Raw genomic sequence first — 56735 nt, 5'->3', positions numbered from 1 at the left:
GTTGCAGTCCTTCCCGCTGCGCGAGGCGAAGCTGGCCGAGTGGCGCGAGGAGGAGCGGCGCCGCTCGGAGCTGCGGCGCACGAGCATGTCGGCCGGGGGGTACGGGGCGGCGCTGCCCCTGGCGGCGGCCGCGCCGGGCGGTCCGGTGCCGGTGGCGGCTCCGCCGGGCCGTGCGCGTCCCGCCGCGGCCATGGGGCTCGGTGTCGGCGGTTCGATGCGGCAGGAGGTCTACCGGGACGACCGGCCGCTCGGGGACTGGGCCGAGGAGCCCGCCGGGCGGGTGTTCGTGCACCTGGTGACACCTCCGGAGTGGCGCCGCATCACCGGCGAGGCTCCCCCGCCGTCGCCCGTGAACCGTGCGGAGTACACCCGGGCCGGTCTGCCCTGGTACGACTACTACGACCAGGAGGCGGAGGATCTCGCGCCCACGGACGCGCTGGAGGGCGTGAAACCGGTCGGCGACTGGCTCGGCGACGACCACGAACCCTGGCAGGATCCGTCGCCGCAGCAGGTCAAGCCGCTGAAGGACGCGCCGGGCAAGCCGGTGGAGGACGGCGACTGGTAGAGCCGCGGTCATTGCACCCTGTGCAACGCCCGTTGCCGTTCTTGCGGACAGCGGCCGGCGCGGGTCATGGTGGCTTGTCACGAACGAGGCGAGCGACCACCTGAGGTGTGGACATGGGCAGCGGGACGGGAGCGGTGGGCGGCGGCTGGAGCAGGCGCCGCCTCGTCGGGGTGCTCGCCGGAGCGGCCGCGGTGACGGCCCTTCCGGCACCCGCACCGCCCAAGGACACGGCCGCCCGCACCCCCACGACCCCCGACCGGGCGACGCCCCCCGCCGAGCGGCCCTCCGCCGAGCCCTCCTCACCGCATCCGGCCAAGAAGCTCTCCGGCCCTCAGCCGCTCTACCTCGGCACCTACACCACGGTCGAAGGCGGCGGCACGGGCGTCGGCCTCGCCACGTACGACCCCGCCTCCGGCCGCATCACCGGCACCGGAACCCTGAGGGGCATCGTCAACCCGTCGTATCTCGCGCTCCACCCGGACCGCCGCACGCTGTACACGGTGAACGAGCACGACGACGGGGCCGTGACCGCCGTACGCCTGGCCGACCGCAGGATCCTGGGCTCGCGCAGCACCGGCGGGGCGGGGCCCTGCCATCTCTCCGTGCATCCGGGCGGCCGCTGGCTGCTGAGTGCCAACTACACCTCGGGCAGTGTGGCCGTGCACCCGATCGACGAGTCGGGCGCACTGGGCGAGCGCACGGACGTGGTCACACACGCGGCTCCGGCCCCCGGACCGGGCCAACAGGGCCCGCACGCGCACCAGTTCACCACCAGCCCCGACGGCGGCCATGTGCTCGCCGTCGACCTGGGCACGGACACCGTGTACAGCTACCGCCTGGACGAGCGCCGGGGCACCCTCGCCGAGGTCGCGCAGGCGCACACCCGGCCGGGCGCCGGACCGCGCCATCTCACCTTCCACCCCGGCGGGCGGTACGCGTATCTGGCCAACGAGGTCGACAACACGGTCGCGGTGTGCGCGTACGAGGCCGCCACCGGGCGTCTGACGATCGGCGACCCGCAGTCCACGGGCTCCGGCCCCGGCACCAACTACCCGGCGCAGATCCTGGTGACCGCCAACGGCTCCTACGCCTATCTCGCCAACCGCGGCGACAACAGCCTCGCGCGCTATGCGGTCGAGGCGGAGGGTGCCCGGCTGCGGCTGCTCGGCACGGTGCCGGTGTCGGGTGACTTCCCGCGCCAGATCGCCTTCTCGCCGGACGGGCGCCTGCTGTTCGCGGCGAACCAGAAGTCGGGCACGGTCAGCGTCTTCCACGTGGACGGCAAGAGCGGTGACCTGCGGCTCGCGGGCGAGCCGTTCGCCTCACCCGTCGCCGTCTGTGCGCTGCCGCTGTAGGGCACGCGGGCAGGAGGAGGCACTGGCCTGCGCGAGCAGGACGTGCATGCGTTCGGTGAGCTGTCCGACGTCGTCGGCGGGCGTGTGGAAGGGCAGTCGTACGTCGCCGTGGGCGCGGTTGCGTTCGATGCGCAGCGTCAGTCCGTGCCGGTCGACGGCGACGGGCTGGACGCGGACGGCGCCGTGAAGACTTGCCTGGTCGACGAGCCGGGTGAGCCGCTCGACGGCGTCGGGGTGGCAGTCGGCGAGGTGGGTGAGCAGGTGCGCCTCGGCGAGGGCGAGCGGGTCGGGTTCGGCGGCGGCGAACTCGTCGAGGTCGACGGCCACGGCGCCGGACGACTGCCGCAGCACGATCCGGGTGGGCCGGAGCGCGAGGTGGCCGTCCTCGGGGAGGAAGTACCCGGCGAGCCAGAGCCGGGCGCGGATGCGGTGGCGTACCGGGACGGGTGCGACGTCGGCGAACTCCAGCACCGCATGGGGTTCGCCGCGGGGCGCGCAGATCGCGGCCGCGAGCAGGGCGCTGTCCTCGGGCACGCGCAGCAGCACCCGGCCGTCCTCGTCCACGCTGTGCGCGCCGACGAACTCCTCGCGACCGCCGTCCGCGGTCACCGCGCAGGACCAGGCGGCGGCGAGTACCGACCGGGCCCGTTCGGCCGCGGCAGGCGCGGCCGTCCAGTTGGGGCTGTCACCCATCCCAAACCTCCTTAGGTAAGCCTTGCCTAACCTATCGAAGATCGGGGTGTACGCCAACCATGGGGCGAACGGAGCAAGCGCTCCTCAGGGGGCGATGACACCCAGCAGCGCCCGGGCGCACAGATCGCGCACCTGCTCCCGGGTCAGATCCGAACCCCGCAGCCACTCCAGGCAGACGGCCGTGGTGAAGGCCAGCCAGCCGCGGACCGCCAGCTTGAGGTCGGGGCGCTGCTGCGCGACCGGGCCAAGTTCGGGGTCGGCGGCGAGCGTCGCCAGGATCTGCCGCTCCTGCGCGGCCAGTGCCCGCTGATAGACCCGGCGGATGGCCTGGTCCCCCGCCGCGTCCGCACGGTGGAAGGCGCGGAAGCCGTGCGCGTGGGCGTGGACGTACTCCAGGAACGTGTCGAGACCGGCATCGAGCTGCTCGCGCGCCGGGACCCCGGGCACGGCCGCCGTCATCCGCAGCATCCGCTCGCTCTGCCGCTCGACGACCGCGGCGAAGAAGTCCCGCTTGGTCGGGAAGTAGTGGTACAGCAGTCCGCGCGAGACACCGGCGATCTCGGCGACCTGCTCGATCCACACCTCGTCGTACGGACTCTCCGAGAACAGCCGCGCCCCCACCGCGAGCAGCTGCTCCCGGCGCTCCTCGGTGCTGAGCCGGCGGCGCGTGCGCTCACCCTGGTTCGCGGCCATGCCCGCACTTTACTTGACGCCGGTTCAACAGCGGGACCAGACTGGAGCCGCTATTGAATCCACGTACAACAGAGGCGCGAAACAGTTGTACGCCAGCTCAACCTGCCGCTGATTCAAGGGAGATCGCGTCATGGCGGAGACGACGTCGGGGGCCGGGCCGGCGACACAGGCCACGCTTCCCAAGGGGTTCCGGGGCGCCGAACAGGGCTGGCCCGAGCTGCACCGCATCCCGCATCCCCCGCACCGGCTCCCCCTGCTCGGCGATGTGCTCGGCGCCGACCGGCGCGCCCCCGTCCAGGACTCCATGCGCTACGCACGGCAGCTCGGGCCGATCTTCCGGCGCAAGGCGTTCGGCAAGGAATTCGTGTTCGTGTGGGGCGCCGAGTCGGCCGCGGACATGGCGGACGAGTCGCGCTTCGCCAAGCACGTGGGCCTCGGGGTCGCCAATCTGCGCCCGGTCGTCGGGGACGCGCTGTTCACGGCGTACAACCACGAACCGAACTGGCAGCTGGCGCACGATGTCCTCGCCCCCGGTTTCAGCCGGGAGGCCATGGAGGGCTACCACCCGATGATGCTGGCGGTGGCCGAGCGGCTGACCGACCACTGGGACCGCGAGCTGGCGGCGGGCCGGGCGGTGGACGTGCCCGGCGACATGACCAAACTGACGCTGGAGACGATCGCCCGCACCGGGTTCGGGCACGACTTCGGTTCCTTCGAGCGGCCCCGGCTGCATCCCTTCGTGACCGCGATGGTGGGCACGCTGACCTACGCCCAGCGCCTGAACACGGTCCCCTCGCCGCTGGCACCCTTCCTGCTGCGAAGCGCCTCGCGCCGCAACGAGGCCGACATCGCGTATCTCAACCGCACGGTCGACGACCTCGTCCGGGCCCGTCGTGCGTCGGGCAAGGGCGGGGACGGGGATCTGCTGGACCGGATGCTGGAGACGGCCCACCCCGGGACCGGGGAGCGGCTGTCCGCCGAGAACGTGCGCCGCCAGGTCATCACCTTCCTGGTGGCCGGCCACGAGACGACCTCGGGCGCGCTCTCCTTCGCCCTGCACTACCTCTCCCGGCACCCCGAGATCGCGGCCCGCGCCAGGGCCGAGGTGGACGCCGTCTGGGGCGATACGGCGGTGCCCGGCTACGACCAGGTGGCCAAGCTGCGCTATGTGCGACGGGTGCTGGACGAGGCGCTGCGGCTGTGGCCGACGGCGCCGGCCTTCGCCCGGGAGGCCCGCGAGGACACGCTGCTGGCCGGGGACCATCCCATGCGGCGGGGCGCCTGGGCGCTCGTCCTCACCGCGATGCTGCACCGCGACCCGGAGGTGTGGGGCGCCGACGCCGAGCGGTTCGACCCGGACCGCTTCGACCCGAAGGCCGTACGGTCCCGGGCCCCGCACACCTTCAAGCCGTTCGGGACGGGCGCGCGGGCGTGCATCGGGCGGCAGTTCGCGCTGCACGAGGCCACCCTGGTGCTCGGGCTGCTGCTGCGCCGCTACGACCTGCGGCCCGACCCCGACTACCGGCTGCGGGTGACCGAACGGCTCACCCTGATGCCGGAGGGGCTGCGGCTGCACCTGGAGCGGCGCGGCGTCAGCGCCGGGGTCTCCCCCGCGGACGCCCTGGGTGAGGCGCCGTCAGAGCTGCGCTGTCCAGTGCACGGGGCGGGTGACTGAGTCGGGCAGCCGGGTGCCCGCGCTGCCGCGGGCGGCGTTGAGCTGGGGCTGGGTGAGGAAGAAGGCACCGGTCAGGTCGGCGTCGGTGAGATCGGCGTCGCGCAGGTCGGCGCCGATCATGTCCGCGCTGCGCAGGTCGGCTCCGGTCAGGTCGGCGGCTATCAGGTAGGCGCCCCGGAGGTTCGCACCGCGCAGGTCGGCGCCCTTGAGGCGGGCGCCCATAAGGTCGGCGCCACGGCGGTCCTTCTTGCGGCCGCGGGCGCCGGTACCGGCCCGTACCAGCTCGCTGGTCTTCAGCAGGAGCAGGTTGACGTCCTGCCGGTGCGCGCCCACGTCCAACGCGGCCAGCTGCTCCGGGGTTTGGCGGGTGAGCTCCTCGGTCTTCTCCAGGGCGCGGCGCAGATCGGCGTGGACGGGGCGGGCCGGGGGCAGGGTGAGGGCTTCGGTGAGGTACCAGAGCAGTTCCTGCAGCTGCCGTACGACCGGGAACACGTCGAACATGCGCCGGGCGTCCGCCCGCGGGCCCGTACGCCAGTCCTGTCCGCCGAAGGTGACCTGGGAGACCTTCTGGCCGGCGCCGAAGCAGTCGTAGACCGTGCAGCCGCTGAAGCCCTGCTGCCGCAGCCGGGCGTGGATGCCGCAGCGGTGGTCCTCTCGCAGGTTCCGGCAGGGCGTGCCGGCCGGCTTGTCGATCGCGAAGTCGGTGGAGGCGGCGAAGGGCAGGGCGACACAGCAGAGCCCGAAGCAACGCTCGCAGTCGCCGCGCAGCTCGGTCCGGTCGGCTGTCTGATCTGGCATGACGCCAAGCCTAACGGGGTGCGGCCGGGCGCTGTCGGCAGCCGTACGTACAGTCGTCGTATGGCGCTTTCACGCGAAGAACGGGAAGGTTTCCTTGCTGAGCCGCAGGTGGCCGCGCTGGGCGTCGCCGCCGGTGACGACCGGGGGCCGCTGGTGGTGCCGATCTGGTACGCCTACGAGCGCGGCAGTCTGCCGTGGATCCTCACCGGCGCGGACTCCCGCAAGATGACCCTGATCAAAGCGGCGGGCCGCTTCAGTCTGATGGTCCAGCGCACGGAGCCGACGACCCGGTACGTCTCGGTCGAAGGACCGGTCGCCGAAGTCACCGAGGGCAGCGGCGAACTCCACCGTGAGATGGCCGGGCGGTACCTGTCGGGGGCGGCACTCGACGAGTTCGTGGCCTTCGCGGAGGCCGAGCTCGCCGATCACGTCGTGGTGCGTATGCGGCCGGAGCACTGGTTCGCGGCGGATCTGGGGACCGTCGGATGACGGGTCGCGGCCATCCGGGGGCGCGCAGCTTCGGTGAGCGGCGGTCATGACCCCACCCGCTTGGTCCGGTTCGGTCCGTGGTGACGTGCGGCTTCGGTGTTCTCGGCCTTGTCGGTGTTCCCGATGTTCTCGGCCAGCTTCGCGATCTTCGCCTGCTTCGCCGTGATCGCGCGGGATATGAGCCGCAGGTGAGCCGACGACTCGGGCACGGTCGACTCCAGCTCCTCCAGCCTCCGTCGCTCCAGGGCGAGTTCGGCTCTGAGGCGCGCTGCCCGGTCCGGAGGGGCCGGCGGGTTCTGTCCGTTGAAGATCACGTTGTACTTGGGCCGTTCGGTCCAGACGGCCTCGCGTTCGGCCGCCTCAGCGTCGTCCGGGTACTCGATCCGTATTCCGACGATCTCCGAAGCCCATGGCTGCTCCCGCAGGTGCGTGCGCACGCGGGTGAGCGGGGAGATGGAGATGCCGACGTACAGCAGGCCTTCCAGGCCGTACAGCCGGTACAGCGCTGTGCGGCCCGCGGTGTGCAGACTGCCCTCCTCGTCGAACAGGCCACGCAGGAACTGCGAATCGACGTCGGCCATGACGCCGCCCCCTTCGGCTCGACGCGCACCGCTTGTCCATGTCCCACGCTCCCACGCGGGTGTGACAGGGACTCCGCTGCGGATCCCGACGAAAACGACCTGTGGGGAACCGGACCTCACCGATGAGTTTCCGGCGCTGTGGGGGTCTCCTCATTCAACGGAAAACAAGCTCGGCTATCACAGATACGAGCCCCTTTCAGGCGGGAGCCAGACGGATCGAGGAGAGAGAGCATGTGCAGTCACCGGCCACCGTGCCCCACCGCAGACAGTCCGGACCACCACAGCGCCGTGATCGTGTCGGCCCATCCCGAACAGGGCTGGAGCCTGCTGTGCAACGGGACGATCGTGTTCGACGACACCGGTGAACTGCTGCCCGACGGGCGGGTCGTGGACCCGCACCGCACCCTCCGCCCGCTGGCCGTGGCCGCCTGACCCTCAGTCGAAGGCGCCGAGGTCCAGGCGGGCGAGCCGCTGCGGGTCGGCCAGGATGTGCAGGGCCCCGATCCGGCCGCCGGAGACAGTGACGCCCATGACCGACAGCGGACGTCCCTCGGGCGCGTTGACGACACCGATCTCCCCGCTTACCAGCACCACCCGCGCGAAGCCGCGAACTGCCGGAACAACAGCGCTTGTTCGGCCACCGGCTTCGCGCCGCGCACCGTCTTGGACGCGGCGGCGCTCCCGACCGGCGCACCGGAGTCGGCCCGCGGCACCACGTCGGGATGCAGGACCGCGACCAGCGCCTCGAAGTCACCGGCTCGGGCGGCCGCCATGAAGGCGTCGACGCCCTGCCGCTGTCGCAACATGTCGAGACAGACCCGGCCGACCACGGTGGTCTGCCGGCCGCCCAGGTGCTCCCCCTGTGTGTCCGACCCTCGGTGGAACCGCGCTTGAACCTGCGGGTGATCTATCGGTTGAAGACCTCGAACGCGACCGCGGGCCGGCCCCCGAACCGCTCCCCGGTCGCTGTGGCGTTGGCCGTCAGGAATCCGCGGACGTAGGTCTCCGGGTCCTCGTCGGTCAACGCCTCGATATAGCTGCGGTGTTCGAGCAGCGAGTGCACGGCGCGTTCCAGTCCGGCCGAGGCGTCCGCCGCGTGCGTGGGCGAGGCGGAGCCTGCGACGGCGACCCAGCGGACGCCGCTCCAGGGCTCCAGGCCCTGCTCGACGAGCTCGGGGAAGATCCAGCGGTTGCCGGCGTCACCCGCCGCGTCGAGCACGGCGCGGCCGACGGCGACGTGGTCCGGGGTGTTCCAGGCGACACCGCCCCAGGTGTCGCGGTGGTTGAGGGTGATCACCAGCTCGGGCCGGTGCCGGCGGATCGCGGCGGCGATGTCGCGGCGCAGGGCGGTGCCGTACTCGATCACGCCGTCCTTGTGGTCGAGGAACTCCACCTGCGTCACCCCCACCACGGCCGCGCTCGCCCGCTGTTCCCGCTCACGCAGCGGACCGCACCGCGCGGGCTCCAGGGTGTCGATGCCCGCCTCACCGCGTGTGGCCAGTACGTAGACGACCTCGCGGCCCTCGTCGGTCCAGGCGGCGACGGCCGCCGAGCACCCGTACTCGAGGTCGTCCGGGTGCGCGACGACCGCGAGGGCGCGTTGCCAGTCGGCGGGCATGGGCTGCAACTCGGTGATCTTCGGATCGGCCATGGTCGCAGACTAGTGCGTGACGAACACATCACTCCCGGTGAAACTCACGCCTCGTCACGCGTCAGCGCCAGCAGCCGGTCCAGCACCCGGGGCCCTCCGGCCCGTACGCCGTCGTGCTCGAACTCGTCGGTCACCCAGGTCCGCAGGCCGCGGATGGTGCGCGCCGTCTCCAGAGCGTGGGCGGTGTCGACGTACATGTCGTCGTGGTAGATCGCCGCCGCGACCGGGACCTCGTTGGCGGCGAGCCGCGCGGGGTCGTAGAGGGCCGGCCAGTCGGTGCGGGCGGCGAGCAGGTCGGCGGTCTCGCGCAGGGGGCGGAGCGCCGGGTCGCAGTCGAACATCCAGGGGTGGACGGACTCGCCGGTGAACAGGAGCGGGCTGTCGCCCGCGAGGGCCTTCGCGGCGTCGAACTGCGGGAACTCGGCGCGGACGCGTTCGGCGGACCAGGCGGTGGGGCGCTCGTCCTGGCCGTAGATCGCCTCGTGGACGAGGGCGTAGAGGGGGTGGCTCGCATACGAAAGGAGGCCCTGGACCTCCTCCTGGAAGGCGTCGGAGAGGGCCGGGCCCTGTGGGGTGCGGACGAAGGCGTGTTCGAGGAGGTAGTGCAGTCGGTGGCTGCCCTCGCTGCCGCCGAGGACGATGCCGAGGGACTGGAAGGCCTCGGCGGTGAGGCGGTAGCCGTTCGGCAGGGTGACCTCGTGGCTGAGGAGGTGGTCGGCGATGCGGCGGGCGCGTTCGACGTCCTGCGGGTAGCGGGCGTAGTGGGCGGTGACCTTGCGTTCGATGCGGGGGTAGGCGGCGCGGTAGACGTCGTCGGCGTGCGCGTCGAGGGAGGGCAGGCCGCCGGTGATCACGGCGGCGGTCAGGCCTTCGGGGGCGCTGGAGAGGTAGTTCACGGTGCAGAAGCCGCCGAAGCTCTGGCCGAGGACCGTCCAGCGGGCGCCGCCGGTGATCTGGAGGCGGATGGCCTCGCAGTCGCGGACGATCGCGTCGGCCCGGAAGTGCGCCAGGTAGTCGGCCTGTTCGGCGGGGCCGCCGCGCAGCGGGAGGGTCTGGCGGTTGGCGGGTGTGGAGTGGCCGGTGCCGCGCTGGTCGAGGAGGAGGACGCGGTACTCCTTGAGGGCGCGGCCCAGCCAGGACTGCCTGCCCACGAAGCGGTTCGCGCCGAAGCCGGGGCCGCCCTGCAGGTACACGAGCCAGGGCAGGTTCTGCTCGGCCTTGTCGCCGGCGACGACCTCTCGGGCGTAGAGGTCGATCGTCTCCCCCGCCGGGTCGTCGTGGTCGAGGGGCACGGTGAAGTGGCGGTCGGTGAGGACGACGCCGGGCTGGCGGTAGGTGGCGGTCAACGGGTCTCCAGGGACGGACGGGTTTCGGGCCGCGTCCCACTTCACCACAGGTTCGTGCGGCGGCGGACCCCTGGGATCATGAAAACCTACTGACCGGGCGATCAGCGGGCGGACAGGCTGGAGCGTCGTACGACGAGCTCCGGCTGGAGTACGACACGCCGGTGCTCGTGCCGTTTCGTCCCGGTCTCCGCCTCGGTCTCCTCCAGCAGCAGCTCGGCGGCCAGGGCGCCCATGGTGACGGCGGGCTGGCGCACCGAGGTGAGCGGGACGGCCGCCGCGGCGGCGAACTCGATGTCGTCGTAGCCGACGATGGCGAGGTCGTCGGGGACCGATATGCCGGCCGCGTACATGGCCTGCAGGACGCCGAGGGCGAGGAGGTCGTTGGCGCAGAAGACGGCGGTGGGGCGGTCGGCGAGGCCCAGTAGGCGGGCGCCGGCGTCCCGGCCGGCCGCCACGTCGAGCCGCTCGGTGGGCAGTTCCCGCAGGCAGTCCGGTCCGAGGCCGGCCTCGGCGAGGGCGTTCAGGGCGCCCGTGCGGCGGTCGCGGACCTGGTTGAGGCCGGGCGGACCGCTGACATAGGCGATGGTGCGGTGTCCGGCGTCGACCAGGTGGCGCACGGCCAGGGCGCCGCCTGCCACGTCGTCGACGGAGACGGAGCACTCGGTGGTGCCCTCGGCGACCCGGTCGACGAGGACGAAGGGGATGTTGTGCCGCCGGAACGTCTCGATGTTCCGGCCGGTGGCGTCGGCGGGGGTGAGCAGCACGCCGCGTACCCGCTGCTCGGCGAAGAGGGAGAGGTACTCGGCCTCCTCGCCGGCGCTCTGGGCGCTGTTGCAGACCATGACGCCCAGGCCGGCGTCGCGCGCGGCACGCTCGGCGCCGCGCGCGACGTCGACGAAGAACGGGTTGCCCATGTCCAGGACGAGCAGCCCCATGATCCGGCTGCGGCCCGCGCGCAGCTGGCGCGCGGACTCGCTGCGGACGTAGCCGAGCCGGTCGATCGCGGAGAGCACCCGGGCCCGGGTCTCCGTGGCGACCGTGTCAGGACGGTTGATCACGTTCGACACCGTGCCGACGGAGACTCCGGCGGCGCGGGCGACGTCCTTGATACCCACCGACTGGCTCATCGGGCAGGGACCTCCAGGGGGACGTGATTCGGCCGGAAGGTCTTCACATTACCGTCATCGTTCGGCGCATCATGCCCGGTCACGCGGGCAGTGCGAAGTCGACGACATGGAGTGCCGAGGGCGTCGTGCCGCTCGACTTCTCCTGGTACATGAACGACAGGACGTTGTCCTCCTCGACCCGCAGCTCGTCGATCACGACCTCGCCGAAGGCGTTCAGGTCGCTGCCGTCGTACAGCAGGGCCCAGTCCGTGTATCCGGAGGCCTTCGAGGCGGCGGCGATCCGGCCGAAGGGGAAGATCGCGTAGGCGTTGTCGTACTGGTCCAGGATCAGCTTGGTGCGCTGGCTGGAGTTGAGCGCGACCGGGATCTCGGTCTTCTGCCAGGTGCCGGTGGAGTTCTTGCGGAGGTGGAAGGCGCGGCCGGCCGCGGTGCGGTCGGCGACGTAGTCGGTGGTGCACTGGCCGAAGCGGCCGGGGACGTAGCTGATGATCGCGTGCGGGAGGCCGGAGGAGTCGATGAACTGGCTCTCCTGGTTCATCAGCGAGTGGTCGGGGTTGAGCGAGTCGACGACCAGTCCGCCGTCGGTGACGGCCACCGTGTCGGAGCTGCCGGTGGTGCCTACGACGGTGCCGGCGTCGTTGCGCCAGGTGCGGCCGCGGTCGGTGGAGTAGACGTAGCCGGTGTCGTGGTTGGTGATGCCGCCGCCGTTGCACATCACCGCGGCGTTCTGCTCACGCCAGGTGAAGAAGGAGTGCAGCCGGCCGCCCGCGTCGTAGTCGATGCCGTGCAGGTACATGTTGCGGGCGGTGGAGGAGCCGTGCGAGCTGGTGTACGTGCCCGTGGAGCTGGACCACTCCCCCAGGGCCGTCCACGTCGAACCGTCGTACTCGGCAAGGGCGTTGCGGCCGTTTCCGGAGATGCCGACCCGGTAGCTGAGCTGGAGCCTGCCCTCGGGGGTCGAGAGGAACTGCGGGTAGGTGAACTGCGAGGTGAGCGCGAGGCCGTCGAGCGAGGTCTGCACCGCGCCGAGGACGGACGAGGTCCAGGCTGTGGTCGCCGGGTTGTCCAGGAGCCCGGCGATGGACTTCACGTAGAAGTACCCGTCGCTGTGGGAGTCCATGGTGAGGTGCAGGCGGCCGTCGACCTGGGAGACGCCCATGGAGATGACGTTGTGGGAGTCGCTGGTCTTGAGGACGTGGGAGAGGGTCACGGTCGACCAGTTGCTGCCGCCGAGCACGCGACGGCCGATCACGGCGTTGCCGGTGGAGGTGTACCAGGCCGCGTACTGGTAGCCCTTGTACGTGAACAGGCCGTTCTTCTGGAACGAGTTGTTGTTGACCAGCCCGTCGTAGGAGACGAAGAAGACGGCCTGCCCGTCGAGTTGGGTGGTGCCCTTCTTGCTGACGGAGGGGCCGGGATCGGCGGCCCGTGCGGTGCCCGGCGTTGCCACGGCCGCAAGTATGGCGGTCGCGAGCACGGTACGTCTTCTCATGAGCGGCTCCAGCAGGGGCGAGGGGAGATCAGGCGAGGTGGAAGACCTCGGTGAGCGGTTTCATGGCCTCGTCGGGCCGGGCGCCGTCCAGCGACTCGAAGAACGGCGCCATCTCGGCCTGCCAGCGGGCGTTGACCTCGGTGGCCTCCATGCCGGCGATCGCGGCCTCGAAGTCGTCGGTCTCCAGGTAGCCGACGAGCAGGCCGTCGTCGCGCAGGAAGAGGGAGTAGTTGTGCCAGCCGTTGGCGGAGAGCGCTTCGAGCATCTCCGGCCACACGCCGGCGTGGCGTTGGCGGTACTCGGCGAGCCGGTCCTCGCGGACCTTGAGGAGGAAGCAGACGCGCTGCATGAAGGACCAGCTCCCGCAGGGGTGGAAGGGGCTCAGAAGTTGAACTGGTCGATGTTCTTGGCGCTGAACACGGTCGGCTTGCCGAGAGTGATCACGCCGTCCTTGCCGATGGTGTAGGTCGTGGAGCCGGCCTTGAAGGTCTCGCCCTCCTTGCCGGTGATCTGACCGGAGGCCAGCGCGACGGCGGTACGGGCGGCCAGGTCGCCCAGCTTCGCCGGGTCCCACAGCTCGAAGCCCTCGACGGTGCCGTTCTTGACGTACTTGCGCATGTCGTTCGGGGTGCCGAGGCCGGTCAGCTTGACCTTGCCCTTGTACTTGGAGCCGGACAGGTACTGGGCGGCTGCCTTGATGCCCACCGTGGTCGGGGAGATGATCCCCTTCAGGTTCGGGTACTGCTGGAGCAGGCCCTGGGTCTGCTGGAAGGACTGCTGGGCGTCGTCGTTGCCGTAGGCGACCTTGACCAGCTTGATGTTCTTGTACTTCGGGTCCGCCAGCTCCTTGTTCATGAAGTCGATCCACACGTTCTGGTTCGTCGCGGTCTGCGCGGCGGACAGGATCGCGATCTCGCCCTTGTAGCCGATCTGCTGTGCCAGCAGCTGCACCTCGGTACGGCCCAGGTCCTCGGCGGAGGCCTGCGAGACGAAGGCGTTGCGGCAGTCGGGCTTGGTGTCGGAGTCGTAGGTGACGACCTTGATGTTGTTCTTCATGGCCTGCTTGAGCGCGGTGCACAGGGCGCCCGGGTCCTGCGCGGAGACGGCCATCGCGTTGACCTGCTGCTGGGTGAGGGTGTTGACGTAGGAGACCTGGCCGGCGGTGTCGGTGGCGCTGGAGGGGCCGACCTCCTTGTACTTGCCGCCCAGCTCGGTGAGAGCCTGCTCGCCGCCCTTGTCGGCGGAGGTGAAGTACGGGTTGTTGACCTGCTTCGGCAGGAAGCCGACGGTCAGGCCCTTCTTGAGGGCGGCATTGGGGTCGGCCTTGGCGGTGGAGGTGGCCGCCGCGTCGTCGCTCTTGGAGTTGTTCTTGGTGGTACCGCCACAGGCGGTGAGGGCCAGAGCGAGAGAGGTTCCGGCGGCGAGCGCCGCACAGGCATGGCGGAGGGATGACTTGCGCATGGCATGGGGTCCTTTGATACGAGGGTGAGCTGGACGCGCCCCAAAGGGGCGCGGGCTGTATTGAATGTGCGGCGCAGCCGCGCGGGCGCGACCAGCCACATCCGGCCCGCAGTCAACGAACGAGCTTTCAAGCTGAACGTGCGGCCCTCACCAGGGCGATCTGCCGTGCGACCCTGGGGCCGAGCACAGAGACAACGAGCAACACACCCGTGACGACGATCTGCGACTGCGCGGAAACATTGAGCAGACTCATCACGTTCTGCAGGGCGCCGAGGAGGAAGACTCCGGCAATCGCACCGCCGAGCGTGCCCTTGCCGCCGTCGAAGTCGATGCCGCCGAGCAACACCGCGGCGACGACGGAGAGTTCGAGTCCGGTGGCGTTGTCGTAGCGGGCGCTGGCGTAGTGCAGGGCCCAGAAGATCCCCGTGAGCGAGGCCATCAGCCCCGTCACCGTGAACAGGATCAGCTTGTGCCGCTTGACACGGATGCCGGCGAACCGCGCCGCCTCCTCGTTCGCGCCGATCGCGAACAGGGAGCGTCCGAAGGGGGTGGCGTGCAGGACGACCACCGCGATGGCGAGCAGTACCAGGAAGGGCAGGAGGGCCTGCGGGACGAAGGTGTTCCCGATGCGTCCGGCCGCGAAGTCCAGGTACTGGGTGGGGAAGTCGGTCACCGCGTCGGAGCCGAGCACGATCTGTGCGATGCCCCGGTAGGCGGCGAGGGTGCCGATGGTGACGGCGAGGGAGGGCAGTCCGAGCCGGGTGACCAGGAGCCCGTTGACCAGCCCGCACAACACGCCCAGCAGCAGGCACAGCGGGATGATCGTCTCGATGGCCATGCCGTCGTTCCACAGTTTGCCCATCACGGCGCCCGAGAGGCCGGCCGTCGAGGCGACGGACAGGTCGATCTCTCCCGAGACGACCAGCAGCGTCATGGGCAGCGCGATCAGGGCGATCGGCAGGGTGTTGCCGATCAGGAACGACAGGTTCAGGGCGTTGCCGAACCCGTCGACCGTACTGAACGACAGCAGCAACAGGATGACGAGGAGGGCGCCGACGACCGTGTCCCAGCGGACCGCGCGCGTCAGTGACTCAGGCATGGCGGGCGTTCCTCTTCTTCAGGGCGGAGGCCACGCGCAGCGCGACGATCCGGTCGACCGCGATGGCGAGGATGAGCAGGATGCCGTTGATGGCGAGCACCCACACGGAGCTGACGCCGAGGGCGGGCAGCACGCTGTTGATGGAGGTCAGCAGCAGGGCGCCCAGCGCGGCCCCGTAGACACTGCCGGAGCCTCCGGTGAAGACGACACCGCCGACCACGACCGCGCTGACGACGGTGAGTTCGTAGCCGGTGCCGGTCCCGGAGTCGACGTTGCCGAACCGGGCCAGGTACATGGCGCCCGCGAGACCGGCCAGGCCGCCGCAGAAGGTGTACGCGGCCAGGATCCGCTTGCGCACGGGGATACCCGCGAGCCTGGCGGCCTCCGGGTTGGAGCCCAGGGCGTACAGCTCACGGCCGCTGCCGAAGTGCTTGAGGTAGTACGCCGTCGCCACCAGCACCGCCAGCGCGATCAGCGCCAGCCACGGCACGGCGGAGAGACCGCCGGAGCCGAAGTCCACGAAGCCGCCGGGGAGATCGGCCGCCGTGATCTGGCGGGAGCCGACCCAGATGGAGTCGACGCCGCGGATGATGTAGAGCGTGCCGAGGGTGACGACGAGGGCCGGCACCTGGCCGAGGCTGACGAGCAGGCCGTTCAGCAGGCCGAAGCCCACGCCCAGCAGCACCGCGAGCAGGATGGCGATCAGGGAGTTGCCGCCGCCGTGCAGATAGTCGCCGGCGGCGAAGGCGCTGATGCCGAGGGTCGAGCCGACCGACAGGTCGACGTTCCTCGTGATCACCACCAGGGACTGACCGGTGGCGACCAGCACCAGGATGGTCGCGTTCAGCAGCAGGTCCTTGATGCCCTGCTCGGACAGGAACTCGCTGTTGCCCGCCTGGGTGATGGCGATCATCACCAGGAAGACGACCAGGATGGCGAGTTCGCGCATCTTGAAGACGCGGTCGACGAGCCGGGTGCCGCTGGACCTGGGCACCTCGGCGACGGGGGTTTCGTCGGGAGTGGTCACCGTCATGCGGCGGCCCTCCCGGTGGCGGCGGCCATCACGGTTTCCTCGGTGGCTTCGGCGCGTGGGATCTCGGCGGTCAGACGGCCCTCGTGCATGACGAGCACGCGGTCGGCCATGCCGAGGATCTCGGGCAGGTCGGAGGAGATCATCAGGACGGCCACGCCGTCAGCGGCCAGCTCGCTGAGCAGCCGGTGCACCTCGGCCTTGGTGCCGACGTCGATGCCGCGGGTGGGCTCGTCGACGATCAGCACCCTCGGGCCGGTGGCGAGCCACTTGGCGAGGACCACCTTCTGCTGATTGCCACCGGACAGGGTGCTGACCGTATCGGCGATCCGGGCGTATTTGACCCGGAGCCTGACGGCCCAGTCGAGTGAGCGGCTGCGTTCGGCGCCGCGGTCGACGAGGCCCGCCCTGACGGTGGTGCGCAGACCGGTCAGGCCGATGTTGCGCTCGATGGACATGTCCATCACCAGGCCCTGGGCGCGCCGGTCCTCGGGGACGAGGGCGAGCCCGGCGGCCATGGCGGTGGAGGGGGCGCCGTTGGTGAGCTTGCGCCCCTGGACCTCGACCTCGCCGGCGTCCCAGCGGTCGATGCCGAAGACGGCCCGGGCCACCTCCGTACGGCCCGCGCCGACAAGTCCCGCGAGGCCGACGATCTCGCCGTGCCGCACCTCGAAGGAGACGTCGGTGAAGACGCCCTCGCGGGTCAACCGCCGTACGCTCAGGGCGACTTGGCCGGGCTCGACGTCCTGCTTGGGGTACAGCTCGTCGAGGTCGCGGCCGACCATGCGCCGCACCAGGTCGTCCTCGGTCATGCCCTCGATCGGCTCGCTGGAGATCCAGGCGCCGTCGCGCAGGATGGTGACCCGCCGGCAGATCTCGAAGATCTCCTCCAGCCGGTGCGAAATGAACAGCACGGCGGCGCCCTGTTCACGCAGGGTGCGCACGACGCCGAAGAGGCGGGCCACCTCGCTGCCGGTGAGGGCGGCGGTCGGCTCGTCCATGATCAGGACGCGGGCCTCGAAGGAGAGGGCCTTGGCGATCTCGACGATCTGCTGGTCGGCGATGGACAGGCCACGGGCCGGGCGGTCGGGGTCGAGTTCGACGCCGAGACGCCGCATCAGGGCCAGGGTCGCCGCGTGGGTGGCCTTGTGGTCGATACGACCGAGGGCGCGCCGGGGCCGGCGGCCCATGAAGATGTTCTCGGCGATCGAAAGGTCGGGAAAGAGCGTGGGCTCCTGGTAGATGACGGCGATGCCGGCGTCGCGGGCGTCGCCGGGCCCGTGGAAGACGACGGGTTCACGGTCGAGCAGCACCCGGCCGGCATCGGGCCGATGCACACCGGCAAGGGTCTTGATCAGGGTCGACTTGCCCGCGCCGTTCTCTCCGGCGAGTGCGTGCACCTCGCCGGGGAACAACTCCAGGGAGACGTCCCGCAGGGCGCGCACCGCGCCGAAGGACTTCGAGATGTCCTCGAGCGCCAGCACCGGGGCCGGACCCGTGTCGGACGGGTGGGTCATCAGGGGCTCCTCGACGACGCCGACAAGGGGCTCACGACGTCGTGAAAGGTTTCAACTTGGTTGCCGGGACGTTAGGCGCGTCGGCCATGTCACGTCAATGGGTGGGCCTCGAAAAAATTTCGAGAGCCCTTCGAGAGCCAAAGGTCACGGTCGAGCCACGGGCAACAGCCTCGGCCGGAACGCTTGACACTCCCGTCGGGAGCTTTAGGCTTCCCTTACTGAATCGATTCATCCACCTGCCGTTCCGGCAAGACGTCACAGGAGCCCTGAAGTGACCGAGCTCGCCGCGGTGAAGGCCGCGCTGAAGACCCAGGCAGTCGAGACGCCGTCGTGGGCGTACGGGAACTCGGGGACCCGGTTCAAGGTGTTCGCGCAGCAGGGCGTTCCCCGCACACCGCAGGAGAAGCTGGCCGATGCCGCCCAGGTGCACGCGTTCACCGGTGTGGCGCCGACGGTGGCGCTGCACATTCCCTGGGACAAGGTGGACGACTACGGTGCCCTGGCGAAGTACGCCGAGGAGCAGGGCGTGAAGCTGGGGGCGATCAACTCCAACACGTTCCAGGACGACGCCTACAAGCTGGGCAGCATCTGCCACCCGGACGCGGCGGTGCGCCGCAAGGCGATCGATCATCTGCTGGAGTGCGTCGACATCATGGACGCCACCGGATCACGGGACCTGAAGCTGTGGTTCGCCGACGGCACGAACTATCCCGGGCAGGACGACCTCCGCGCCCGCCAGGACCGCCTCGCCGAAGGCCTCGCCGAGGTGTACGAGCGGCTCGGGGACGGGCAGCGGATGCTGCTGGAGTACAAGTTCTTCGAACCCGCCTTCTACGCCACCGACGTGCCGGACTGGGGCACCGCGTACGCGCACTGTCTGAAGCTGGGTGAGAAGGCGCAGGTCGTGGTGGACACCGGGCATCACGCGCCCGGCACGAACATCGAGTTCATCGTCGCCACCCTGCTGCGCGAGAACAAACTCGGCGGGTTCGACTTCAACTCACGCTTCTACGCCGACGACGACCTGATGGTGGGGGCCGCCGACCCCTTCCAGCTCTTCCGGATCATGTACGAGGTGGTCCGGGGTGGGGGGTACACGTCCGAGGTCGCGTTCATGCTGGACCAGTGCCACAACATCGAGGCCAAGATCCCTGCCATCATCCGGTCCGTGATGAACGTCCAGGAAGCCACCGCCAAGGCACTGCTCGTGGACGCCGAGGCACTGAGCGCCGCTCAGCGGGCGGGTGACGTCCTCGAAGCCAACGCCGTGCTGATGGACGCGTACAACACGGATGTACGGCCGCTGCTCGCCGAGGTCCGCCAGGAGATGGGGCTCGATGCCGACCCGATCGGCGCCTACCGCCGGTCCGGATGGGCCGAGAAGATCGTCGAAGAGCGGGTCGGCGGACAGCAGGCCGGATGGGGAGCGTGAGGGCTGCAACTCGTCTGCCGGGACTTGTTGTTTGCAGACTGCGGGCCGGATGTGGCTGGTCGCGCCCGCGCGGCGGAGCCGCAAATCGATACAGCCCCGCGCCCCTAAAGGGGCTGGTCGCACCGCCCGCGCGACAGCGCCGCAAACTGATACAGCCGCGCCCTTGACCGAGCCGGCAGCGTCGGCGCGGCGGCGGAGGCGCACATGTGTAGAGCCCCGCCGCCCCTCACGGGGCACGTCAGATGTCCGCTGTCAGTAGTCGGTAGCCGACGTCGAGTGTGTCGCGGGTGAGCAGTTCGGCGTGCCGGGTGTGCCAGCGGCCTGTTGTCAGGTCCTCGGAGAGGGCTGCCAGGCCTGGGGCGAGGGCCGCTTCTCCGGTCTGGGTGAGCAGGGAGATTCCTGACCGTACCTGGGGGTCCAGGTAGGCGTGGGGGCGGCGCCAGTACGCTGCGGCGAAGCCGTCCGTGCAGTCGTGCGGGACGGGGACGGGCTGCCGGCGCGCCCCGCCGAGCAGGTCGGACAGTCGGTCCAGCGGCAGGGCTCGGGTGTCGTCGAAGGCGGCGGCCTGTGGGAGGTAGTCGCGGACGAGCCAGAACCGGTCGCGGAAGACCTGCTGGTCCCAGGTCAGGATCACGATGCGGTGGCGGGCGACCCGGCGGAGTTCGGCGATGCCGGCCGTCAGGTCGGTCCAGTGGTGGATGGTCAGCAGCGCCATCACGGCGTCGGCCGCGTCGTCGCGCGCGGGAAGGTGTTCGGCGACCGCGCACACGGCGGGCGCCGACCCGGGCGGGCGTTGCGCGATCATGACCTGGCTGGGTTCGACGGCGAGGACGGTCTGCGGTGGCTCGTACGAGCCGGTGCCGGCGCCCACGTTGATCACGTGCGCGGCGTCTCCCAGCGCGGCGTGAATCTGCGCGGCGATCCGCGGGTCGGGCTGCCGGTTGCGGCCGTATGTCGCGCCGAGCGTGTCGTAGAGGGCCATGCCGGTCAGTATGCGAAGCGGCGCCGTGGACGTGGGCCCGCGTCAGGTTTCTCCCGTCCCGAACGAGTCGTGGACCGGCCGCACCTCCACCGCCAGGACGTGGAAGTCCAGGCTGGGAAACGCCGACCGAGCGCCTGTCTACACTGCTCAAGGCCCAACAGAGCCGGTCGTCGGCTTTCCATCGACACACGGCAGAACCGCGGCAGGGGGAGCGGTGAGAGTACCTGCGGGACTGGTCGGCACCCGTGTCACACGCACGGCCTTCGACCACCAGGTCCGGATCAGCTTCACTGATCACGCCCCAGACGGTCGCATCCGTGTCGAGGGCGAGCTCGTCATCGAGACACCGTTCACCCTCACGGCCGCCTCGGGCCACCAGGCCCTACTGATGCCGGCCACTGGACCGTCCTTGGCGCCGGTACTCGGCCTTTTCGCCAAGTTCGTCACCGAAACCGAGGTCAGCGGGCAAGGCTCCCTGTCCCTCGGCTTCGACGACGGCACTCGGCTGAGCATCGAGCCAGACCCTGACTACGAGTCGTGGATCCTCACCGGCTCAGGAATCGAGCCCCTCCTGGTTGGCCCAGGCGGCGAAACCGACTGGCAACACTGAGCGTCGCCGCAACCTACAGCGTTGCGGCACTCAACCTGTTGCAACGACCGCTGGAATCGTCCCCGCGCGTTCGGCGGCGGTCATCGCCTCGGTCGCCGCGGGATCGGCGTACATCAGGACCAGGTACTTCACGCGGCCGCCTCGACAGGCGGAACCAGCGACGTCGCCGCCCGGACCAGTGCGGCGGTGGCCGTCGAGCAGGACTGCTGGGGCCAGGCGATCGACAGGGTGGCCGGTGGGGCGTCCGGGACCTCGCGGTAGGCGAGGCCCGGGCGCGGGTAGCGGGTGGTGACGGATTCGGGCAGCAGGGTCACGATCTCGCCCAGTTCGACGAGGGTGAGCAGTTGGGGCAGGTCGGCGATGCCGTGGCGCTCGACGATCATGTCCAGGTACGCGGCCAGGCCGTCGAGGCGGCCGGACTCGACCCCCGGGATGGCCAGGTCGGCGAGGGAGAGGTGGTCGCGGGCGGCCAGGGGGTGGGTGGCCGGGAGGGCGGCCAGGCGGCGTTCGACGGTGATCGTTTCGCTGTCCAGGCCGGTGTGGTCGAAGGGTTCGTAGATCAGGGCGGCGTCCGCCTCGCCCTGGCGCAGCAGACGGGCCTGGTCACCCCAGCCGGACAGGCGGATCGTGACGGGGAGGGCGGCGGGCTCGGTCGCGTAGCGGGCCAGGATGGGTTCCAGCAGGCCCCCGTCACCGTCGGCCTTGAGGGCCAGGACCAGCTTCGCGTCCTGGGCCCCCGCGCGCTGGGCCCGACGGCCGGCCGCCTGGAGGGCGTCGAGCGCGATCCTGGCCTCCCCGAGCAGGACCGTGCCGGCGGGGGTCAGTTCGACGCTGTGCGTGGTGCGCTCGAAGAGGGTGACGCCCAGGTCGGCCTCGAGTTTGCGGATGGCGCGGGAGAGGGGCGGGGCGGAGATGCCCAGCCGTTCGGCGGCGCGGGCGAAGTTGAGTTCTTCGGCCACGGCGACGAAGTAGCGCAGTGATCGGGATTCCACGACCCGGCACCTCCGTTCGGTATTACCCAGAGGGTAACAAGCGGGATCCCTTCGGTCCTTCCGTCTCCCAGGGGTTCGCCGCAGGATCGGAGCACGCGGTCCCCCGGCCCGTCCAGCTGGTCCAGCCGACGGCCGGAGGGTGCAACTGCCTTTCCAGCGAGCCCTCTTGGAGCTTTTCCATGCTTGTCATCACCACTCCCACCGGTCAGATCGGCCGCCAGGTCGTCGACGGTCTCCTCGCCGGCGAGGAGCCGGTCCGTGTGATCGCGCGCGATCCCTCCCGGCTGCCCGCGCAGGTACGCGGGCGGGTCGAGGTCGCCCAGGGCTCGCACCGAGATCTCGATGTCGTGATGGAGGCCTTCGCGGGCGCGGACGCCGTGTTCTGGGTGGTGCCGCCGGACCCGCGCGCGGAGGACGTCGAGGGCCACTACGTCGACTACACGCGGGCGGCCTGTGAGGCGATCGCATCCCGGGGCGTCAAGCGGGTCGTCGCCGTGTCGACCATGGGCCGCGGAATCGAGAAGAACGCCGGGCACCTGTCGGCGTCGCTGGCCAAGGACCGGATGATCATGGACACCGGAGTGCACTACCGGGCGCTGCAGCCGCCGGCCTTCATGGAGAACCTGCTCTGGCAGGTGGCCGCGATCAGGGACCAGGGCGCGTTCTACTGGCCGCAGCCCGGCGACCGCGTCGTCGCGTCCGTCGCCACCCGGGACATCGCGGCCAAGGCCACGGAACTCCTGCTCGACCGGTCCTGGAGCGGTCAGGAGGGTGTGCCCGTGGTCAGCCCCGACGCCCTCTCCCCCGACGGCATGGCCCAGGTCCTCTCCGAGGTGCTGGGGCGGCCCGTCCGGTATCGGCAGCTGTCCCTCGACACCTACCGGGCGACGATGCTGGAGCACGGCGCGAGCGAGGCATGGGCGCAGGGGCTGGTCGACATGGCCGTGGCCCAGATCAAGGAAGCCTACGACGAGGACCACCGCCTCGCCTCGCCCAGCCCGACCACGTTCCGCCAGTGGTGCGAGGAGGTGCTCAGGCCGGCCGTCCTGGCCTGAGCACCTCGCCGGCCCTACTCCTCCGGCCCGGCGAACGGATTGCGGAGCGCGGCCGGCGGCCAGGCGGGCGCGGTGTAGGGCCGCCGGAAGGTACGGCGGCCCGATCCGACCTCGAACGGCTCACGTTCGCCCGGGAGTTGGACCTCGGCCCGGGTGTTGGGCGGGACGAGCACCTCCATCACGAGCGTGTCGTGCTCGATCCGCCAGCCGGCCTCGGCGCGGCCGTACGGCGTGTCATGCGCGGCCTTGGCATACGTCAGGTCGCCGCCGGGAACGGGCGCGATGCGCAGCCGGCGCCAGCCCGGTTCGGCGGCTTCGAGGCCGGCGACCGTGCGGTGCAGCCAGTCGGCGACGGCGCCGAGGACGTAGTGGTTGAAGGAGGTCATCTCGCCCGGGTTGATGCTCCCGTCGGGCAGCATCGAGTCCCACCGCTCCCACACGGTCGTCGCCCCCATGCTCACGGGGTACAGCCAGGACGGGCAGCCCTTCTCCAGGAGCATCCGGTACGCCAGCTGCGCTTCCCCGCCCGCGCACAGGGCGTCGCAGATCAGCGGCGTACCGGCGAATCCGGTGGCGATGCGGAAGCCCGCCTTGCGCACGATGTGGGCCAACCGCCCGGCGGCGCCCCGCCGTTGACGCTCCGTCGGCAGCAGCGCGAAGCACAGGGCGAGCGCGTACGCGGTCTGCGCGTCGCTCGACATCCGCCCGACCGGGGTGACGAACTCGTCGGCGAAGGCCGCCCGCACCGAGCGCGCGAGTTCCTCGTAGCGGACGGCGTCGTCCTTCTCCCCCAGCAGCCGCGCCGTCTCGGCGAGCACGTCGGCCGAGCGGGCGACGTACGCATTGGCGACGAGATCGCCGTCCGTACGGGCGTCCCCGGGAGCGTCCGGCGGGGCGGCCGGGTCGAGCCAGTCGCCGAGCTGGAAGTCCTGCCGCCACAGGCCGCCGCCCTTCTCGGTGAGGCGGGCGGCGGTCTCCACCCAGGCGCGCATGCTCGGGTACTGGGTGCGCAGCACGGCCGGATCACCGAAGCGCCGGTACAGCGTCCACGGCAGCAGCACCGCGACGTCCGCCCACACCGCGTGCGGGGTGCCGCCGAAGCCGGAGGGCAGGACGTCGGGCACGACCAGCGGGGGTGTGCCGTCGGGGCGGGCGAGTTGTTCGGCCGCGAGGTCGCGCAGCCAGCCGCCGAGCATGCCCGAGCAGTCGTAGAGGAAGGAGGCGGCGGGGGCGAAGACCTGGATGTCGCCGGTCCAGCCGAGGCGTTCGTCGCGCTGGGGGCAGTCGGTGGGGATGTCGAGGAAGTTGCCGCGCATGCCCCATACGACGTTCTCGTGCAGGCGGTTGACCAGCTCGTGCGAGGACTCGAACCAGCCCGTGCGGGTCATGTCGGTGTGCAGGACGACGGCCTCGACCGCGGACGGGTCCAGCTCGCCGGGCCAGTGGTCGATTTCGGCGTAGCGGAATCCGTGGAAGGTGAAGCGCGGTTCGTATGTCTCCTCGCCCGTGCCGGCGAGGGTGTACGTGTCGGTGGCGGCTGCGAGACGCAGCGGCCGTACGCCGAGTTCGCCGTGCTCCAGAACTTCCGCGTGCCGCAGGGTGATGGTGTGTCCGGAAGGGCCAGCCACGCGGATGCGCAGGCGTCCGACCAGGTTCTGCCCGAAGTCGAGGATGGTCTTCCCGGACGGTGTGGTGAGGACGTCGACGGGGGCGAGGGTCTGGGTGCGGCGCACGGGCGGGCCGGTCGGGGCCACCAACTGGGCCTCGGGGAGCGGTAGTTCGATGACGGGTGACCAGTCGGAGGTGTCGTGGCCCGGTGCGGACCAGCCGGGGCGGGCCGCCCGGGCGTCGTGGACCTCGCCGTCGTAGAGCTCGGAGCGCAGGATCGGGCCGGTCGTGGCGCGCCAGGTCTCGTCGGTGCCGAGGGTGGTGACGGTGCCGTCGGGGTGGGTGACCTCCAGCTGGGCGAGGAGCGCGCGGCGGTCGCCGTAGAGGTTGCGCCGGCCGCCGTGGAAGCCGAGCCGGCCTGTGTACCAGCCCTCGCCGAGAAGTGCGCCGATGGCGTTGTCGCCCGCGCGCAGCAGGCCGGTGACATCGAAGGTCTGGTAGCGCAGCCGGTGGTGGTAGGAGGTCCAGCCGGGGGCGAGGACATGGTCGCCGACTCGGGTGCCGTTGATCTCGGCCTCGTAGACGCCGTAGGCGGTGATGTGCAGGCGGGCCGCGGCGACCGGCTTGGCGAGGGTGAAGGCGCGGTGCAGCAGCGCCACCGGGAGCGGGGCGTCGGACGCTTCACGGTCGGGGGTGACGGGCCGGGCGGTCCAGTCGGTACGGGCGAGCAGTCCCGTCTCCGCCCAGGTGGCCGGCGACCACGCGGACGGCTCGGCGCCCTCGCCCCACACCTGCACACGCACCCCGAAGCGGCTGCGGGAGGCGAGCGGCTCGCCCGGCCAGTCCACCAGCACCGAGTCGGCGCCCTCGACGCGCCCGGTGTCGGTCAGGACGGTGCCGTCGGTAGCGGTGATCTCCAGCCGGTACGCCTGCTGCGTCCAGTCGGGTGTGTCGGTTTCGGTGCGCCAGCTCAGGCGGGGCCTGCTCTCGCCGATGCCGAGCGGCTCGCGGTGGTGTTCCAGGACAGGCGCGGTGACGCGCATCAGATCGCCTCCTTCGCACGGACGGTGGATGTGGTCCCGGCCGCGGCACCCCGTCCCTGCGGAGCGATGGTGCGGACGACCCACACTCCGATCAGGCCGGACACGGCCACACACGCCGTGGTGATCCACAGGACGGCCGAACCGCTGGCCGCCATCAGGGTCGGCGTGGCGAGGCCGGCGAGTCCGCACAGGGCGCGGCTGAGGCCGTAGGTCAGCCCCTGGGTGGTCGCGCGCAGTTCCTCGGGGAACACCTCCTGGGACCAGACCTTGTAGTTGGCCTCACCGGCGAACTGGTTGACGACGTTGTAAAGGAGCAGGAAGAAGACCATCGCCGCGATCACCGCGCCGCCGGTTGCCGCGGCCACGGCGAAGGCAAGGACCTGGAGCACCGCGCAGACGTAGAACAGTCGGTCGCGCCAGGGCGTGTCGGCCAGCCGCACGAAGGCGAGCGAGCAGGCCAGCCCGATCGGGAGCCCGGCCAGGCCCATCCCCGTGGCGAGGGTCTGGGAGGCGCCGCTGACGGTGGTCAGGAAGTACGTGCCGTACTGGCCCATGGTGTTGGCGGCGAGGTTCCAGGCGAGGTAGAACCCGCCCGTCGCGAGGAGCGGGACGAGGACCGGCTTGGCTCCGAGGCGGCGCAGCGCCCGCGCGTCGATGCCCTCGCCACCGCCGCCGCGCTCGGCCTCCTCCAGCACGGGAGACAGCCTCATACGGTTGCGCAGCACCCAGCTGACCAGGGCCACCAGGGCGAGGTGGGCGAAGAGGAGCTGAGCGGACAGATAGCCGAGCGTGGAGGTGCCGAAGCCGATCACGATCGCTGCGGTGATACCGACGACCCACATGGTCTGCGTCGCGCCGATCAGCCGGCCGCGTACCGAGCGCGGGGAGTGCTCGGAAACCATGGCCAGCGAGGTCGGCAGGTCGGCGCCGGCCGCGAGACCGCCGATGATCATGCCGGCGAAGAGGAAGGCGCTGTTGGGGGCGAAGACCAGCAGGGCGGCTCCGATGGCGTAGACGAGGATGTCGATCCCGTACACACGCTTACGGCCGAAGCGGTCGGCGAGGCGGCCGCCGACGAGTGAGCCGACGGCGATGGAGAAGGTCAGCGCCGCGCTGAGTGCGCCGAGCCCCCAGGAGGACAGGTGGAAGCGGCTCTGCCACAGGCCCAGTGACAGGCCCGAGGAGACGATGATGCCCGAGTCCAGGTAGGAGGCCATGCCGGAGAGGACGGCCAGGCGCCACTGGGAGCGGGTGACCCGGGGTTGGGCGGGCCTGCGGGAGATGGCGTCGTTGCTCATCGAGGCGGCCTTTCGGAGGGGGAGTTCGGGGACGGAGGGCCGGTGAGCGATCAGTGATGACACGTGTAACCGATCCTCGAAGCAAGCCGTGAAACGTTTCACGGCATCGTGGGCCCGCGGCAGCGGCTCGTCAAGGGTTCCGGCAACGAAATCTCCGCACTCTCGCGAACACTCCCAGGGTGAGCGCGTGGACGTCTTGACGACATCCCACCAGTGGGACTACGTTCCCTGAAACGATTCAGCCCGTGTGCAGAGGTGGTCATGCCAGACCAGTCCGCCGTGAAGGCAGCACTTCCAGGACGACGACTACAAGCGGGACCTGAAGCCGTGGTTCGCCGACGGCACGAACTGTCCCGGGCAGGACGACCTCCGCGCCCGCCAGGACCGGCTCGCCGAAGGCCTCACCGAGGTGTACGAGCGGCTCGGAGACGGGCAGCGGATGCTGCTTGTGCACTGTCTGAAGCTGGGTGAGAAGGCGCAGACGTCCTCGAAGCCAACGCCGTGCTGATGGACGCGTACAACACGGATGTACGGCCGCTGCTCGCCGAGGTCCGCCAGGAGATGGGGCTCGATGCCGACCCGATCGGCGCCTACCGCCGGTCCGGATGGGCCGAGAAGATCGTCGAAGAGCAGGTCGGCGGACAGCGAGCCGGATGGGGAGCCTGAAAGCTGCAACTCGTCTTCCGGGACTTGTTGTTCGCAGACTGCGGGCCGGAGGTGGCTGGTCGCGCCCGCGCGGCGGAGTCGCAAATTGATACAGCCCCGCGCCCCTGTCGGGGCACGAAACCTTCGAAGGACTGAATGGACATGGCATCCCACCCCGAAGCTGCCGCTCTGCTGGCCCGGTCCCATCGGCTCGGTGCTGATCCCCGTAACACCAACTACGCCGGCGGCAACACGTCCGCGAAGGGCACCGACACCGACCCTGTCACCGGGAGTGATGTCGAGTTGATGTGGGTCAAGGGGTCCGGCGGTGACCTCGGCACGCTCACCGAGGCCGGGCTCGCCGCGTTGCGGCTGGATCGGTTGCGGGCCTTGCGGGGGGTCTATCCGGGTGTCGAGCGTGAGGACGAAATGGTCGCCGCGTTCGACTACTGCCTGCACGGGAAGGGGGGTGCCGCGCCCTCCATCGACACCGCGATGCACGGTCTGGTCGACGCCGCCCACGTCGATCACCTGCACCCCGACTCCGGGATCGCGCTCGCCTGCGCGGCCGACGGGGAGAAGCTGACCGCCGAGTGTTTCGGCGACACGGTGGTGTGGGTGCCGTGGCGGCGGCCCGGCTTTCAGCTGGGGCTGGACATCGCGGCGGTCAAGGAGGCCAACCCGCAGGCCGTCGGGTGCATCCTCGGCGGGCACGGGATCACCTCCTGGGGCGACACCTCCGAGGAGTGCGAGCGCAACTCGCTGCACATCATCCGCACCGCCGAGGCGTTCCTCGCCGAGCGGGGGAAGGTCGAGCCGTTCGGGCCGGTGATCGCGGGCTACGAGGCGCTGCCCGAGGCCGACCGGCGGGAGCGGGCTGCGGCGCTGGCACCGTATGTGCGGGCCCTTGCCTCTCAGGACAAGCCGCAGGTCGGGCACTTCAACGACTCCGATGTCGTGCTGGAGTTCCTGGCGCGGGCCGAGCATCCGCGGCTCGCCGCGCTCGGGACCTCCTGCCCCGACCACTTCCTGCGGACGAAGGTACGGCCGCTGGTGCTCGACCTGCCGCCGTCCGCTCCCGCGGAGGAGGCGATCGCGCGGCTGAAGGAGCTGCACGCCGAGTACCGCGAGGAGTACGCCGCCTACTACCAGCGGCACGCGCTGCCCGACTCCCCCGCGATGCGCGGCGCCGACCCGGCGATCGTGCTGGTTCCGGGTGTGGGCATGTTCAGCTTCGGCAAGGACAAGCAGACCGCGCGGGTGGCCGGCGAGTTCTACGTCAACGCCATCAACGTGATGCGCGGGGCCGAGGCCGTGTCGTCGTATGCGCCGATCGAGGAGTCGGAGAAGTTCCGCATCGAGTACTGGGCGCTGGAGGAGGCCAAACTCCAGCGGATGCCGAAGCCCAAGCCGCTGGCGACACGGGTCGCGCTCGTCACGGGCGCGGGCAGCGGTATCGGCAAGGCCATCGCGGAGCGGCTGGTCGGTGAGGGCGCGTGTGTCGTCGTCGCCGATCTCAACGCGGAGAACGCGGCCGCTGTGGCCGAGGAGTTGGGTGGTGCGGACAAGGCCGTCGCCGTCGCCGTGGACGTGACGGACGAGGAGCAGATCGCCGCTGCCTTCAAAGCGGCCGTGCTCGCCTTCGGCGGGGTCGATCTGGTGGTCAACAACGCCGGGATCTCCATCTCGAAGCCGTTGTTGGAGACTTCGGCGCGCGACTGGGATCTGCAGCACGACATCATGGCACGTGGGTCCTTCCTCGTGTCGCGGGAGGCGGCCCGGGTGATGATCGCGCAGGGGCTGGGCGGCGACATCGTGTACATCGCCTCAAAGAACGCCGTCTTCGCCGGGCCCAACAACATCGCCTACTCGGCCACCAAGGCCGACCAGGCTCATCAAGTGCGGCTGCTCGCCGCCGAGTTGGGCGAGCACGGCATCCGGGTCAACGGCGTCAACCCGGACGGTGTGGTGCGCGGTTCCGGGATCTTCGCGGGCGGCTGGGGCGCACAGCGGGCGGCCGTGTACGGGGTGCCGGAGGAGAAGCTGGGCGAGTTCTACGCGCAGCGGACCATCCTCAAGCGGGAGGTGCTGCCGGAGCATGTCGCGAACGCCGTGTTCGCGCTGACCGGCGGGGAGCTGACCCACACCACCGGGCTGCACGTCCCGGTCGACGCCGGCGTCGCGGCCGCCTTCCTGCGGTGAGCGCGCTCGTGAAGTCGTACGCCGCGGTCGACCTCGGCGCCTCCAGCGGGCGTGTCATGGTCGGCCGCGTCGGCCCCGACAGCCTGGAGCTGACCGAGGCGCACCGCTTCCCCAACCGGCCCGTACGGGTGCCCGAGGGGCTGCGGTGGGACATCCTCTCCCTGTACGGGGGTGTCCTGGACGGGTTGCGGTCCGCCGGGCAGGTCGACTCCGTCGGCATCGACAGCTGGGCCGTGGACTACGGGCTGCTGGACGCGGAGGGGGCGCTGCTCGGCAATCCCGTGCACTACCGGGACTCCCGCACCGAAGGAGTCGCGGAGAAGGTGTGGGCGAGCATGCCCGCCGAGCAGCTGTACGCGGCCACGGGGTTGCAGTACGCGCCCTTCAACACCCTTTACCAGCTGGTCGCCGCGCGGGAGACGGCCCAACTGGCCCATGCCGAGCGGTTGTTGCTCATCCCGGACCTGATGTCCTACTGGCTCACGGGCGAGCAGGGCACTGAACTCACCAACGCCTCGACGACCCAGCTGATCGATCCCCGGACGCGCGAGTGGTCGTCCGAGGTCGCCTCACGGCTGGGGGTCGACCTGGGGTTGTTCGCGCCGCTGCGGCGGCCCGGGGATCCGGCGGGTGTGCTGCGGCCGGAGGTACTGGAGGAGACCGGGCTGCGGGGTCCGGTGCCGGTGACGGCGGTCGGCTCGCACGACACCGCGTCCGCGGTGGCCGCCGTACCGGCCGACGGCGAACGGTTCGCCTACATCTGCACCGGGACCTGGTCGCTGGCCGGCCTCGAACTGGGCGCACCCGTGCTGAGCGAGGAGAGCCGGGCCGCCAACTTCACCAACGAGCTGGGGCTGGACGGCACGGTCCGCTATCTGCGCAACATCATGGGGTTGTGGCTGCTCCAGGAGTGCCTACGGGCCTGGGACGAACCGGAGCTGGGCGAGCTGCTGCTGGAGGCGGCCAAGGTGCCGGCACTGCGGTCCGTGGTGGATGCGGGCGATGCGGGGTTCCTGGCGCCGGGGCGGATGCCGGAGCGGATCGCCCAGGCGTGCCGTGTCTCGGGGCAGCCGGTGCCCGAATCCCCCGCGGAGATCACGCGCTGCATTCTCGACTCACTGGCCCTGGCCCACCGCCGGGCGATCGAGGACGCCCAGCGGCTGGCCTCGCATCCGGTCGACGTCGTGCACGTCGTCGGCGGCGGCACGCGCAACGCCCTCCTGTGCCAGCTGACCGCCGACGCGTGCGGGCTGCCCGTGGTGGCGGGTCCGACGGAGGCGGCGGCACTGGGGAACGTGCTGGTCCAGGCCCGGGCGCACGGGCTGGTCGGCGACCTCGCCGGCGGCCGGAGCCTGCTCACGCGCACCCAGCCGCTGACCCGCTACGAGCCGCGGGGCGACACCGCCCGGTGGCGTGAGGCGCAGGCCCGGCTCACCGGAAGGTAAGTGGGGTCTCCCCCACGCCTCACTCCCCGGCTACCCTTCACTCATCCGATGATCGATCACAAGGAGCCGCGATGCGTGTCGCCCTGTTCCTGACCTGTGTCAACGACACGCTCTATCCGGAGACCGGTCGCGCCGTGGTGAAGTTGCTGACCAGGCTGGGCGTCGAGGTCGATTTCCCGATGGCGCAGACCTGCTGCGGACAGGCGCACTACAACACCGGGTACCGGCATGAGGCGGAGCCGCTGGCCCGGCATTTCTCCGATGTCTTCGGGGGGTACGAGGCGATCGTGACGCCGTCCGGGTCGTGCGGGGCGATGGTGCGGGAGCTGTACCCGCGGATGGGTGAGCGGGCGCGGGCCGAGGGGCGCGGGGACACACTCGCGGCGACGTTGGCTCCCGTCGTCCCGAAGACGTACGAGCTCACCGAGTTCCTGGTGGACGTGCTCGGGGTGACCGACGTCGGCGCGTACTACCCGCACCGGGTGACCTACCACCCGACCTGTCACGGGCTGCGCGGCCTGGGGCTCGGCGACCGCCCGCGCCGGCTGCTCCAGGCCGTGAAGGGCCTGGAGCTGCTGGAGCTGCCGGGTGCCGAGGAGTGCTGCGGCTTCGGCGGCACCTTCGCCCTGAAGAACTCCGACGTCTCGGCGGCGATGGGCGCGGACAAGGTGCGCAACGCCGAGTCGACCGGCGCGGAGGTGCTGTGCGCGGCCGACAACTCCTGTCTGATGCACATCGGCGGGACGATGACGCGGCTCAGCAGCGGCATGCGGCCGGTGCACATCGCGGAGATCCTGGCGAGCACGGAGGAGGAGTCGGCCGTATGAGCGGGACGTTCGTAGGGATGCCGGCCTTCCCGAAGGCCGCGCACGAGGCGGTCAACAATCCGACGCTGCGCGGCAATCTGCGGCACGCCACCCACACCATCCGCGCCAAGCGGGCCAAGGCCGTCGCGGAGGTGTCGGACTGGGCGGCGCTGCGGGAGGCGGGCAAGCGGATCAAGGACCATACGCTGCGCCATCTCGACCGGTATCTGGAGCAGTTGGAGGAGTCGGTCACCGCGGCGGGCGGCATCGTGCACTGGGCGGCCGACGCCGACGAGGCCAACCGGATCGTGGCCGACCTGGTGAAGGCGACCGGTGAGACGGAGGTCGTCAAGGTCAAGTCGATGGCCACCCAGGAGATCGGTCTCAACGAAGCACTCGAAGCCGAGGGCATCCGGGCCTACGAGACCGATCTCGCCGAGCTGATCGTGCAGTTGGGCAAGGACCGGCCTTCGCACATCCTCGTCCCGGCGATCCACCGCAACCGGGGTGAGATCCGGGACATCTTCAAGCGTGAGATGAGCGAGTGGGGCCGTCCGGCCCCCGACGGTCTGACCGACACGCCCGCGGAACTCGCCGAGGCGGCCCGCCTGCACCTTCGGGAGAAGTTCCTGCGTGCCAAGGTCGGCATCTCCGGCGCCAACTTCATGGTCGCCGACACCGGCACGCTGGTCGTCGTCGAGTCCGAGGGCAACGGGCGGATGTGCCTGACCCTGCCCGAGACGCTGATCTCGGTCGTCGGCATCGAGAAGATCGTGCCGACCTGGCAGGACCTGGAGGTGTTCCTGCAGACCCTCCCCCGCTCCTCCACCGCCGAGCGCATGAACCCCTACACCTCGACATGGACCGGGACCACGGACGGTGACGGACCGCGCGCCTTCCATCTGGTGCTGCTCGACAACGGCCGCACCGACACCCTCGCCGACGAGGTCGGCCGCCAGGCGCTGCGCTGCATCCGCTGCTCGGCGTGTCTGAACGTCTGCCCGGTATACGAGCGGGCGGGCGGCCACGCCTACGGCTCCGTCTATCCCGGCCCGATCGGCGCCATCCTCAGCCCCCAACTCCGGGGCACCGCAAGCGAGATCGATGCCTCCTTGCCGTACGCCTCGTCGCTGTGCGGTGCCTGCTACGAGGTGTGCCCGGTCGCCATCGACATCCCGGAGGTCCTGGTCCATCTGCGGGAGCGGGTCGTGGAGGGCGGGCAGGTGACCCGCGAGGGCAACAAGGTGGTGCTGCAGCCGGCGAAGGGGCACGCGGCCGAGCGGGCGGCGATGCGCGCGGCCCGCTGGGCGTTCACGCATCCGGGCGCCCTGCGCACCGGCCAGCGGCTCGCCTCCCGCACCCGCCGCCTCCACCCGCGGACGCTGCCCGGTCCGGGCAAGGCGTGGAGCGGCAGCCGGGATCTGCCGCCGGTGCCCGCGGAACCGTTCCGCGACTGGTGGCAGCGTACGAACGGCGGAAAGGACGGCGCGAAGTGAGCAGCAGGGAACGGATCCTGGGCCGGGTGCGGCGCGCACTCGCGGACGTACCGCAGGACGACAGGCCGTACGAGCAGGCCGTTTCGCGCGACTATCTGCGGGAGCACGGGGAGCGGAGTGTCGAGCAGACAGTGGATCTGCTGGCCGAGAACCTGGCGGACTACCGGGCGATCGTGCACCGCACGGACCCGGAGGAGTTGCCGTATCTCATCATGCGGCTGCTCGCCGAGCGCGGACCCCAGTATGTGCTCGTGCCGCCGGGGCTCCCGCCGGAGTGGATGTCGGCCGCCGATCCCACCCGCGTTCACGACCGTGCCGTGAGCACCCCGCACGAGCTGGACCAGGTCGAGAGCGTGGTCACCGGCTGTGCGATCGCCATCGCCGAGACCGGCACGATCGTCCTGGACGGCAGCCCGGACCAGGGCCGCCGCCGCATCACCCTCGTCCCCGATCACCACATCTGTGTCGTAAGGGTGCCGGAGCAGGTCGTCTCGTCCGTGCCCCAGGCCCTCGAACGCCTTGACCCGGCCCGCCCGTTGACCTGGATCTCGGGCCCGTCGGCGACCAGTGACATCGAGCTGGACCGGGTCGAGGGGGTGCACGGTCCGCGCACTCTGGAGGTGGTGCTGGTGAGCGGTCGGGCGGGCGCCGACGTCAATGCGTAGCCTCCGTACCGTCGGCGAGCGCACAGGGGCGGCGACAGGACGACTGCCCTGCAGCGCCGGGCGGTGGCTGCCGCTCCGGCACCTCCGCCTTCGGGCGCCGGACAACAGGGGGCGCCCGAAGGCTGTCACTCCGTTTCGGGGAGGGTTCGGGGCAGTCCGAAGCGCGTCATGACGTCGGTGCTGAAGCTGGTGATGGCTGTGATGTGGTCGACGGCGGTGGTGAGGACCAGGAGGCAGTAGACGCGGTAGACACCGGTGTGCGGGTCCGCCAGGTACATACCGAAGGCCGGCTGGCCGTTGGCGCGGGTGGGGACCGCGCGGTAGGCGCGACCGGGGCGGAAGGTGACGGCGGCCAGGATGCGCCGGGCTGTGTCGATGCCGCGGCACTCCAGCAGGGCCGGGGGCATGGAGAGTCTCACGTCGGTGACGAGCAGTGCGATCAGGGCGTCCAGGTCGGCGCGTTCCATGGCGTCGGTGAACCGGGCGACGAGCCGCTGTTCGGCGGCGGTGTCGGATCGGGGCGCGGAGCTGAGGCTGACGTTGCCGCTGCCGCTGGGGTCGGCGAGGTGGTTGTCGACGGTGGCGCGGGCGCGTTTCAGCGCGCTGCTCACGGCTTCCTGGGTGGTGCCGAGCATCTGGGCGACTTCGGCTGCGTGGTAGCCCAGGACGTCGCGGAGGACGAGGGCGGCGCGTTGGCGTGGTGGCAGCAGTTGCAGGGCGGTGATGAAGGCCAACGAGATGGCCTCGGTGGTCTCGTAGCGGGCCTCCGGCCCGGGGCGCCGGTCGACGAGGTGGTCGAGCAGGACGTCGGGGTAGGGCTCCAGCCAGGCCGGGGCGTCGCCGGCGCCGGTGGGTTCGGGCAGGTCGGTGTCGGGCAGCGGGGCAGCGATGCGGGGGCGCCGGCCATTGGCGCGCAGCATGCTCAGGCACCGATTGGTCGCGATCTTGTAGAGCCAGGTCCGGAGCGAGGACCGCTCGCCGAACTCGCCGAGGTTACGCCAGGCCGACACGAGGGTCTCCTGGAGCGCGTCCTCGGCGTCCTGCAGGGACCCCAGGATGCGGTAGCAGTGCACCTGCAGCTCGTGGGAGTGGCCCTGTACCAGGTCGCGGAACGCCTGGTGGTCGCCGGCCCGGGCCCGCGCGATCAGGTCCGTCGTGTCCCTCTCCATCGGCATGCATCCTCGCTCTTTCTTCCGTCGGGTGCGTTCGGCCCGTTCCACGATGCGTTCGGCTCGCTCAACGATGAAGACGCCACCGGTCCGGCGAATTGGGCGGTGGCGCGCCGACCAATTTCGGGCGGGCGCCGACGTCTACCCGGTTGGAGGCGGTCCCAGTCGGGGACGCGCCCCGGAACCGGAACAGGACCACAGATCATGGCCAAGTACGTTTTCTCCTTCCGTGTGCCCTCCGGCTACCAGCCCCACGCCGGGACGCCGGCCGAGTGGCAGGCCTGGTTCGGCGGGCTGGGATCGGCCCTGGTGGACATCGGCAACGCGGTGACCGATTACGCCTCGCTCGGCGAGGTCGGCGGCAGCGACTCCCGGATGGTCGCCTACTCGGTGGTGTCCGCCGAGGACATGGACCGCGCACTGGCGCTGGCCAAGGACTGCCCGGTGCTGCGGGTCGGCGGCGGGGTCGAGGTCGGCCCCGTGCTGGAAGCGGCCGGGTCGTGAGCGACGCCATGACCGCATCGACGGCACCGCCGCGGGGGTCGTTCCTGGCGACCGGGCGCGGCAGGGTCACGCTGGCGCTGCTGTGCGCGGTGACGTTCCTGGACGTCATGGACGGCGCGATCGTGAACGTCGCGCTGCCCACCATCCGTACGCATCTGGGGTTCTCGGTGCAGAACCTGCAGTGGGTGGTCAGCGGCTATCTGATCACCTACGGCGGGTTCCTGCTGCTGGGCGGTCGGGCCGGGGACCTGCTGGGGCGGCGGCGGATGCTGATCGCCGGGACCGCGCTGTTCGCTGCCTCCTCGCTGGCCTGCGGGTTGGCCGAGAACCAGGGTTTGCTGGTCGGCGCCCGGCTCGCCCAGGGCCTCGGGGCGGCGATGATGTCCCCGGCCGCGCTGTCCGTCCTGACCACCACGTTCCAGGACTCCGACCGGCACAAGGCGCTGGGCGTGTGGGCCGGGATCAGCGGGATGGCCTCCGCGGTCGGTCTGCTCTTCGGCGGGCTGCTCACCCAGGACTTCGGCTGGCGGTGGGTGTTCTTCGTGAACCTCCCACTGTGCGCGCTGGTGCTGTTCGGGGCGTTCCGGATTCTGCAGCCCGACGACGGCCGGCCCGTGCCGGGCGGTTTCGACGTGGTGGGCGCGGTGCTGGTCACCGCCGGCATGCTGCTGCTGATCTTCACGCTGGTGAAGGCGCCGGACGAGGGCTGGGGTGCGGGCCGCACCGTCGGCGGGCTGGCCGCCTCGGTGTTGCTGATGGCCGCCTTCGTGGTCAACGAGCAGCGGCGCGCCCATCCGCTGGTCCCGCTGTCGATCTTCCGGATCAAGGGCCTGGCCGCGGCAGATGCCACCCAGGTGATCGCGTGGGCCGGGTTCTACTCGATGTTCTTCTTCGTCACTCTGTACATGCAGAACGTCCTGGGCTACTCCCAGCTGCAGTCCGGGCTCTCGTATGTACCGGTGAGCGTCGGCATCGGGTTCGGGTCGACGGTGGCGACGAAGATGTTCGTCCGGACCGGTACCCGTCCGATCATCGTCTCCGGTGCGCTGCTCGCCGCCGGTGGCATCCTGTGGCTGTCCCGCATCCCGGTGGATGGCACCTATCTCGGCAACCTGCTCGCCCCGCTGGTCCTCATGGGAGCCGGGCTGGGAATGTTGTACGCCGGTGTGCAGACGGCCGCGAACGCGGGCGTTCCGGAGGATCGGGCCGGATTGGCCGCGGCCCTGATCACCACCTCTTTCCAGCTCGGGTCAGCGCTCGGCCTGGCGGTGTTCAGTGGGATCGCGACCAGCCGCACCAGCCACCTGCTGGCCGCCCACACCCCGCTGCCGGAGGCGCTCACCGCGGGGTTTCAGCGGGCCCTGCTCGTCAGCGCCCTCTGTCTCCTGGCGGCCGGAGCCATCGCGCTGCGCGCCTCCAACACCCGCGGCGAACCCACCGCCACGCCGGAAACCCAACAAGACCTGGATCCCTCCTACGACCCTGCATGACCCGACACAACGAAATCCCGGGATGGTGTTCAACGCCGTCCCGGGATTCTCTTCACCTTCATCGCCGGGTCCGTGTCAGCAGTAGACGATCGGGCAACCGCGGCGCATCGAGTGCTGGGCGGCCCGCACATACAGCGCCACATAGAACGCGGTGTCCAGGTCCTCGCTCCATGGGCCGGGCCGGGCGGCGGCCAGGTCCTTCGCCGGTCCGTCCAGGAACCACGTGGTCAGGTCCAGGTTGTCGTTGGTCGGCGGTATCTCGTCCACCGGGAGTTCGACGGCCGTCGCCAGCCGCCCGGCGAGGCGGAGCACCTGGGGAGCGCCGGCGACCATCGTCTCGTCCGTGTAGGCGGAGTTGACGGGGAGCCAGATCTCCTCGTCGAGGGAGAGTGGCACCAGCAGTGTCCAGCCGCAGAGCACCTCCTCCTCGGCCCGTGACAGATGCGAGCGGCACAGCGCGCTGAAGCCGTCCATGGGAGGCACCAGCTTCTCCTCGAACGACATCCCCGAGCCGCGCACGAAATCCGTCTCCTCCGGCACCGAGGTGTACGGCGGCAGACCGCGCCGTCTCAACTCCTCGTCGAGCGCCGAGGCGACGGCTCCTCGGCCACCCTGCTCCTCGTCCTCGTCGAACCACTCCTGCGCATCGACACTGACCAGATAGATCCCCATGCCCGAAACGTACAAGGCGCCACTGACACCGGCTTCGAAGGCGGCGGCGACTTACCGCCGGCTGGTGCCCCAGCACGACCCGACGGGTGCTGCGCGCATGGCCGGCCGCCCCACATTTTGCGTGACAGAGGGGGTGAACAAGCGCTTAGATAGTAGATCCGACCCATGCCGAGCTGGAGGCCCCGTTGCTGTTCTCATCCGTCGACGACGTCTCCGCACGGTTGGCCACCACCGGCTATCTCGCCTCGCCCGCGGTCGCCACGACCGTCTTCCTCGCCGACCGTCTGGGCAAGCCGCTGCTGGTGGAGGGCCCCGCCGGGGTCGGCAAGACGGAGCTCGCCAAGGCCGTGGCCGAGGTGGCGGGCGCGCGTCTGGTCCGGCTGCAGTGCTACGAGGGCGTCGACGAGTCCCGGGCGCTGTACGAGTGGAACCACGCCAAGCAGCTGCTGCGGATCAGCGCGGGCCGCGACGAGACCTGGGACGAGACCCGCACGGACATCTTCAGCGAGGAGTTCCTGCTCACCCGCCCCCTGCTCACCGCCATCCGCGGCGACGACCCCAAGGTGCTGCTGATCGACGAGACCGACAAGGCGGACGTCGAGGTGGAGGGCCTGCTCCTGGAGGTGCTGAGCGACTTCCAGGTCACGGTTCCCGAGCTGGGCACGATCTCCGCGACCCGCCGGCCCTTCGTCGTCCTGACCTCGAACGCGAGCCGCGAGCTGTCCGAGGCCCTGCGCCGACGCTGCCTGTTCCTGCACATCGGCTTCCCCGATCAGGAGCTGGAGCGCCGGATCGTACGGCTGAAGGTGCCCGGTCTGGACGAGGCGCTGGCCGACTCGGTGGTGCGGGTGGTCGGTGCACTGCGCGCGATGGACCTGCGCAAGGTGCCCTCGGTCGCCGAGACGATCGACTGGGCGCGCACCCTGCTCGCACTCGGCGCCGACACCCTCGACGAGAACGTCGTACGCGACAGCCTCGGCGTCCTGCTCAAGCACCAGGACGACGTCCTCAAGGCGGCCGCCAAGCTGGACCTGGACGCCGTGTGACCGCCCCCGGAGTGGCGGAGCGCCTCACCTCGCTGGTCGGGGCGCTGCGCGCGCACGGCATGCGGATCGGCACGGGTGAGACCGTGGACGCGGCGCAGGCGGTGGCGGCGCTGGGCATGGCCGACCGTGAGCTGTTGCGCGAGGGACTGGCCGCGACGCTGCTGCACGGCGCGGTGCAGCGGCAGGTGTTCGACCCGGTCTTCGACCTGTACTTCCCGCGGGGCGTCGGCGGGCCGGAGACTCAGGCCGCGGACCGGGACGACCTGCGGGAACGGCTCACCGCCGCACTCGCCGCGGGCGACGTCGTCCTGATGGGGCGGCTGGCGGCGGAGGCGGTCGACGGGTTCGGCGGATACGGTGCGTCACCCGGGTCGCAGGGCTGGTCGTCGTACCAGGCGCTCGACCGGCTCCGCCCGCAGACGCTGCTGGCCCGTGTCCGCGAGGACGTCCAGGCGCGCACCGGCAGTTCCGGGTTCGCCGACAGGCTGCTCGACGACGAGATCCGGCGGCGCATCGAGACCTTCCGCAGACAGGTGGCCGTGGAGGCGCGGCGCCGGATCGCCGAGCAGCGCGACCGGGACGAGCTCGCGCGGCGCGCGGTGGCCACCACGCCCGACCGGGTCGACTTCCTGTACGCCGGGAAGCTCCAGCTCGCCGAGTTGCGCAGGACGGTTCAGCCGCTGGCCCGCAAGCTGGCCACCCGGCTCGCGGCCCGCCGGCGCCGCGCCTCCCGCGGCAGCATCGATCTGCGGCGCACCCTGCGCGGTTCCCTCTCCACGGGCGGGGTGCCGATGAAGCCGGTGCTGCGCAGGCGCCGTCCCGTACGGCCCGAACTGGTGCTGCTGTGCGACGTGTCGGGGTCGGTGTCCGGGTTCTCGGACTTCACGATGCTGCTGGTGCAGGCGCTGCACGACCAGTTCAGCAAGGTGCGGGTGTTCGCCTTCGTCAACCGGCTCGACGAGGTGACCCGGCTGCTCGATCATGGTGCGGCCGACCCGGAGGGGCTGGGCGCCCGCATCCGGGCGGAGGCGACGCTCACGGGCTGGCACGGCAGCAGCGACTACGGCGTCGCACTGGGCGAGTTCGCGGCGCGGTACGGCGACGCCGTGGGCCCGCGCACGACGGTGTTCGTGCTGGGCGACGCCCGTACGAACATGAGCGACCCGAACCTGTCGGCGGTGCGGCAGGTGGCCGAACGGGCCCGCCGCGTCTACTGGTTGAACCCGGAGCCGCACACCCAGTGGGGCACGGGCGACTCCGCCGCACCGGAGTACGCCGAGTTGGTGGAGATGCACGAGTGCCGCAACGCCCGGCAGCTGGGCGCGCTCGTCGCGCGCCTGCTGCCGGTGTGACCGCTAGCCCTTCTTCGCGTACTCCGTCGCCATCTGGCCGGCGAAGTCGTACACCACGCACGGTTCGTCGCTGACGACCCAGGCGTCGTGGCCCGGCGACACCACGAACACGTCGCCCGGTCCGACCTCCTGCTCGGCGCCGTCGTCCATGCGCAGGCGCATGCGTCCGGAGACGCAGTACCCGTTGTGATGGACCTGGCAGCTCTTGGTCCCGGCGATGGGTGCCACGGACTCCGACCACTTCCAGCCCGGTTCGAAGGTCCCCACCGCGAAGTCGAGTCCGGTCATATGGACGGCTTCGAGGTGTCCGCGCGGGAAATCGCGCCGCTCGTCGGGCTTCTCGACGGCCTTGATCTCAAGCATGACGGCTCCCTTCCTTGCGAGCCCCGCCCACCCCACCATCGTCCGCCGCTCCAGCCGGGACCGCCATCCGGGATACGGAGAAAACGTCGACGAGCGGACAACTCGGTCGAACGAGCGGAGAATGGTGCGAGGCCGCTTCGCCGAACCACCCAGAAAGGTGGCGATCACCGTGGCTGAACACCCCCACGCACAACTCGTCCGCAAGGGCTATGAGGCCTTCACGCGCGGCGACATGGACACCCTGCGCTCGCTGATGTCGGGCGACGCCACGCACCACGTGCCCGGAAGCCACCCGCTGTCCGGCGACTTCAAAGGCACCGACGCGGTCATCGACATGTACCGGCGGCTCTTCGAGGAAACGAACGGAACCCTGAAGGTCGAGCTGCGCAACATTCTCGTGGACGGCAGGGGTCACGCGGTCTCCATGCACCACTTCACCGCCCAGCGGGGCGACAAGCGCATCGACGAGACCGGTGGCATCGTCTTCCGGATCGTCGGGGACAAGATCACCGACCTCGACGAGTGCGTCGAGGACATCGACAAGGGCAACGAGTTCTGGTCATGACGCCGGCGCCCGGCCGCACAGCCGGGCGAAGCGGTCCGCGTCCACGTTTCCGCCGGAGACGATGACGCCGATACGGCGCGGAAGGGAGCCCGCACGCCCGGCGAGCAGGGCGGCGATCGGTGTGGCCCCACTGGGCTCTACGACGATCTTCAGCCGCTCGAAGGCGAACCGCATGGCCTCGCGGATCTCGTCGTCGGAGACGAGGGCGATGCCGTCGACGAGCCGCCGGTTGACGGAGAACGTCAGCTCGCCGGGCGTGTCCAGGGCCTGCCCGTCGGCGATCGTGCGCGGCACGGGGATGCTGACGCGCCGGCCCGCCTCCAGGGAACGCTTGGTGTCGTCCCCGGCCTCCGGTTCGACGCCGAGCACCCGGACCCCGGGGTGCAGCCCCTTGGCCGCGGTGGCGGACCCGGCGATCAGTCCGCCGCCGCCGACGGGCACGATCAGTGCGTCCAACTCCCCTGTCTCTTCGAGGAGTTCGAGGGCGGCCGTGCCCTGCCCGGCCATCACGTGCGGGTGCTCGTAGGGCGGGATGAGAGCGAGGCCCCGCTCGTCGGCCAGGGCCCGGCCGACGGCGACGCGGTCCTCGGTGTAGCGGTCGTACGTCACGATCTCGGCGCCGTAGCCGAGGGTCGCCTCCACCTTGGAGCGCGGGGCGTCCTCGGGCATGACGATGACGGCGGTACTGCCCAGTTCGCGGGCGGCGAGGGCGACGGCCTGGGCGTGGTTGCCGGAGGAGTAGGCGGCGATGCCGCGGGCCAGCTGCTCGGGGGCGAGCCGGGAGGCCGCGTTGTAGGCGCCGCGGAACTTGAAGGCGCCGACACGCTGGAAGTTCTCGCACTTGAGGAAGACCTCGGCGCCGACGAGCTCGTCGAGGGTGCGGGAGCGCAGTACGGGGGTGCGGTGGGCGACGCCCTTGAGCCGGTCGGCGGCGTCGCGGACGGTGTCGAGGGTGACCGGCGGGGTGGTGGTCGTCACGCGTGTCCTCCAGCGGGGGTCGGGTCGGTGGTGGCTCGGGCCTGGGCGAGATAGCTGTAGGCGGAGGCGCGGGAGATACCGAGCCGGGCGGCGACCTGCTCGATGGCGCGGCGCACGGCGAACACGCCGTGTTCGTCGAGCCTGCGGAACAGGTCGAGGCGCTCGGCGCGCCCCAGTGCGGCCCAGCTCTGTTTCTGCCCGAGCCGGTGGGCGTCGAGGATGGCGTCCACCACGGAGTCGATGTCGTTGCCGAAGGCCGTGACCGGCGGCTCGGCGGCCCCCGCGCCCAGGCCGGCGAGTGCGCCGAGCAGGGCGTGGGCCTCGTGCACCGCGCCGATGTCCACGTTGACGCACAGTGCGCCGAACACCGCTCCTGTGGAGTCGCGCAGCACCATCGTGGACGACTTGACCAGCTTTCCGGCCGCGGTGCGGGTGACGTAGTTCAGGTCGTCGGCCGCCTCGTCGCCCCGGGCGAGCACCTTCATGCCGATCTCGCTCATCGCCCCGCCGACGGCGCGGCCGGTCACCTCGCCGGCGACGGCGACGACCGACTTCTCCGGCTGCCGGTAGTCGTGCAGGACCACCTCGCACACCGGGCCGAACGTCGCCGCGATTCCGTCGACTACCGGTCCGAGGGCCGCGAGGATCGCATTCCGCTCGGCGTCGTGGTCGTGCTCGTCAACCATGCCGCTTAGACTACTGGTCCAGCCTCTGGACGAAAAGTCCAGGATCCCGTGTCGTGGGTCGCGGCCTGCGTCAGCGCCTCCCGTGCGGCATGACGGTCGCCGACCGTCTCCCACCAGGGGTGCGTGTGCATCTCCTCGGCGAGACGCCGGCAGCGCTCGCGGGCGTCCGCGAGGCGTTCCCGCTGCTCGCCGGTGATCTCGGCGCGCCCGGCTGCTATGTCCGCGCCGCTGGGCAGGCGCGCGGCGATGTCCGCAGAGTGCTCCAGTGCCCGGGTGAAGGTCCGCCGGGCGGCCACCAGATCGCCGGGTATGGCGAACTCGCCCACGGTGAAGGGCCGCGAGAATTCGGACGATCCCGGCTCGGTGTGCCACAGCGAGGCGTCGATGGGCCGTTCGTCGTCACGCGCCCGGGTGAGCTCGCCGCGAAGACCTCCCTCCAGATGGTCACCGGCGTCCCACGCGCCGGCCCGAGGCGTGGGCACGAGCGCCACCCCGCCCGCGCGGGGCACCGCCGACTGGCCGGGCAGGGGTTCGGGGCGGCCTTCGAGGAACTCGTCCTTGTCCGTGGGGGTGACCCACATGTGCCAGCCGCGCCGGCCCGCCGGGTGGGGCAGGTAGAGCGAGACGAGTTCGCCCGTGGCCGTACGCCGGATGACGTCGTCGTAGTAGAGGCCGCGGACGGGTTCCCACAGCGCGTGCCGGCCGCCGCAGCGGCCGGCACCCTGCTGCGGGCACGGCACCGGATTGCTCCAGTCGCAGCGGGACATGTGCAGTTGCTTGACGCCGCCGCGCACCGGCAGGGCCGCACGGTCGGTCACGTCCCGCCAGCTCTGCACGTTCAGCCGGGCCCAGGGGGCGCGGTCGATGGGGATCGCGTTCTCGTTGTTGACGAGCCACAGCGGGGTGAGGCCGTCCCGGAACGCGCTGCGGGTGCGCTCGTCGACCGAACCGCCGGCTATGGCCGCAAGCTGTATTTCGTACGCGAGCCGGTGACTGTCGCCGCCTTCCACGGTCACGTCCGTGCGCCTCTTTCCGCTCTCGGCCCCCTTCGCTCCCGTGACCCGGAACCCCTCTCCCGCGGCGACCTTGACGGTGTACTCCCGCAGCGCCTTGTGGAGATCGCTTTCGGCCTTCGTCTCGGGGCGTTCCCCCTTGGCCACGTGCATGGCGTGCGGGCGGCCGTTGACCTTGCGGATCGCCATGAAGCCGGGGCAGATGAACCCCTCGTCCTCATGGGCTTCCAGGCAGTACAGAAGGTCCGGCTGGTAATTGCCGTAGATCTCGTCGAGCAGCCGCGGGTATTCGGGGTGCCCGAGGTCCGCCTCGGTCAGATCGAGCGTGATGCCGAGGCCCCTGTGCCAGACGCAGTAGGTCATATGGCGAGAGTAGGACGCACCACTGACAATCGGCCTAAGTCATGATCGGTAACGCCGGACGAGTCGGCGGCCATGCCGACGCCGGTGGCGTTCGCATCTACTCGTGAACGAAATCTTGCGGCTATATCGGCCACACGCCTAAGATACTTTCGTTACTCCTCGTGACTGACGAAACATCTCCTGTTCGCGTCTATCGAGAGTAGGTGCCCCATGACGGTTGCTGCTGCGTCGACGATCCATCCGGGCGAGGTGCACGAGAGACTCGGCCGTCATGTGCTCACCGACGGTTTCAAGCTGGTGCTGGATCCGCTCGCCAGTCGCGGCTCGTGGATCGTGGACGCACGCACCAGTGAGAAGTTCCTCGACCTGTACTCGTTCTTCGCCTCGGCTCCGCTGGGCCTCAACGCGCCGGGCATCGTGGACGATCCGGAGTTCATGACCCTGCTCGCGCAGGTGGCGGCCAACAAGCCAGCCAACCCCGACATGTACACCACGCACTACGCGGAGTTCGTCGAGACGTTCGCCCGGGTGCTGGGCGACCCGGAGCTGCCCAGGCTGTTCTTCGTCGAGGGCGGGGCGCTCGCCGTCGAGAACGCGCTGAAGACGGCGTTCGACTGGAAGAGCCGCCGCAACGAGGCCGCGGGCCGCTCCCCCGAGCTCGGCACCAAGGTGCTCCACCTCAGCCGCGCCTTCCACGGCCGTAGCGGTTACACCCTTTCGCTGACCAACACCGAGCCCAACAAGACGGCCCGCTTCCCTCAGTTCGACTGGCCCCGCATCGACGTACCCGCGATGCGCTTCCCCCTCGAACGCCACCTCGCCGAGGTGGAGGAGGCCGAACAGAGGGCCCTCGCTCAGGCGCGGCGGGCGTTCGAAGCCCACCCGCACGACGTCGCCTGCTTCATCGCCGAACCGATCCAGGGCGAGGGCGGCGACAACCACATGCGCTCCGAGTTCCTGCGGGCGATGCAGGCGCTCTGCCACGAGTACGACGCGCTGTTCGTGCTCGACGAGGTGCAGACCGGCGTGGGCATCACCGGCACCACCTGGGCCTACCAGCAGCTCGGCCTGGAGCCGGACATCGTGGCCTTCGCCAAGAAGGTCCAGCTCGGGGGCATCATGGCCGGCCGCCGGGTCGACCAGGTCCCCGACAACGTCCTGCGGGTCTCCGGGCGGATCAACTCGACCTGGGGCGGCGGGCTGGTCGACATGGTGCGCGCCCGGCGCATCATGGAAATCATCGAGCGGGACGATCTGGTGGCCCATGCGTCCGCCGTGGGATCGTGGTTCCTGGCCGAACTGCGTGATCTGGAGGTCCGGCACGCGGCGGTGGCGTCCAACGCGCGGGGGCGCGGGCTGATGACCGCCATCGACCTGCCGGACAGCGGCGTCCGTGACGAGGCGGTACGCCGGTTGCGCACCGAGGAGCAGGTGATCGCATTGCCGTGCGGTGAGCGTTCGATGCGCTTCCGTCCTGCCCTGTCCATCACCCAGGACGAGCTCGGCCTCGCCCTGCGGGCACTCGACCGGGTCCTTGCCGGCCTGCACTGATCCTCCCTGCGGACACCGCCCCACCCCAGCGGACAAGGAGCAATGTCATGGCCCGTTCCGTCGCCTCGATCGTTGCCGGCCACCCGGTCGCCGGCGCTCCCGGCGGGACTCTCCAACGCCCCAATCCCGGCCGTACCGCCGAGCTGGTCACCGAGATCTCGCTCGGGGACGCCTCGACGTTCGTCGAGGCCGCCAAGGCCGCGAAGGCGGCGCAGCGGTCCTGGGCCGACGTCCCGGCGCCGGTGCGCGGATCCGCGATCGGGAAGATCGGCCGGCTCGTCGAGGCCAACAAGGACCGGCTCGCCCGCATCGTGACCGAAGAGATCGGCAAACCGCTCGCGGAGGCACTCGGCGAGGTGCAGGAGATCATCGACACCTGCGACTTCTTCCTCGGCGAGGGCCGCCGGCTGTACGGGCAGACGGTGCCCTCGGAGATGCCCGACAAGCAGCTGTTCACCTTCCGCAACCCCGTCGGCGCGGTCGCGGTGATCACGGCGGGCAACTTCCCGGTGGCCGTACCTGCCTGGTACCTCGTGCCGGCCCTCGTGACCGGCAACACCGTGGTGTGGAAACCCGCCGAGTACGCCGCCGCGAGCGCCAAGGCCCTCTTCGATCTGTTCGTGCACGGCGGCGGCCTGCCCGACGGCGTGCTCAACCTCGTCCTGGCCGACGGCGAGCAGACGTACGCCGGTCTGGAGGCATCCCTGGACGCCGGGCTGGTGGACAAGGTCGGCTTCACCGGGTCGACGCTGGTCGGGCAGAAGATCGGCGCCCTGTGCGGCAGCCACCTGCAGACCCCGTGTCTGGAGCTGGGCGGGAAGAACCCCCAGGTGGTCACCCCCAGCGCCGACCTCGACCTGGCGGTGGAGGGGGCGTTGTTCTCCGGATTCGGTACCGCGGGCCAGCGCTGCACCTCGCTCGGGACGCTCATCGTGCACGAGTCCGTGCACGAGGACTTCCTCGCCCGTTTCGACGCCGCGAGCCGCGCGGCCCGGATCGGCGACGCCTTCGAGGACGTCCTGTACGGCCCGATGCTCGACGAGCGGTTCGCGCAGCGCTACGAGACCTTCCTCGGCTGGATCAAGGACCACCACCGCACCTACGGGTCCGACGGCATCGGCCGGATCACGGCCGACAATCCGCGCAAGGGCTTCGTAGGAGACCCGGAATCCGGCATGTTCTACCACCCGGTGATCGTCGACGGAGTGCGCCGCGACGACGACCTGTTCCTCAACGAGACCTTCGGCCCCATCGTCGGAGTGACGACATACCGGACCTTCGACGAGGCCCTCGATCTGGCCAACGCCCACGGCTACGGGCTGTCGGCCGCGATCTACACCACCGATCCGCACGAGGTGTGGACGTACCGGCGCGGCATCTCCGCGGGCATGGTCAGCGTCAACAACACCACCTCCGGAGCCGAGGCGCACCTGCCGTTCGGCGGCAACGGCAAGTCGGGCAACGGCTCCCGCCAGTCGGGGCAGTGGGTGCTCGACCAGTTCACCCGCTGGCAGTCGATGAACTGGGACCACTCCGGCCGGCTCCAGAAGGCGCAGATGGACGTGGCCGCGCTCGAACCCGACATGGCGTTCCGCCTGTGAGCGGCGTCGAGGACCTGGACCGGCACTTCCGCGAGGCGGTGGCCGGTCTGCGGTCTGCCGCCCGGACCGCGGGCTCGTTGGACTCCCGTACCGCACTGGACCTGTTCGACGCCCAGCTGGAGAGCCGGCACACCGACGCCGCGGCGCGCTGGATGCAGCAGCAAGGGCGCGGCTACTACACCATCGGATCGAGCGGGCACGAGGGCAACGCCGCGCTCGCTCTCGCGCTGCGGCCCACCGACCCGGCGTTGCTGCACTACCGCTCCGGTGCCTTCTACTGCGCCCGCGCAAGGCAGGCCGGCGGCGTCGACGCAGTCAGCGACATGCTGCTGGGGGTGGCCGCGGGGGCCGAGGAGCCGATCGCCGGCGGGCGGCACAAGGTGTACGGGCGCCGCGAACTGGCCGTCGTCCCGCAGACCTCGACCATCGCCTCCCACCTGCCGCGGGCGGTCGGAGTGGCGTGGAGCATCGCCCGCGCCAGGCGGCTCGGGACCGAGTGCGCCTGGCCCGCCGACGCCGTCGTGTGCTGTTCCTTCGGTGACGCCTCGGTCAACCACTCCACGGCGGCGGGCGCCATCAACAGCGCCTGCCACGCCGCCTACCAGGGCCTGCCGATGCCCCTCCTGTTCGTCTGCGAGGACAACGGCCTGGGCATCAGCGTGCCGACCCCGCCCGACTGGGTGCGGCGCGCCTACGGCGACCGGCCCGCCCTCGCCTACTTCGCCGCGGACGGCTGTGATCCGCAGGCCGCCTACGACACCGCGCGCGAGGCGGTGGCCCATGTACGCAAGCACCGCCGGCCCGCCTTCCTGCACCTGTCGATGGTGCGCTTCCTCGGCCATGCGGGCTCGGACGCCGAAGCCGCCTACCGGATGCCCTCCGACGTCGCCGCGGACCTGCGACGCGACCCGCTGCTGGCCACCGCCCGCCTGCTCACCTCGACGGGCGTCCGCACCCCGCAGGAAATTCTCGACCGGTACGACGAGGTGGGCGAACGGGTGTTCGCCGTCGCCAAGGAGGCCCTGGAAAGCGAGCCCCTGACCACCGCCGCACAGATCACCGCCCCCCTCGCACCCCGCCGCGCCGACCTCGTGGCGACTGCGGCACGCCGTACGAGCGAAGCGTCCGCGGCGCCCGTCGGCGAGCCCGTCACCGTCGCCCAGGCCATCACCCACACACTCGCCGACCTGCTCGGCAGCCACCCGGAGATGGTCGTCTTCGGCGAGGACGTCGGCCGCAAGGGCGGGGTCTACGGACTGACCAGGGGCCTTCAGCGGCGTTTCGGCAGCGCCCGGGTCTTCGACACGCTCCTCGACGAGCAGGCCATCCTCGGCCTCGCGCTGGGCGCGGGCCTTTCCGGGCTGCTGCCGGTGGCGGAGATCCAGTACCTTGCGTACCTGCACAACGCCGAGGACCAACTGCGCGGCGAGGCAGCCACGTTGCAGTTCTTCTCCCAGGGGCAGTACCGCAACCCCCTCGTGGTGCGCATCGCCGGCTACGGCTACCAGCGCGGGTTCGGCGGCCACTTCCACAACGACAACGCGGTGGGTGTCCTGCGTGACATTCCCGGCCTGGTCATCGCCACCCCGTCCCGCCCCGACGATGCCGCCGCGATGCTGCGCACCTGCGTGGCGGCGGCGAAGGTGGACGGCACGATCAGCGCGTTCCTCGAACCGATCGCGCTCTACCACACCCGGGATCTCCACTCGGACGGTGACAACGCCTGGCTCACGGCCTACCCACCGCCTGCCGAGCACGTACCGATCGGCCGGGCCCGCACCTATGGGACAGGCACGGATCTGACCCTCGTGACCTTCGGCAACGGTCTGCGCATCTCATTGCGGGCCGCGCGCCGGCTGGAGCACCAGGGCATCAACTGCCGGGTCGTCGACCTGCGCTGGCTGGCCCCCCTGCCCGTCGACGACCTGCTGCGCGAAGCCCGTGCGACGGGCCGCGTCCTCGTGGTCGACGAGACCCGCCGTACCGGAGGCGTGTCGGAGGGAGTCGTCACCGCCCTGGTCGACGCCGGATTCACCGGCGCCGTCCGACGGGTCACCAGCGTCGACAGCTTCGTCCCGCTGGGCCAGGCGGCACAGTTGGTGCTCGTGTCGGAGGACGATGTGGAGCGGGCCGCGGGCGAGTTGCTCTCACAGGGGCGTTGAGGCCAGGCACGCCCCGAGAGGAAGGCCCCTCGGCCGTAAGGGAGTTGTCCGGGACCCGGTGCGCGGCGGTCGGCCATCTGGTGTGCCGGTGGCGGCGGTCGCCCCCGATGACGGCGCCTGCGCCGAGTGCGGCCGGAGCCCGAGGGCAGCGCACCTCTTTGCGTGCGCCGATGCGTTTCTTGGGCAGGACCCGGTGCGTACGTCCGCTCCCGTACACGTTCCGCCCTTCACATGTCCTTGCACGGTTCGCCGCCGCCCCCCGCGCCGTACAACCAAGGAGCACCGTTGTTCCGACGCCCAGTCCGTCCCGTCACCGCGGCCGCAGCCGCGCTCGCCGCCGCGGGCGCCCTCACCGCCACGGCCACCACGCCCGCCGCGGCACACGCTCCCGCGCAGGTACACGCTCGCGCCCGGCACGTTCTGCTGCTGTCCGTCGACGGCCTGCACCAGTCCGACCTGGCCTGGTACATCGACCGCCACCCCGACTCGGCGCTCGCCCGACTCGCCCGCGGCGGTGTGGAGTACACGCACGCGAGAACCACCGTCCCCTCCGACTCGTTCCCCGGCATGGTCGGCCAGCTCACCGGCGGCGACCCGGGCACCACGGGCGTCTACTACGACGACACCTACAACACCGCGCTCCTCCCGGCCGGCACGACCGCCTGCGCGGGCGCCGAGCCGGGTGCCGAGGTCGACCTCACCGAGGACCTCGACAAGAACAAGGACTCCCTCGACGCCGGCCAGGGCCTTACGGGACTGCCCGGCAGCATCCTGAAGATGACGGGAGACGCCGCGAGCCTCATCGACCCGTCGAAGCTGCCGGTCGACCCGAAGACCTGCGAGCCGCTCTACCCGCACGGCTACCTGAAGGTGAACACGGCCTTCGACGTGGCCCGCAAGGCCGGGCTGCGCACCGCGTGGTCCGACAAGCACGTCGCCTACGACATCCTCAACGGCCCGAGCGGCAGCGGCATCCAGGACCTGTTCGCCCCGGAGATCAACAGCCAGGCCGTCGGCTACCCCGCCGGCAAGGACTGGACGAAGGACAACGCGGCGACCGAACAGTACGACGGCTACAAGGTGCGGGCCGTGCTGAACGAGATCGACGGCTACGACCACGGCCGCACCCACCGGGTCGGCACACCCGCGGTCTTCGGGATGAACTTCCAGTCGGTGTCGACCGCCCAGAAGCTGCCCTCCTCCGACGGGCTGACGGGCGGCTACCAGGCCAAGGGCGTCCCCGGGCCGCTACTCGCCAAGAACCTCGACTTCGTCGACCAGCAGGTCGGGGCGTTCCTCGCCGAACTCCACGAGCAGCACCTGGACCGCAGCACGACGGTCGTCCTCTCGGCCAAGCACGGCCAGTCGCCGACCGACCCGAAGGCGCTGACCCGCATCGACGACGGTGCCCTCCTGGACGGGCTCGACGCCGCCTGGAAGGCCGCCCACCCGGGCGCCGGCGACCTGGTCGCGCATGCGGTGGCCGACGACGCGATGCTCCTCTGGCTCACCGACCGCTCCAAGGCCGCCACCGACTTCGCCAAGGCGTACCTGCTCGCTCAGTCCGGCACCGGCAACGGCATCGACGGTGCGGCCAAGCCCTTCACGTCCGCCGGCCTGAAGACCCTGTACGCGGGTGCTGATGCGGCCCGCTACTTCCACGTCCGCGCGGGCGACACACGCGTGCCCGACCTGTTCGGCATCACCCGGTACGGCGTCGTCTACACCGGCGGCAGGAGCAAGATCGCCGAGCACGGGGGCGCCCACGCCGACGACCTCGACGTCCCGCTCGTCGTCTCCGGCGCCGCCACCCCGCACGGGGTGCGGGTCGGCGACTCGGTGCGGACCACGCAGATCGCCCCGACGATCCTGCGGCTCCTGGGTCTCAACTCCCGGTCCCTGGACGCCGTACGCATCGAGCACACGCGGGCGCTCCGCCTGGGCTGACAGGTGTCCGGGAGGCGTGCGTCGGGCGCCCGGCCCTACGAGGGGATGATCTGCCACTGCTGCTGGGAGACGGCGGTGTAGGCCCACTGGTTGATGGCGGCTCCGTCGGCGGCGGAGCCGCTGTCGACGTTGAGGGACAGGCCGCTGAGCCGGTTGGTGAGGAGGTAGTAGCCGTCGCCGGTGGGGGTGATGGCCCAGTGCTGCTGGGGCGCGTTGGCGTCGCCCCAGATGTCGGCGCCACCGCCGTTCACACGGGAGAGCCCGCCGATTTCCATGAGTGTGCCGCTGTTGACGTTGCGGATCTTGTAGTAGCCGGAGTCGGCCCGGGCTATCGTCCACTTCTGGTTGGCGTGGTTCTGCCAGGGCCACTGCACGATGGCGGTGTTGTTGGCGGTCTTGGCACCCGAGACGTCGGCGACCTTGCCGCTGTGGCGGGCGACGAGGCGGTACACGGTTCCGTTGCCGGGGAAAAGGGCGGAGACCAGGGTCGGTGTCGCGGTGCGGCCTCCGATGCGCAGGTTGCCGATGTTGGCGTAACCGCCGGTGGCGGCGGTGACCCGGATCCGGACGAAGGCGGCGTTGACGGCAGGCCATTCGACGACTTTGGTGATGCGGTCGCCGGCCCAGGAGGCGGTCGCGACCTGGGTGAAGGTGGTGCCGTCGGTGCTGGTGGAGATGGTGCAGGCGGTGATGTCACCGTCGGTGGTGTTGGTGCGGTTCCACTGCTTGGGCAGGTACTCCAGGGTGGAGATGTTGCTCCACACGCCGCCGAGGTCGATGGTGATGGTCTGGGGCAGTGTGAGGCTCCAGGTGGACCAGCAGGTCTCGAAGCCCTTGTCGCTGAGACCGTCGATGGCGTTCATGGGGCCTTCGCCGGTGTGGTAGTCGGTGGCGTAGGCGGCCACGGGGGTGACCGGGTGCTCGGCGCGGGGCATCTGGGCGGGCAGGGGCGGCCGGGAGGTGTCGGGGCCGCTCCAGGCGGCGCCGACCTCGGAGAGCCGGTTGACGATGTTGGTGTCCAGCACACCGTTGCGGTTGGGCGGGCAGTTGAGGATGAACGAGGTGTACTTGGGCTCCAGGTCCGTCAGATGGGAGAGGATGGAGTCCCTGCTCATCGGATCGGTCGTGGGCGTCGTCGGATGCCAGAACCACCCGTTGCTGATCGTCTGGCCCTGCAGCGAGGCGTAAGTGTTGCCTGCGGGTGAGGTGATGCCGAGGGGCTCCTCGAAGTAGATCGCGTCGCCGAGGAACGGCACCGACAGCCCGCCGTGGTCGATCATCACGATGTCGGGCTGCAGGGACTTCACATGTTCCCTGATGCGCTGATAGGGGACGGCCTGCTGGCCCATCTGCCAGGCGTAGCCGTCGGTGACGAACATGTCGATGGTGCCGTAGTTGGTGAGCAGTTCGGTGATCTGGTTGAGGATGTAAGTGATGTCGCCGGGCTGGACGGCCTGGTCGGAGGCGACTTTGTGGCGGGTGTCGTAAGCCTGCACGTCGTAAGTGCGGTCCCAGATGGAGAAGTACAGGCCGACCTTCAGGCCCTGGGCCCGGAAGGCGGTCACGTACTGCGCGACGACGTCGTGCTTGTAGGAGCTGTTGGCGACGTTGTAGCTGTTGTGGGCACTGGGCCACAGGCAGAAGCCGTCGTGGTGCTTGGTGGTCAGGACGCCGTAGCTCATCTTCGCCGCCGCGGCGGCCGCCGCCCACTGGGCACAGTCGACCGCCGTGGGCGCGAACAGAGCCGGGTCCTGGTTCGGCGCGGCCCACTCCTGGTTGGTGAACGTGCCCATGTTGAAGTGGTTGAACATGCCGAACCGCATGTTCACCAGGTTGCTGAGACTGGTCTGCAACTCCGCGGCGGCCGCCTGAGGAAGCAGGCGGGAGAAGCCGGGAACAACGGGCAGCCCGCTCGCGGCCACAGCGGCGGCCGCGGAGCCCAGCAGGGTACGACGGGACAGTCTTCTTTCTGACGGCATAGCTGCACTCCCGGTCTCGGGCGGCTCTGGGCTCCATGCGCTGAGTTACGGATGAAGTTCAGTGATGTAACTGCGCCGTGTCAACAGTTACGTGGATGAAAGTGCTCGGACAGAGCGTCAGAGAGACCGTTATGTCCGCTTGTCAATGGTTCGCTCTATCGATACATGCCATGTTTCGCAGAGAAGTCGGGGTAGAGCCCAGCCGGAGCACCCAGGAGCAAAATGAGTACTACTCATTCTCTGAATGATGGTTTCGGTGGAGTGGCCGGGGAGGGACTCGGTCGGCGGCCGATCTCCCCCACCATCCCATCCTCACCTGGGATTTTTTCCCACTTCGAGCTGGTGGGCGCCACGCGCGACTGAGGCCTCGACATATCCCGCTTGTTGCATCAGTGAAAAATAGGCGTGCCTATCGTCTTGACCGACCCGCCTTGTTGCACCGATAAATGCAACTCATAAGAAACCGGGGGTTCGAGGAGGGACACACCACAGATGAGACCCCTACGCATCGGCGCGGGGACGGTCAAGGCGCTCGCAGCGGCTGCTGTCGTCTTCGCGGCCGTACTGCCCGCCCAACCCGCCTACGCGGCCACGACGAACTTCTACGTGGACCCTGTCAACGGCAGTGACAGCAACTCAGGAACCAGCACCGCCTCCGCCTTCAAGACCATCCAGGCCGCCAAGGCCGCGGTGCGGGCCGTGAACGCGAACATGTCCGACGACATCGTGGTGAACCTGCGCGGAGGCACCTACCCCCTCACCGCCCCGATCAGCTTCGGCACAAGCGACTCGGGCACGAACGGCCACACGGTCGTCTACCAGGCGTACAACGGCGAGACCCCGGTGATCACCGGCGGCAAGTCGATCACCGGCTGGACCGCGGCCGCGAACGGCGAGTACAAGGCGTCCGTGGGCAGCCTCAACTTCCGGCAGCTGTACGTCAACGGCGCCCGCGCCACTCGGGCCCGCTACCCCGATGTCGGCTCGGACTTCCAGCTCCAGGGCAGCGACAAGCCCAACAAGCTGCTGAAGGTGCTCAGTTCCCAGGTCTCCAACTGGGACCACCTGAGCCAGGTCGAGATGATGCTGGAGACGCAGTGGGGCGAGAGCTACCTGCGGCTGAAGTCGTTGAACTCCGCAGGCGGCATCGCCAGCGTGTCGATCCAGGACCACGAGGCGGGAATCCTGTTCCAGCGGCCCTTCCCGGTCCTCGCCGACGGCTCTCCCCTGCACTTCGAGAACGCCCACGAATTCCTCAACGAACCCGGCGAGTTCTACGTCGACACGGCCGCGCAGACCGTCTACTACAAGCCCCGCCCCGGCGAGGACATGTCCACGGCCACCGTGCAGGCGCCCATGATGCAGACGCTCTTCGACATCAAGGGCACGAGCCTTGGCAGCCCCGCCCACGACCTGCGCTTCTCCGGGATCACCTTCACCGGGACCACGTGGATGGAGCCGACGGACAACGGCTACCTCAACGGCCAGGGCGGCAACTACAACCTCTCCGCCGACGCCTCCAACCACCAGTACGTCGGCCGTCCGCCAGCTGGGGTCCAGGCCTCGTACGCCGACCGGCTCTCCTTCACCGGCAACACCTTCACGCAGATGGGCGCCAGCGCTCTCGACCTGCACCACGGAGTGCACGACAGCAGCGTGACCGGCAACCTCATCTACGACATCGCCGGCAACGGCATCATGGTCGGCAAGTTCTCCGACCCGACCGTGGAGTACCACACCGTCTACAACCCGCCCACTTCACCGGCCGGTGAGGACGCCCGCGAGGTCGTCAAGAACGTCACCGTCAAGAACAACCTGATCACCCGGATCGGCGAGGACTACCCGGGCACCGCCGGCATCGACGCGGGCTTCGTCAACAGCACCACCATCGACCACAACGACATCTCCGACACCCCCTGGGCCGCCATCTCACTGGGTTGGGGCTGGCAAGCGGCGGCCAACGCCGAAGGCAACAACAGCATCAGCTACAACCGCATCGGCAACGTGATGAACCGGCTGTGCGACTCCGCCGCCATCTATCACCTGTCCAACGACCCGGGCACGGTCATCAACGGCAACTACATCCACGACGTGGAGCGTTCGCCGGCCGCTTGCGGCTCGGCCGTGGCCGGCATCTACACGGACGAGGGGTCGGACAACATGACCCTGTCGAACAACGTGTTGTCGCACACGGACGGGTTCATCAACCAGAACCGCAACGGCTCCAACGTCACGCTCACCAACAACACCTCGTCCGGCGACTCGGTGATCAAGGCCTCCGGTCTTGAGTCCGCCTACCAGGGGCTGGCCGCCAAGCTCAACCTGGCCTACAACAAGTCGGCCTCCGCGTCGTCGGTCTACGGTTCCTGGACGCCGGCCGCGAACGCCAACGACAACGACGGCTCGACCGGCTGGTCGCCGACCGGCAGCGACAGCTCGGCCTGGTGGCAGGTCGACCTCGGGCAGGCCTACCAGCTCGGACAGTTCTCGCTGACCACCCGGCAGGACCTGGACCAGTCCGAGACCCGCGGCCACTTCGAGATCCGGGCCTCCAACGACCCGTCCTTCGGCACCTACACCGTCGTGGGACGCCAGACGGACAACCTGCCGCTCGCCGCGACCCTCACGGGCAACATCGACGTCCGCCAGAAGTTCCGCTACGTACGGGTCGCCAAGACCGACGGCGCGTACTTCTTCATCGCGGACTTCAGCGTGCAGCAGGCCGGCGGGGCGCTGGAGGACGCAACCGGTACGCCGAACACCAACCCGTCGACGTACTACACGATCAAGAACGTCAACAGCGGACAGCTGATGGACGTGTACCAGAACTCCACCGCCGACGGCGGGAGCGTCGTCCAGTGGCCGAGCAACGGCGGCACCAACCAGCAGTGGAGCTTCGTCCCGGTCAGCGGTCAGCTCTTCAGGATCGTGAACCGCAACAGCGGCAAGGTCCTCGACATCAGCGGCTCAAGTCACTGGAGGGGGACCGCGCTCCAGCAGTACACCTACAACGGCGGCAGCAACCAGCTGTGGTACTTCGAGCCGGTCAGCGGCGGGTACGTCATCCGCAACTTCGAGAGCAGGCAGGTCCTGGAGGTCGGTGGCGGATCGACGGCCAACGGAGCCACCGTCAGTCAGTACATGCCCCTGAACCAGTCCAACCAGGCTTGGACGATCCAGTGACAGCATGACCCGACGCGTCGGCAAACCCGCCCAACCGGACGCGTCCGCCCGCCGTCAACACCCCTCAGCCCGCCCCCAGCCCACGACGAACCGGGTTGGGGGCGCGGCTTGCTGTTCCCGTAACGATGAACAAGGGAGCTCATGGTGCCTGGCGGCCTGTCCACCTACTGACCTCTTCGGGTTGTTGTCGGGGGTGGTGACGGGTGCTGATCCCTGCGGTAGGCCGGTGGTATGCGGTACGCGCAGGGTGGCGGGCTGAC

Annotated in this window: 48 protein-coding genes and 2 pseudogenes (1 of these 50 running past the window's edge); 24 read left to right on the top strand and 26 right to left on the bottom strand. The window is 70.3% G+C overall.

The window, feature by feature from the left end; translation table 11 throughout:
* On the top strand, positions 1–565 hold the 3' portion of the coding sequence (locus tag ACWC1K_RS16375) for a hypothetical protein (protein WP_450831903.1). It extends 485 nt beyond the left edge of the window; the window shows 565 of its 1050 coding nt (coding positions 486–1050); its start codon lies beyond the left edge, outside the window; it ends in the stop codon at positions 563–565.
* Between the two features lie 113 nt (positions 566–678).
* On the top strand, positions 679–1920 hold the full coding sequence (locus ACWC1K_RS16370) for a beta-propeller fold lactonase family protein (protein WP_450831901.1): 1242 nt from the start codon (positions 679–681) through the stop codon (positions 1918–1920).
* Here the strand turns inward: ACWC1K_RS16370 and ACWC1K_RS16365 are convergent.
* Both ACWC1K_RS16365 and ACWC1K_RS16360 read right to left on the bottom strand, forming a co-directional pair.
* Positions 1888–2613, bottom strand: a complete 726-nt coding sequence (locus ACWC1K_RS16365) for a DUF2470 domain-containing protein (RefSeq protein ID WP_450831899.1) — start codon at positions 2611–2613, stop codon at positions 1888–1890. The genes ACWC1K_RS16370 and ACWC1K_RS16365 overlap by 33 nt on opposite strands.
* Positions 2614–2697: 84 nt before the next feature.
* Positions 2698–3306 carry a TetR/AcrR family transcriptional regulator gene (locus ACWC1K_RS16360; protein WP_450831898.1) on the bottom strand — a complete coding sequence of 203 codons (609 nt, stop codon included), beginning with the start codon at positions 3304–3306 and terminating at the stop codon, positions 2698–2700.
* Positions 3307–3436: 130 nt separating this feature from the next.
* Between ACWC1K_RS16360 and ACWC1K_RS16355 the strand changes: the two genes are divergently transcribed.
* Positions 3437–4981, top strand: coding sequence for a cytochrome P450 (locus tag ACWC1K_RS16355; RefSeq protein WP_450831896.1), 1545 nt, complete (start codon positions 3437–3439; stop codon positions 4979–4981).
* On the opposite strand, the gene ACWC1K_RS16350 is transcribed toward ACWC1K_RS16355, so the two are convergent.
* Complete coding sequence (locus ACWC1K_RS16350; protein WP_450831894.1) at positions 4943–5779, bottom strand: pentapeptide repeat-containing protein; 837 nt, start codon at positions 5777–5779, stop codon at positions 4943–4945. The two genes, ACWC1K_RS16355 and ACWC1K_RS16350, sit on opposite strands and share 39 nt — an antisense overlap.
* Positions 5780–5839: 60 nt before the next feature.
* Here ACWC1K_RS16350 and ACWC1K_RS16345 point away from each other — a divergent pair, with 60 nt between their 5' ends.
* Entirely contained in the window at positions 5840–6268 is a 429-nt protein-coding gene (locus ACWC1K_RS16345; protein ID WP_450831893.1) for a pyridoxamine 5'-phosphate oxidase family protein, read from the top strand.
* Between the two features lie 44 nt (positions 6269–6312).
* Here the strand turns inward: ACWC1K_RS16345 and ACWC1K_RS16340 are convergent, their stop codons facing one another.
* Positions 6313–6849, bottom strand: coding sequence for a GIY-YIG nuclease family protein (locus ACWC1K_RS16340; protein ID WP_450831891.1), 537 nt, complete (start codon positions 6847–6849; stop codon positions 6313–6315).
* A gap of 231 nt (positions 6850–7080) precedes the next feature.
* Between ACWC1K_RS16340 and ACWC1K_RS16335 the strand changes: the two genes are divergently transcribed.
* Positions 7081–7281, top strand: coding sequence for a DUF5999 family protein (locus tag ACWC1K_RS16335; RefSeq protein ID WP_351477247.1), 201 nt, complete (start codon positions 7081–7083; stop codon positions 7279–7281).
* A 3-nt stretch (positions 7282–7284) separates the two neighbouring features.
* Here ACWC1K_RS16335 and ACWC1K_RS16330 read toward each other — a convergent pair.
* The 10 genes and pseudogenes from ACWC1K_RS16330 to ACWC1K_RS16285 form a co-directional block, all read right to left on the bottom strand.
* Positions 7285–7658 (bottom strand): annotated as a pseudogene (locus tag ACWC1K_RS16330) (RNA polymerase subunit sigma-70); the annotation flags it as partial.
* 98 nt (positions 7659–7756) lie between these two features.
* Positions 7757–8500: a PIG-L deacetylase family protein gene (locus ACWC1K_RS16325; RefSeq protein ID WP_450831890.1), complete on the bottom strand. Its 744-nt coding sequence runs from the start codon at positions 8498–8500 to the stop codon at positions 7757–7759.
* Positions 8501–8544: 44 nt separating this feature from the next.
* Positions 8545–9846, bottom strand: coding sequence for an alpha/beta fold hydrolase (locus tag ACWC1K_RS16320; RefSeq protein WP_450831888.1), 1302 nt, complete (start codon positions 9844–9846; stop codon positions 8545–8547).
* 101 nt (positions 9847–9947) lie between these two features.
* A complete protein-coding gene (locus ACWC1K_RS16315; protein ID WP_450831887.1) occupies positions 9948–10973 on the bottom strand; it encodes a LacI family DNA-binding transcriptional regulator in 1026 nt (341 codons plus the stop codon).
* Positions 10974–11052: 79 nt separating this feature from the next.
* Complete coding sequence (locus ACWC1K_RS16310; protein ID WP_450831885.1) at positions 11053–12465, bottom strand: BNR repeat-containing protein; 1413 nt, start codon at positions 12463–12465, stop codon at positions 11053–11055.
* A gap of 28 nt (positions 12466–12493) precedes the next feature.
* Positions 12494–12814 carry an L-rhamnose mutarotase gene (locus ACWC1K_RS16305; protein ID WP_450831883.1) on the bottom strand — a complete coding sequence of 107 codons (321 nt, stop codon included), beginning with the start codon at positions 12812–12814 and terminating at the stop codon, positions 12494–12496.
* A gap of 32 nt (positions 12815–12846) precedes the next feature.
* Positions 12847–13926, bottom strand: a complete 1080-nt coding sequence (gene rhaS, locus ACWC1K_RS16300; RefSeq protein ID WP_450831882.1) for a rhamnose ABC transporter substrate-binding protein — start codon at positions 13924–13926, stop codon at positions 12847–12849.
* 127 nt (positions 13927–14053) lie between these two features.
* Complete coding sequence (locus tag ACWC1K_RS16295) at positions 14054–15025, bottom strand: ABC transporter permease (protein WP_450831881.1); 972 nt, start codon at positions 15023–15025, stop codon at positions 14054–14056.
* Positions 15018–16058, bottom strand: coding sequence for an ABC transporter permease (locus ACWC1K_RS16290; RefSeq protein ID WP_450831879.1), 1041 nt, complete (start codon positions 16056–16058; stop codon positions 15018–15020). Before ACWC1K_RS16290 ends, ACWC1K_RS16295 begins: the two co-directional genes overlap by 8 nt.
* On the bottom strand, positions 16055–17572 hold the full coding sequence (locus ACWC1K_RS16285; protein WP_450831877.1) for a sugar ABC transporter ATP-binding protein: 1518 nt from the start codon (positions 17570–17572) through the stop codon (positions 16055–16057). The genes ACWC1K_RS16290 and ACWC1K_RS16285 overlap by 4 nt, the downstream gene beginning before the upstream one ends.
* A gap of 271 nt (positions 17573–17843) precedes the next feature.
* Here ACWC1K_RS16285 and rhaI point away from each other — a divergent pair, with 271 nt between their 5' ends.
* The gene (gene rhaI, locus ACWC1K_RS16280; RefSeq protein ID WP_450831876.1) at positions 17844–19004 is read left to right on the top strand and encodes an L-rhamnose isomerase; all 1161 of its coding nucleotides are present in this window, start codon (positions 17844–17846) and stop codon (positions 19002–19004) included.
* A gap of 238 nt (positions 19005–19242) precedes the next feature.
* On the opposite strand, the gene ACWC1K_RS16275 is transcribed toward rhaI, so the two are convergent.
* A complete protein-coding gene (locus ACWC1K_RS16275) occupies positions 19243–19986 on the bottom strand; it encodes a class I SAM-dependent methyltransferase (RefSeq protein ID WP_450831874.1) in 744 nt (247 codons plus the stop codon).
* A 214-nt stretch (positions 19987–20200) separates the two neighbouring features.
* On the opposite strand from ACWC1K_RS16275, the gene ACWC1K_RS16270 reads away from it, so the two are divergent.
* On the top strand, positions 20201–20596 hold the full coding sequence (locus tag ACWC1K_RS16270) for a DUF6188 family protein (RefSeq protein WP_450831872.1): 396 nt from the start codon (positions 20201–20203) through the stop codon (positions 20594–20596).
* Positions 20597–20724: 128 nt separating this feature from the next.
* Here ACWC1K_RS16270 and ACWC1K_RS16265 read toward each other — a convergent pair whose 3' ends face one another.
* A complete protein-coding gene (locus ACWC1K_RS16265; RefSeq protein WP_450831870.1) occupies positions 20725–21588 on the bottom strand; it encodes a LysR family transcriptional regulator in 864 nt (287 codons plus the stop codon).
* 179 nt (positions 21589–21767) lie between these two features.
* Between ACWC1K_RS16265 and ACWC1K_RS16260 the strand changes: the two genes are divergently transcribed.
* Positions 21768–22643, top strand: a complete 876-nt coding sequence (locus ACWC1K_RS16260) for an NAD(P)H-binding protein (protein WP_450831868.1) — start codon at positions 21768–21770, stop codon at positions 22641–22643.
* Between the two features lie 14 nt (positions 22644–22657).
* On the opposite strand, the gene ACWC1K_RS16255 is transcribed toward ACWC1K_RS16260, so the two are convergent.
* The 3 genes from ACWC1K_RS16255 to ACWC1K_RS16245 all read right to left on the bottom strand — a co-directional run bounded on the left by ACWC1K_RS16255 (position 22658) and on the right by ACWC1K_RS16245 (position 27046).
* Complete coding sequence (locus tag ACWC1K_RS16255; RefSeq protein ID WP_450831867.1) at positions 22658–25294, bottom strand: family 78 glycoside hydrolase catalytic domain; 2637 nt, start codon at positions 25292–25294, stop codon at positions 22658–22660.
* Entirely contained in the window at positions 25294–26592 is a 1299-nt protein-coding gene (locus ACWC1K_RS16250) for an MFS transporter (protein ID WP_450831866.1), read from the bottom strand. Before ACWC1K_RS16250 ends, ACWC1K_RS16255 begins: the two co-directional genes overlap by 1 nt.
* A gap of 259 nt (positions 26593–26851) precedes the next feature.
* Complete coding sequence (locus ACWC1K_RS16245) at positions 26852–27046, bottom strand: hypothetical protein (RefSeq protein WP_450831864.1); 195 nt, start codon at positions 27044–27046, stop codon at positions 26852–26854.
* Positions 27047–27072: 26 nt separating this feature from the next.
* Here ACWC1K_RS16245 and ACWC1K_RS16240 point away from each other — a divergent pair.
* The 6 genes and pseudogenes from ACWC1K_RS16240 to ACWC1K_RS16215 form a co-directional block, all read left to right on the top strand.
* A pseudogene (locus ACWC1K_RS16240) lies at positions 27073–27258 on the top strand (L-rhamnose isomerase); the annotation flags it as partial.
* A 141-nt stretch (positions 27259–27399) separates the two neighbouring features.
* The gene (locus ACWC1K_RS16235; protein WP_450831862.1) at positions 27400–29439 is read left to right on the top strand and encodes a bifunctional aldolase/short-chain dehydrogenase; all 2040 of its coding nucleotides are present in this window, start codon (positions 27400–27402) and stop codon (positions 29437–29439) included.
* Positions 29436–30884: a rhamnulokinase gene (locus ACWC1K_RS16230; protein WP_450831860.1), complete on the top strand. Its 1449-nt coding sequence runs from the start codon at positions 29436–29438 to the stop codon at positions 30882–30884. The genes ACWC1K_RS16235 and ACWC1K_RS16230 overlap by 4 nt, the downstream gene beginning before the upstream one ends.
* 71 nt (positions 30885–30955) lie before the next feature.
* The gene (locus ACWC1K_RS16225; RefSeq protein ID WP_450831858.1) at positions 30956–31711 is read left to right on the top strand and encodes a (Fe-S)-binding protein; all 756 of its coding nucleotides are present in this window, start codon (positions 30956–30958) and stop codon (positions 31709–31711) included.
* Positions 31708–33186: a LutB/LldF family L-lactate oxidation iron-sulfur protein gene (locus ACWC1K_RS16220; protein WP_450831856.1), complete on the top strand. Its 1479-nt coding sequence runs from the start codon at positions 31708–31710 to the stop codon at positions 33184–33186. The genes ACWC1K_RS16225 and ACWC1K_RS16220 overlap by 4 nt, the downstream gene beginning before the upstream one ends.
* A complete protein-coding gene (locus ACWC1K_RS16215; protein WP_450831854.1) occupies positions 33183–33851 on the top strand; it encodes a LutC/YkgG family protein in 669 nt (222 codons plus the stop codon). Before ACWC1K_RS16220 ends, ACWC1K_RS16215 begins: the two co-directional genes overlap by 4 nt.
* A gap of 125 nt (positions 33852–33976) precedes the next feature.
* Here the strand turns inward: ACWC1K_RS16215 and ACWC1K_RS16210 are convergent, their stop codons facing one another.
* Positions 33977–35020: a sigma-70 family RNA polymerase sigma factor gene (locus tag ACWC1K_RS16210; RefSeq protein WP_450831852.1), complete on the bottom strand. Its 1044-nt coding sequence runs from the start codon at positions 35018–35020 to the stop codon at positions 33977–33979.
* A 204-nt stretch (positions 35021–35224) separates the two neighbouring features.
* Between ACWC1K_RS16210 and ACWC1K_RS16205 the strand changes: the two genes are divergently transcribed.
* Together ACWC1K_RS16205 and ACWC1K_RS16200 are read left to right on the top strand one after the other, a co-directional pair.
* On the top strand, positions 35225–35524 hold the full coding sequence (locus ACWC1K_RS16205; protein WP_450831850.1) for a hypothetical protein: 300 nt from the start codon (positions 35225–35227) through the stop codon (positions 35522–35524).
* Between the two features lie 8 nt (positions 35525–35532).
* A complete protein-coding gene (locus ACWC1K_RS16200) occupies positions 35533–37014 on the top strand; it encodes an MFS transporter (protein WP_450831849.1) in 1482 nt (493 codons plus the stop codon).
* Positions 37015–37089: 75 nt separating this feature from the next.
* On the opposite strand, the gene ACWC1K_RS16195 is transcribed toward ACWC1K_RS16200, so the two are convergent.
* Positions 37090–37686, bottom strand: coding sequence for a hypothetical protein (locus ACWC1K_RS16195; protein ID WP_450831847.1), 597 nt, complete (start codon positions 37684–37686; stop codon positions 37090–37092).
* 188 nt (positions 37687–37874) lie between these two features.
* Here ACWC1K_RS16195 and ACWC1K_RS16190 point away from each other — a divergent pair, with 188 nt between their 5' ends.
* Complete coding sequence (locus tag ACWC1K_RS16190; RefSeq protein WP_450832150.1) at positions 37875–38732, top strand: AAA family ATPase; 858 nt, start codon at positions 37875–37877, stop codon at positions 38730–38732.
* A gap of 59 nt (positions 38733–38791) precedes the next feature.
* The gene (locus tag ACWC1K_RS16185; protein WP_450832148.1) at positions 38792–40084 is read left to right on the top strand and encodes a VWA domain-containing protein; all 1293 of its coding nucleotides are present in this window, start codon (positions 38792–38794) and stop codon (positions 40082–40084) included.
* 3 nt (positions 40085–40087) lie between these two features.
* Here the strand turns inward: ACWC1K_RS16185 and ACWC1K_RS16180 are convergent, their stop codons facing one another.
* Positions 40088–40447 (bottom strand): cupin domain-containing protein, encoded by a 360-nt coding sequence (locus tag ACWC1K_RS16180; protein WP_351483510.1) that lies wholly within the window; start codon positions 40445–40447, stop codon positions 40088–40090.
* 169 nt (positions 40448–40616) lie between these two features.
* Between ACWC1K_RS16180 and ACWC1K_RS16175 the strand changes: the two genes are divergently transcribed.
* The gene (locus ACWC1K_RS16175; protein WP_450831846.1) at positions 40617–41012 is read left to right on the top strand and encodes a nuclear transport factor 2 family protein; all 396 of its coding nucleotides are present in this window, start codon (positions 40617–40619) and stop codon (positions 41010–41012) included.
* Here ACWC1K_RS16175 and ACWC1K_RS16170 read toward each other — a convergent pair.
* From ACWC1K_RS16170 to ACWC1K_RS16160, 3 genes are read right to left on the bottom strand one after another with little or no spacing between them, the layout of a single operon-like run.
* A complete protein-coding gene (locus tag ACWC1K_RS16170) occupies positions 41007–41990 on the bottom strand; it encodes a threo-3-hydroxy-L-aspartate ammonia-lyase (RefSeq protein WP_450831844.1) in 984 nt (327 codons plus the stop codon). The two genes, ACWC1K_RS16175 and ACWC1K_RS16170, sit on opposite strands and share 6 nt — an antisense overlap.
* Complete coding sequence (locus tag ACWC1K_RS16165; protein WP_450831842.1) at positions 41987–42676, bottom strand: helix-turn-helix transcriptional regulator; 690 nt, start codon at positions 42674–42676, stop codon at positions 41987–41989. The genes ACWC1K_RS16170 and ACWC1K_RS16165 overlap by 4 nt, the downstream gene beginning before the upstream one ends.
* Positions 42677–42681: 5 nt before the next feature.
* On the bottom strand, positions 42682–44052 hold the full coding sequence (locus ACWC1K_RS16160; RefSeq protein WP_450831841.1) for a competence protein CoiA family protein: 1371 nt from the start codon (positions 44050–44052) through the stop codon (positions 42682–42684).
* Between the two features lie 210 nt (positions 44053–44262).
* Between ACWC1K_RS16160 and lat the strand changes: the two genes are divergently transcribed.
* The 4 genes from lat (at position 44263) to ACWC1K_RS16140 (ending at position 51313) form a co-directional block, all read left to right on the top strand.
* Entirely contained in the window at positions 44263–45603 is a 1341-nt protein-coding gene (lat, locus tag ACWC1K_RS16155) for an L-lysine 6-transaminase (protein ID WP_450831839.1), read from the top strand.
* 47 nt (positions 45604–45650) lie between these two features.
* Positions 45651–47204, top strand: a complete 1554-nt coding sequence (locus ACWC1K_RS16150; protein ID WP_450831837.1) for an aldehyde dehydrogenase family protein — start codon at positions 45651–45653, stop codon at positions 47202–47204.
* Positions 47201–49366, top strand: coding sequence for a thiamine pyrophosphate-dependent enzyme (locus ACWC1K_RS16145; RefSeq protein WP_450831835.1), 2166 nt, complete (start codon positions 47201–47203; stop codon positions 49364–49366). The genes ACWC1K_RS16150 and ACWC1K_RS16145 overlap by 4 nt, the downstream gene beginning before the upstream one ends.
* A gap of 285 nt (positions 49367–49651) precedes the next feature.
* Positions 49652–51313: an alkaline phosphatase family protein gene (locus tag ACWC1K_RS16140; protein ID WP_450831834.1), complete on the top strand. Its 1662-nt coding sequence runs from the start codon at positions 49652–49654 to the stop codon at positions 51311–51313.
* Positions 51314–51348: 35 nt separating this feature from the next.
* Here the strand turns inward: ACWC1K_RS16140 and ACWC1K_RS16135 are convergent, their stop codons facing one another.
* Entirely contained in the window at positions 51349–53292 is a 1944-nt protein-coding gene (locus ACWC1K_RS16135) for an RICIN domain-containing protein (RefSeq protein ID WP_450831833.1), read from the bottom strand.
* A gap of 492 nt (positions 53293–53784) precedes the next feature.
* Here ACWC1K_RS16135 and ACWC1K_RS16130 point away from each other — a divergent pair, with 492 nt between their 5' ends.
* Positions 53785–56475, top strand: a complete 2691-nt coding sequence (locus ACWC1K_RS16130; protein ID WP_450831832.1) for an RICIN domain-containing protein — start codon at positions 53785–53787, stop codon at positions 56473–56475.
* The last annotated feature ends 260 nt before the right edge of the window (positions 56476–56735 follow it).

This window comes from Streptomyces sp. NPDC001492 (genome assembly GCF_053597275.1).
This window is presented reverse-complemented; position numbering and strand designations above follow the sequence as displayed.

What these genes read in the sequence shown, in the direction of transcription:
- ACWC1K_RS16370 (WP_450831901.1), top strand. Translation starts at nt 679, where the DNA reads ATGGGCAGCGGGACGGGAGCGGTGGGCGGCGGCTGGAGCAGGCGCCGC.
- ACWC1K_RS16365 (WP_450831899.1), bottom strand. Translation starts at nt 2,613, where the DNA reads ATGGGTGACAGCCCCAACTGGACGGCCGCGCCTGCCGCGGCCGAACGG.
- ACWC1K_RS16360 (WP_450831898.1), bottom strand. Translation starts at nt 3,306, where the DNA reads ATGGCCGCGAACCAGGGTGAGCGCACGCGCCGCCGGCTCAGCACCGAG.
- ACWC1K_RS16355 (WP_450831896.1), top strand. Translation starts at nt 3,437, where the DNA reads ATGGCGGAGACGACGTCGGGGGCCGGGCCGGCGACACAGGCCACGCTT.
- ACWC1K_RS16350 (WP_450831894.1), bottom strand. Translation starts at nt 5,779, where the DNA reads ATGCCAGATCAGACAGCCGACCGGACCGAGCTGCGCGGCGACTGCGAG.
- ACWC1K_RS16345 (WP_450831893.1), top strand. Translation starts at nt 5,840, where the DNA reads ATGGCGCTTTCACGCGAAGAACGGGAAGGTTTCCTTGCTGAGCCGCAG.
- ACWC1K_RS16340 (WP_450831891.1), bottom strand. Translation starts at nt 6,849, where the DNA reads ATGGCCGACGTCGATTCGCAGTTCCTGCGTGGCCTGTTCGACGAGGAG.
- ACWC1K_RS16335 (WP_351477247.1), top strand. Translation starts at nt 7,081, where the DNA reads ATGTGCAGTCACCGGCCACCGTGCCCCACCGCAGACAGTCCGGACCAC.
- ACWC1K_RS16325 (WP_450831890.1), bottom strand. Translation starts at nt 8,500, where the DNA reads ATGGCCGATCCGAAGATCACCGAGTTGCAGCCCATGCCCGCCGACTGG.
- ACWC1K_RS16315 (WP_450831887.1), bottom strand. Translation starts at nt 10,973, where the DNA reads ATGAGCCAGTCGGTGGGTATCAAGGACGTCGCCCGCGCCGCCGGAGTC.
- ACWC1K_RS16310 (WP_450831885.1), bottom strand. Translation starts at nt 12,465, where the DNA reads ATGAGAAGACGTACCGTGCTCGCGACCGCCATACTTGCGGCCGTGGCA.
- ACWC1K_RS16305 (WP_450831883.1), bottom strand. Translation starts at nt 12,814, where the DNA reads ATGCAGCGCGTCTGCTTCCTCCTCAAGGTCCGCGAGGACCGGCTCGCC.
- rhaS (WP_450831882.1), bottom strand. Translation starts at nt 13,926, where the DNA reads ATGCGCAAGTCATCCCTCCGCCATGCCTGTGCGGCGCTCGCCGCCGGA.
- ACWC1K_RS16295 (WP_450831881.1), bottom strand. Translation starts at nt 15,025, where the DNA reads ATGCCTGAGTCACTGACGCGCGCGGTCCGCTGGGACACGGTCGTCGGC.
- ACWC1K_RS16290 (WP_450831879.1), bottom strand. Translation starts at nt 16,058, where the DNA reads ATGACGGTGACCACTCCCGACGAAACCCCCGTCGCCGAGGTGCCCAGG.
- ACWC1K_RS16285 (WP_450831877.1), bottom strand. Translation starts at nt 17,572, where the DNA reads ATGACCCACCCGTCCGACACGGGTCCGGCCCCGGTGCTGGCGCTCGAG.
- ACWC1K_RS16275 (WP_450831874.1), bottom strand. Translation starts at nt 19,986, where the DNA reads ATGGCCCTCTACGACACGCTCGGCGCGACATACGGCCGCAACCGGCAG.
- ACWC1K_RS16260 (WP_450831868.1), top strand. Translation starts at nt 21,768, where the DNA reads ATGCTTGTCATCACCACTCCCACCGGTCAGATCGGCCGCCAGGTCGTC.
- ACWC1K_RS16255 (WP_450831867.1), bottom strand. Translation starts at nt 25,294, where the DNA reads ATGCGCGTCACCGCGCCTGTCCTGGAACACCACCGCGAGCCGCTCGGC.
- ACWC1K_RS16250 (WP_450831866.1), bottom strand. Translation starts at nt 26,592, where the DNA reads ATGAGCAACGACGCCATCTCCCGCAGGCCCGCCCAACCCCGGGTCACC.
- ACWC1K_RS16235 (WP_450831862.1), top strand. Translation starts at nt 27,400, where the DNA reads ATGGCATCCCACCCCGAAGCTGCCGCTCTGCTGGCCCGGTCCCATCGG.
- ACWC1K_RS16225 (WP_450831858.1), top strand. Translation starts at nt 30,956, where the DNA reads ATGCGTGTCGCCCTGTTCCTGACCTGTGTCAACGACACGCTCTATCCG.
- ACWC1K_RS16220 (WP_450831856.1), top strand. Translation starts at nt 31,708, where the DNA reads ATGAGCGGGACGTTCGTAGGGATGCCGGCCTTCCCGAAGGCCGCGCAC.
- ACWC1K_RS16210 (WP_450831852.1), bottom strand. Translation starts at nt 35,020, where the DNA reads ATGGAGAGGGACACGACGGACCTGATCGCGCGGGCCCGGGCCGGCGAC.
- ACWC1K_RS16205 (WP_450831850.1), top strand. Translation starts at nt 35,225, where the DNA reads ATGGCCAAGTACGTTTTCTCCTTCCGTGTGCCCTCCGGCTACCAGCCC.
- ACWC1K_RS16200 (WP_450831849.1), top strand. Translation starts at nt 35,533, where the DNA reads ATGACCGCATCGACGGCACCGCCGCGGGGGTCGTTCCTGGCGACCGGG.
- ACWC1K_RS16195 (WP_450831847.1), bottom strand. Translation starts at nt 37,686, where the DNA reads ATGGGGATCTATCTGGTCAGTGTCGATGCGCAGGAGTGGTTCGACGAG.
- ACWC1K_RS16185 (WP_450832148.1), top strand. Translation starts at nt 38,792, where the DNA reads ATGCGGATCGGCACGGGTGAGACCGTGGACGCGGCGCAGGCGGTGGCG.
- ACWC1K_RS16180 (WP_351483510.1), bottom strand. Translation starts at nt 40,447, where the DNA reads ATGCTTGAGATCAAGGCCGTCGAGAAGCCCGACGAGCGGCGCGATTTC.
- ACWC1K_RS16165 (WP_450831842.1), bottom strand. Translation starts at nt 42,676, where the DNA reads ATGGTTGACGAGCACGACCACGACGCCGAGCGGAATGCGATCCTCGCG.
- ACWC1K_RS16160 (WP_450831841.1), bottom strand. Translation starts at nt 44,052, where the DNA reads ATGACCTACTGCGTCTGGCACAGGGGCCTCGGCATCACGCTCGATCTG.
- lat (WP_450831839.1), top strand. Translation starts at nt 44,263, where the DNA reads ATGACGGTTGCTGCTGCGTCGACGATCCATCCGGGCGAGGTGCACGAG.
- ACWC1K_RS16150 (WP_450831837.1), top strand. Translation starts at nt 45,651, where the DNA reads ATGGCCCGTTCCGTCGCCTCGATCGTTGCCGGCCACCCGGTCGCCGGC.
- ACWC1K_RS16135 (WP_450831833.1), bottom strand. Translation starts at nt 53,292, where the DNA reads ATGCCGTCAGAAAGAAGACTGTCCCGTCGTACCCTGCTGGGCTCCGCG.
- ACWC1K_RS16130 (WP_450831832.1), top strand. Translation starts at nt 53,785, where the DNA reads ATGAGACCCCTACGCATCGGCGCGGGGACGGTCAAGGCGCTCGCAGCG.